Annotated in this window: 55 protein-coding genes, 1 tRNA gene, 1 pseudogene, 1 riboswitch and 2 other annotated features (1 of these 60 only partly in view); of the genes and pseudogenes, 52 read left to right on the top strand and 5 right to left on the bottom strand. The window is 42.2% G+C overall.

The genetic code is table 11. From position 1 onward, the window contains the following. The 19 genes from nagA to ACQYAD_RS15465 all read left to right on the top strand — a co-directional run. Positions 1-919 carry the 3' portion of an N-acetylglucosamine-6-phosphate deacetylase gene (gene nagA, locus ACQYAD_RS15375; RefSeq protein WP_430239490.1) on the top strand. Its footprint begins 272 nt before the window's first position, so 919 of the gene's 1,191 nt are visible here — the last part of the coding sequence; the start codon falls outside the window, past its left edge; the stop codon is at positions 917-919. A 3-nt stretch (positions 920-922) separates the two neighbouring features. Continuing rightward, a complete protein-coding gene (gene nagB, locus ACQYAD_RS15380) occupies positions 923-1,666 on the top strand; it encodes a glucosamine-6-phosphate deaminase (RefSeq protein ID WP_430239492.1) in 744 nt (247 codons plus the stop codon). 54 nt (positions 1,667-1,720) lie between these two features. Next, positions 1,721-2,443 carry a GntR family transcriptional regulator gene (locus ACQYAD_RS15385; RefSeq protein WP_430239493.1) on the top strand — a complete coding sequence of 241 codons (723 nt, stop codon included), beginning with the start codon at positions 1,721-1,723 and terminating at the stop codon, positions 2,441-2,443. A 137-nt stretch (positions 2,444-2,580) separates the two neighbouring features. Next, positions 2,581-3,213, top strand: coding sequence for a sporulation membrane protein YtaF (ytaF, locus tag ACQYAD_RS15390; RefSeq protein WP_430239999.1), 633 nt, complete (start codon positions 2,581-2,583; stop codon positions 3,211-3,213). A gap of 22 nt (positions 3,214-3,235) precedes the next feature. Further along, positions 3,236-3,841 (top strand): dephospho-CoA kinase, encoded by a 606-nt coding sequence (coaE, locus tag ACQYAD_RS15395; RefSeq protein WP_430239494.1) that lies wholly within the window; start codon positions 3,236-3,238, stop codon positions 3,839-3,841. A 180-nt stretch (positions 3,842-4,021) separates the two neighbouring features. After that, a complete protein-coding gene (locus tag ACQYAD_RS15400; protein ID WP_430239495.1) occupies positions 4,022-5,053 on the top strand; it encodes a glyceraldehyde-3-phosphate dehydrogenase in 1,032 nt (343 codons plus the stop codon). Between the two features lie 291 nt (positions 5,054-5,344). Beyond that, positions 5,345-5,719, top strand: coding sequence for an adenosylmethionine decarboxylase (gene speD, locus ACQYAD_RS15405; protein WP_430239496.1), 375 nt, complete (start codon positions 5,345-5,347; stop codon positions 5,717-5,719). A 160-nt stretch (positions 5,720-5,879) separates the two neighbouring features. Further along, on the top strand, positions 5,880-6,275 hold the full coding sequence (locus ACQYAD_RS15410) for a hypothetical protein (protein ID WP_430239498.1): 396 nt from the start codon (positions 5,880-5,882) through the stop codon (positions 6,273-6,275). Between the two features lie 236 nt (positions 6,276-6,511). Next, positions 6,512-6,973, top strand: a complete 462-nt coding sequence (gene nrdR, locus ACQYAD_RS15415; protein WP_430239499.1) for a transcriptional regulator NrdR — start codon at positions 6,512-6,514, stop codon at positions 6,971-6,973. A 51-nt stretch (positions 6,974-7,024) separates the two neighbouring features. Continuing rightward, complete coding sequence (locus tag ACQYAD_RS15420) at positions 7,025-8,428, top strand: replication initiation and membrane attachment family protein (protein ID WP_430239501.1); 1,404 nt, start codon at positions 7,025-7,027, stop codon at positions 8,426-8,428. Between the two features lie 11 nt (positions 8,429-8,439). Next, the gene (gene dnaI / locus ACQYAD_RS15425; RefSeq protein WP_430239503.1) at positions 8,440-9,369 is read left to right on the top strand and encodes a primosomal protein DnaI; all 930 of its coding nucleotides are present in this window, start codon (positions 8,440-8,442) and stop codon (positions 9,367-9,369) included. A gap of 138 nt (positions 9,370-9,507) precedes the next feature. Beyond that, entirely contained in the window at positions 9,508-10,371 is an 864-nt protein-coding gene (gene ytxC, locus ACQYAD_RS15430; RefSeq protein ID WP_430239505.1) for a sporulation protein YtxC, read from the top strand. A 377-nt stretch (positions 10,372-10,748) separates the two neighbouring features. Next, a complete protein-coding gene (gene thrS / locus ACQYAD_RS15435; protein WP_430239506.1) occupies positions 10,749-12,683 on the top strand; it encodes a threonine--tRNA ligase in 1,935 nt (644 codons plus the stop codon). 135 nt (positions 12,684-12,818) lie between these two features. Next, positions 12,819-12,957, top strand: a sequence feature (ribosomal protein L20 leader region). Positions 12,958-13,093: 136 nt separating this feature from the next. Next, positions 13,094-13,612, top strand: coding sequence for a translation initiation factor IF-3 (gene infC, locus ACQYAD_RS15440; protein WP_430240001.1), 519 nt, complete (start codon positions 13,094-13,096; stop codon positions 13,610-13,612). 16 nt (positions 13,613-13,628) lie between these two features. Beyond that, a complete protein-coding gene (rpmI, locus tag ACQYAD_RS15445) occupies positions 13,629-13,829 on the top strand; it encodes a 50S ribosomal protein L35 (protein ID WP_430239508.1) in 201 nt (66 codons plus the stop codon). Positions 13,830-13,864: 35 nt separating this feature from the next. Beyond that, positions 13,865-14,224, top strand: a complete 360-nt coding sequence (rplT, locus tag ACQYAD_RS15450; protein WP_430239509.1) for a 50S ribosomal protein L20 — start codon at positions 13,865-13,867, stop codon at positions 14,222-14,224. Positions 14,225-14,289: 65 nt separating this feature from the next. Beyond that, the gene (locus ACQYAD_RS15455; protein ID WP_430239511.1) at positions 14,290-14,556 is read left to right on the top strand and encodes a DUF1294 domain-containing protein; all 267 of its coding nucleotides are present in this window, start codon (positions 14,290-14,292) and stop codon (positions 14,554-14,556) included. A gap of 62 nt (positions 14,557-14,618) precedes the next feature. Next, the gene (locus ACQYAD_RS15460) at positions 14,619-15,110 is read left to right on the top strand and encodes a dUTP diphosphatase (RefSeq protein WP_430239512.1); all 492 of its coding nucleotides are present in this window, start codon (positions 14,619-14,621) and stop codon (positions 15,108-15,110) included. Positions 15,111-15,172: 62 nt separating this feature from the next. Next, entirely contained in the window at positions 15,173-16,258 is a 1,086-nt protein-coding gene (locus ACQYAD_RS15465; RefSeq protein WP_430239513.1) for a M42 family metallopeptidase, read from the top strand. A gap of 51 nt (positions 16,259-16,309) precedes the next feature. Here ACQYAD_RS15465 and sspI read toward each other — a convergent pair whose 3' ends face one another. Further along, positions 16,310-16,519, bottom strand: a complete 210-nt coding sequence (gene sspI / locus ACQYAD_RS15470; RefSeq protein WP_430239515.1) for a small acid-soluble spore protein SspI — start codon at positions 16,517-16,519, stop codon at positions 16,310-16,312. Between the two features lie 119 nt (positions 16,520-16,638). Between sspI and ACQYAD_RS15475 the strand changes: the two genes are divergently transcribed. The 3 genes from ACQYAD_RS15475 (at position 16,639) to pheT (ending at position 21,218) form a co-directional block, all read left to right on the top strand. Further along, a complete protein-coding gene (locus tag ACQYAD_RS15475; protein WP_430239517.1) occupies positions 16,639-17,397 on the top strand; it encodes a TrmH family RNA methyltransferase in 759 nt (252 codons plus the stop codon). A 33-nt stretch (positions 17,398-17,430) separates the two neighbouring features. After that, positions 17,431-17,673: a binding site (T-box leader), on the top strand. Between the two features lie 74 nt (positions 17,674-17,747). After that, positions 17,748-18,785, top strand: coding sequence for a phenylalanine--tRNA ligase subunit alpha (gene pheS, locus ACQYAD_RS15480; RefSeq protein WP_430239519.1), 1,038 nt, complete (start codon positions 17,748-17,750; stop codon positions 18,783-18,785). 18 nt (positions 18,786-18,803) lie between these two features. Then, complete coding sequence (gene pheT, locus ACQYAD_RS15485; protein ID WP_430239521.1) at positions 18,804-21,218, top strand: phenylalanine--tRNA ligase subunit beta; 2,415 nt, start codon at positions 18,804-18,806, stop codon at positions 21,216-21,218. A gap of 48 nt (positions 21,219-21,266) precedes the next feature. On the opposite strand, the gene rnhC is transcribed toward pheT, so the two are convergent. Next, on the bottom strand, positions 21,267-22,208 hold the full coding sequence (rnhC, locus tag ACQYAD_RS15490; protein ID WP_430239523.1) for a ribonuclease HIII: 942 nt from the start codon (positions 22,206-22,208) through the stop codon (positions 21,267-21,269). Between the two features lie 124 nt (positions 22,209-22,332). Between rnhC and zapA the strand changes: the two genes are divergently transcribed. From zapA to ACQYAD_RS15550, 12 genes are all read left to right on the top strand, one after another. Further along, positions 22,333-22,593, top strand: a complete 261-nt coding sequence (gene zapA, locus ACQYAD_RS15495; RefSeq protein ID WP_430239524.1) for a cell division protein ZapA — start codon at positions 22,333-22,335, stop codon at positions 22,591-22,593. Positions 22,594-22,600: 7 nt separating this feature from the next. Then, positions 22,601-23,155, top strand: a complete 555-nt coding sequence (locus ACQYAD_RS15500) for a CvpA family protein (RefSeq protein WP_430239526.1) — start codon at positions 22,601-22,603, stop codon at positions 23,153-23,155. Positions 23,156-23,285: 130 nt separating this feature from the next. Continuing rightward, positions 23,286-25,007: a DNA polymerase/3'-5' exonuclease PolX gene (polX, locus tag ACQYAD_RS15505; RefSeq protein WP_430240003.1), complete on the top strand. Its 1,722-nt coding sequence runs from the start codon at positions 23,286-23,288 to the stop codon at positions 25,005-25,007. Positions 25,008-25,028: 21 nt separating this feature from the next. Continuing rightward, on the top strand, positions 25,029-27,386 hold the full coding sequence (locus ACQYAD_RS15510; RefSeq protein WP_430239529.1) for an endonuclease MutS2: 2,358 nt from the start codon (positions 25,029-25,031) through the stop codon (positions 27,384-27,386). A gap of 254 nt (positions 27,387-27,640) precedes the next feature. Then, a complete protein-coding gene (locus tag ACQYAD_RS15515; protein ID WP_430239531.1) occupies positions 27,641-29,344 on the top strand; it encodes an AMP-binding protein in 1,704 nt (567 codons plus the stop codon). A 149-nt stretch (positions 29,345-29,493) separates the two neighbouring features. Beyond that, positions 29,494-30,075 (top strand): TetR/AcrR family transcriptional regulator, encoded by a 582-nt coding sequence (locus ACQYAD_RS15520; RefSeq protein ID WP_430239533.1) that lies wholly within the window; start codon positions 29,494-29,496, stop codon positions 30,073-30,075. A 25-nt stretch (positions 30,076-30,100) separates the two neighbouring features. After that, entirely contained in the window at positions 30,101-30,865 is a 765-nt protein-coding gene (locus ACQYAD_RS15525; RefSeq protein ID WP_430239534.1) for an enoyl-CoA hydratase, read from the top strand. Between the two features lie 78 nt (positions 30,866-30,943). Next, positions 30,944-31,717 carry an electron transfer flavoprotein subunit beta/FixA family protein gene (locus ACQYAD_RS15530; protein ID WP_430239536.1) on the top strand — a complete coding sequence of 258 codons (774 nt, stop codon included), beginning with the start codon at positions 30,944-30,946 and terminating at the stop codon, positions 31,715-31,717. Positions 31,718-31,749: 32 nt separating this feature from the next. Continuing rightward, positions 31,750-32,727 (top strand): electron transfer flavoprotein subunit alpha/FixB family protein, encoded by a 978-nt coding sequence (locus ACQYAD_RS15535; protein ID WP_430239538.1) that lies wholly within the window; start codon positions 31,750-31,752, stop codon positions 32,725-32,727. 167 nt (positions 32,728-32,894) lie between these two features. Further along, entirely contained in the window at positions 32,895-33,209 is a 315-nt protein-coding gene (gene trxA, locus ACQYAD_RS15540; RefSeq protein ID WP_430239540.1) for a thioredoxin, read from the top strand. 132 nt (positions 33,210-33,341) lie between these two features. Next, a complete protein-coding gene (uvrC, locus tag ACQYAD_RS15545) occupies positions 33,342-35,138 on the top strand; it encodes an excinuclease ABC subunit UvrC (protein WP_430239541.1) in 1,797 nt (598 codons plus the stop codon). Between the two features lie 67 nt (positions 35,139-35,205). Further along, a riboswitch (Lysine riboswitch) is annotated at positions 35,206-35,385 on the top strand. Between the two features lie 119 nt (positions 35,386-35,504). Next, entirely contained in the window at positions 35,505-36,728 is a 1,224-nt protein-coding gene (locus ACQYAD_RS15550; protein WP_430239543.1) for an aspartate kinase, read from the top strand. A gap of 77 nt (positions 36,729-36,805) precedes the next feature. On the opposite strand, the gene ACQYAD_RS15555 is transcribed toward ACQYAD_RS15550, so the two are convergent. Then, positions 36,806-37,258, bottom strand: coding sequence for a YslB family protein (locus tag ACQYAD_RS15555; protein ID WP_430239544.1), 453 nt, complete (start codon positions 37,256-37,258; stop codon positions 36,806-36,808). A gap of 420 nt (positions 37,259-37,678) precedes the next feature. On the opposite strand from ACQYAD_RS15555, the gene ACQYAD_RS15560 reads away from it, so the two are divergent. The 4 genes from ACQYAD_RS15560 to ACQYAD_RS15575 all read left to right on the top strand — a co-directional run bounded on the left by ACQYAD_RS15560 (position 37,679) and on the right by ACQYAD_RS15575 (position 41,740). Next, positions 37,679-38,287: a succinate dehydrogenase cytochrome b558 subunit gene (locus ACQYAD_RS15560; RefSeq protein ID WP_430239545.1), complete on the top strand. Its 609-nt coding sequence runs from the start codon at positions 37,679-37,681 to the stop codon at positions 38,285-38,287. Between the two features lie 153 nt (positions 38,288-38,440). Next, positions 38,441-40,192 (top strand): succinate dehydrogenase flavoprotein subunit, encoded by a 1,752-nt coding sequence (gene sdhA, locus ACQYAD_RS15565; protein WP_430239547.1) that lies wholly within the window; start codon positions 38,441-38,443, stop codon positions 40,190-40,192. An 86-nt stretch (positions 40,193-40,278) separates the two neighbouring features. Then, positions 40,279-41,040 (top strand): succinate dehydrogenase iron-sulfur subunit, encoded by a 762-nt coding sequence (gene sdhB / locus ACQYAD_RS15570; RefSeq protein WP_430239549.1) that lies wholly within the window; start codon positions 40,279-40,281, stop codon positions 41,038-41,040. 115 nt (positions 41,041-41,155) lie between these two features. After that, the gene (locus ACQYAD_RS15575) at positions 41,156-41,740 is read left to right on the top strand and encodes a class D sortase (protein WP_430239550.1); all 585 of its coding nucleotides are present in this window, start codon (positions 41,156-41,158) and stop codon (positions 41,738-41,740) included. A gap of 20 nt (positions 41,741-41,760) precedes the next feature. Here ACQYAD_RS15575 and ACQYAD_RS15580 read toward each other — a convergent pair whose 3' ends face one another. Further along, on the bottom strand, positions 41,761-41,985 hold the full coding sequence (locus tag ACQYAD_RS15580; RefSeq protein ID WP_430239551.1) for a spore germination protein: 225 nt from the start codon (positions 41,983-41,985) through the stop codon (positions 41,761-41,763). Between the two features lie 682 nt (positions 41,986-42,667). Between ACQYAD_RS15580 and ACQYAD_RS15585 the strand changes: the two genes are divergently transcribed. The 14 genes and pseudogenes from ACQYAD_RS15585 to yihA all read left to right on the top strand — a co-directional run bounded on the left by ACQYAD_RS15585 (position 42,668) and on the right by yihA (position 56,959). Further along, positions 42,668-42,892, top strand: coding sequence for a helix-turn-helix domain-containing protein (locus ACQYAD_RS15585; protein ID WP_430239552.1), 225 nt, complete (start codon positions 42,668-42,670; stop codon positions 42,890-42,892). Positions 42,893-43,055: 163 nt separating this feature from the next. After that, complete coding sequence (locus ACQYAD_RS15590; RefSeq protein ID WP_430239553.1) at positions 43,056-43,511, top strand: MarR family winged helix-turn-helix transcriptional regulator; 456 nt, start codon at positions 43,056-43,058, stop codon at positions 43,509-43,511. Between the two features lie 10 nt (positions 43,512-43,521). Further along, positions 43,522-44,316: a glutamate racemase gene (gene racE / locus ACQYAD_RS15595; RefSeq protein WP_430239554.1), complete on the top strand. Its 795-nt coding sequence runs from the start codon at positions 43,522-43,524 to the stop codon at positions 44,314-44,316. A gap of 123 nt (positions 44,317-44,439) precedes the next feature. Further along, entirely contained in the window at positions 44,440-45,516 is a 1,077-nt protein-coding gene (locus tag ACQYAD_RS15600; protein WP_430239555.1) for a GerMN domain-containing protein, read from the top strand. Positions 45,517-45,644: 128 nt separating this feature from the next. Further along, complete coding sequence (gene rph, locus ACQYAD_RS15605) at positions 45,645-46,397, top strand: ribonuclease PH (protein ID WP_430240004.1); 753 nt, start codon at positions 45,645-45,647, stop codon at positions 46,395-46,397. Between the two features lie 21 nt (positions 46,398-46,418). Further along, a complete protein-coding gene (locus ACQYAD_RS15610) occupies positions 46,419-47,030 on the top strand; it encodes an XTP/dITP diphosphatase (RefSeq protein WP_430240005.1) in 612 nt (203 codons plus the stop codon). Further along, positions 47,027-47,548: a metallophosphoesterase gene (locus tag ACQYAD_RS15615; protein WP_430239556.1), complete on the top strand. Its 522-nt coding sequence runs from the start codon at positions 47,027-47,029 to the stop codon at positions 47,546-47,548. The genes ACQYAD_RS15610 and ACQYAD_RS15615 overlap by 4 nt, the downstream gene beginning before the upstream one ends. 116 nt (positions 47,549-47,664) lie before the next feature. After that, a tRNA-Arg gene (locus tag ACQYAD_RS15620) sits at positions 47,665-47,741 on the top strand. Between the two features lie 157 nt (positions 47,742-47,898). After that, on the top strand, positions 47,899-48,945 hold the full coding sequence (locus ACQYAD_RS15625) for a tetratricopeptide repeat protein (protein WP_430239558.1): 1,047 nt from the start codon (positions 47,899-47,901) through the stop codon (positions 48,943-48,945). Between the two features lie 159 nt (positions 48,946-49,104). Then, positions 49,105-50,382 (top strand): trigger factor, encoded by a 1,278-nt coding sequence (tig, locus tag ACQYAD_RS15630; RefSeq protein ID WP_430239560.1) that lies wholly within the window; start codon positions 49,105-49,107, stop codon positions 50,380-50,382. A 397-nt stretch (positions 50,383-50,779) separates the two neighbouring features. Then, complete coding sequence (gene clpX / locus ACQYAD_RS15635) at positions 50,780-52,045, top strand: ATP-dependent protease ATP-binding subunit ClpX (RefSeq protein ID WP_430239561.1); 1,266 nt, start codon at positions 50,780-50,782, stop codon at positions 52,043-52,045. A gap of 145 nt (positions 52,046-52,190) precedes the next feature. Then, positions 52,191-53,857, top strand: a pseudogene (lonB, locus tag ACQYAD_RS15640) (ATP-dependent protease LonB). Positions 53,858-54,053: 196 nt separating this feature from the next. Beyond that, a complete protein-coding gene (lon, locus tag ACQYAD_RS15645) occupies positions 54,054-56,381 on the top strand; it encodes an endopeptidase La (RefSeq protein WP_430239562.1) in 2,328 nt (775 codons plus the stop codon). After that, on the top strand, positions 56,378-56,959 hold the full coding sequence (yihA, locus tag ACQYAD_RS15650) for a ribosome biogenesis GTP-binding protein YihA/YsxC (protein WP_430239563.1): 582 nt from the start codon (positions 56,378-56,380) through the stop codon (positions 56,957-56,959). The genes lon and yihA overlap by 4 nt, the downstream gene beginning before the upstream one ends. A gap of 30 nt (positions 56,960-56,989) precedes the next feature. Here the strand turns inward: yihA and ACQYAD_RS15655 are convergent, their stop codons facing one another. Beyond that, positions 56,990-57,475 carry a LiaI-LiaF-like domain-containing protein gene (locus tag ACQYAD_RS15655; RefSeq protein ID WP_430239566.1) on the bottom strand — a complete coding sequence of 162 codons (486 nt, stop codon included), beginning with the start codon at positions 57,473-57,475 and terminating at the stop codon, positions 56,990-56,992. Positions 57,476-57,671: the final 196 nt, after the last annotated feature.

The raw sequence follows: 57,671 nt of genomic DNA on the forward strand, positions 1-57,671 counted from the left end.
CCTACCGAAAGAAGGAACGACCAGTTTTCTGGCAACGACAATAACCCAGAATGAGGAAGCTATTGAAAGAGCATTGAAAAACGCTAGTCATTATATAATTAGCCAGCGCACAGCCGGAACAGCAGAGGTTTTAGGCATTCACTTGGAAGGCCCATTTGTGAACCCGAAAAGAGCAGGGGCACAGCCTGTTCAGTATATTGTTGACCCAAATCTTGAGCAATTTCAACAATGGCAGTCGATGGCCAATGACCAAATAAAATTGGTTACGTTAGCCCCTGAACAGCCGGGAGGATTGGAACTGGTTCGTTATTTGAAAAGGTATGGCATTATTGCTTCGATTGGGCATTCCGATGCTACGTTTGCAGAAGTGATGGCAGCGATTGATGCTGGAGTCAATCATGTCACACACCTTTTTAACCAAATGAGAGGCTTGCATCATCGCGAGCCGGGAGTTGTTGGCGCGGCCTTTTTAAAAGAAGAAGTAAAGGCAGAATTGATCGCAGATGGTGTTCATGTCCGTCCCGAAATGGTCGAATTAGCCTTTAAACTGAAACGGAAAGATGGATTAATTTTAATTACCGATTCGATGCGAGCGAAATGTCTGAAAAATGGTCATTATGATCTAGGCGGACAGGATGTTACTGTCCAGAATGGGAAAGCTGTTCTTGAAGACGGCACCCTTGCCGGCAGTATTTTAAGGCTGGGAGATGCTGTGAAAAATCTTCAGGCTTTTGCAGGGTGTTCTTTAAAAGATGCGATTGAAATGGCATCTGTCAACCCTGCGAAACAATTAAACCTTTATGACCGTAAAGGCAGTCTGTCGGTTGGAAAAGACGCAGATATCGTCCTTCTTAATCAGGAGTCGGAAGTTTGCATGACTTTCTGCCGGGGAAAGCTCGCCTTCAAGAGGGAGGAATAGGGAATGAAAATGATCGAGGTAAAAGATTACCAGCAAATGAGTCAAAAAGCTGCAGAATTGATTGTTGAAAAAGTTCGAAAAAACCCGGCGATTCATCTTGGGCTTGCTACTGGAGGAACACCGATTGGCACTTATGCCAATTTAATCGAAGACCACCGGAAGAATGGAACGTCATACCAGAAGGTAATCACGTTTAATCTTGATGAGTACATTGGCCTCAGTGGGAACAATCAGAACAGTTATCGATATTATATGGACAAACAATTATTCAATCATATTGATATTCAAAAAAGCAATACCCATATCCCGCACGGTGATGCGTTAGATACGGAGAAGGAGTGCCTTCGTTATGATCAGCTAATTGAAGGTGCAGGCGGTGTCGATTTACAAATACTCGGAATTGGCAGCAATGGCCATATCGGATTCAATGAACCAGGCACCCCATTTGAATCTACAACCCATATTGTTCAGTTGACGCCATCAACCATCATGGCAAATGCCCGTTATTTTGAAAAAATGGAGGAGGTACCCACCAAAGCGATTACGATGGGAATTTCAACGATTATGAAAAGCAAAGAAATTCTTCTGCTTGTTTCCGGTAAAGCAAAGAAAGTAGCATTAAAGCGGTTATTAGAGGGAGAGATCACAGAAAATTTTCCTGCTTCCGTGTTGAAAAAACATCCATATGTTACAATTATCGCAGATGAAGCGGCGATCGCTGATTTGAGGTTCGCAGTTATGGATTAAAAAGATTCATTTTGAATTCAAGGTCAAAAAGAAAGGATGCAGGTGAAAGAAAGAATGATTAATAAGAATTCGCCCATCCCTATTTATTATCAGCTTGAAGAGCACATTCGCGATTTAATCGAAAAAGGCGAATTACGGCCGGGAGATTCCCTTCCAGCGGAGAGAGAATATGCGGAAACATATCGGATCAGCCGAATGACGGTTCGTCAGGCGCTCACCAAATTGGTAAACGACGGCTATCTGTATCGTTTGCAAGGAAAAGGAACGTTTGTTGCTGAACGGAAAATTGAAAAAGCACTTCAAGGACTAACGAGTTTTACGCAAGATATGAAAGCAAGGGGGCTGGTGCCTGGAAGCCAGCTGCTTCACTTCGAAAGGGTTCCTGCTACAGATGTAATTGCCAAACAGCTAGCCATCCAAGAAAAGCGTCCAGTATATGAAATTAAGCGGATCCGGCTTGCGGATAAGGTTCCGATGGCACTTGAAACAACCTATATTTCTGCAGATCTTATAAAAGGATTAACTGAAAAGATCGCGAATCAATCTTTGTATGCCTATATGGAAGAACAGTTAAACCTAAGGATTGACCATGCTTCTCAAGTGATTGAGTCTTCGATTGCCACACAAAACGAAGCCGATTATTTGGAAATAAAAAGCGGTGCTCCGGTTATGCGGATTCAGCGGAATACCTATTTACAGGATGAAACACCCGTTGAATTTGCAAAATCGGTTTTTCGGGCTGATCGTTATAAATTTGTTGTTCAAATTAAACGGTAGAACAGGTTTTGTCCTAAATAGGGCGGTTGTAACGTTTTAATGCTGATAAAGAATGGTGCAAAAATTGCCAATAACAATGGATAGGCTCCTCCCATATACTATCGTAGTGATTTGACAGGGAGGAGCTCTATCCAATGATGCAATTCTTTTCCTTACTCTTACTTGCTTTTGCGCTGAGTCTTGACAGCTTTAGCGTAGGTTTCACCTATGGCTTGCGCAAAATGGTGATGCCGTTTAAATCGGTTCTCATTATCGCAAGCTGTTCTACCATTTCAATGCTGCTAGCTGTTTCGATTGGCCATGGGCTTGCAAAAATTCTTTCCCCTCATATCACCGCCAGCATTGGCGGAGTGATTTTGATGGTTTTAGGCGCAGGAGTGATTATACAATTTTTCCGGCCTGAAAAAGAAAAAGATTTGTTAAAACATGAAAAAACGATTGTGAATTTTGAAATCCGCTCGCTTGGCTTGGTCATAAACATCTTAAAGAAACCGATGTCGGCAGATTTTGACCAGTCCGGAACCATTACTGGAATTGAAGCGTTGATGCTTGGTTTCGCTTTGTCGCTTGACTCATTTGGTGCCGGAATTGGTGCAGCGATGCTGGGCTTTTCCCCGATTTACTTGGCATTGGCTGTTGCTGTCATGAGCTCGTTATTTGTTCTTCTTGGGATAAAAAGCGGTACTTTGTTGTACCGGTTTGAATGGATTCAAAAATTTACCTTCTTGCCAGGAATTCTCTTAATTTTGATTGGAATTTGGAAATTATAACGATTGCAGAAAGGGTATGGGGATGACGTTAATTGTCGGGTTAACTGGCGGGATTGCCAGCGGAAAAAGTACAGTTTCCACAATGTTGAAAGAGATGAATATACCGGTAATCGATGCTGATGTGGAAGCGCGGCTTGCTGTCGGAAAAAATGAAGCAGCCTATAACCAAATTGTCGCAGAATTTGGAACCACTATTTTACTGCCTGATGGTGAAATTGACCGTTCAAAATTGGGGGCAATTGTTTTTCATAACGAGCAAAAACGGCAGCGGCTGAATCAAATCGTTCATCCAGAAGTGCGAAGGAGGATGACTGAGAAGAAGGAAGCGGCGATAAAGCGGGGTGAAGAAATCGTTGTCCTTGATATCCCGTTACTATTCGAAAGTAAATTAACCTATATGGTAGATAAAACGATTCTGGTCTATGTTGATCCAAAAGTTCAATTACAACGGTTAATGCAGCGAAATCAGTTCAGTGTTGAAGAGGCCAAAGCACGGATCAATGCGCAAATGCCTCTTCGTGAAAAGAAGAAATTAGCAGATGTGCGTCTCGATAACAATGGTTCCATAACCGAAACGAAAAGACAGCTTGAAGAAATTCTAAGTCGATGGGGACTAACACTTAAATAACAATTCAAGAAGGGCATTCCCCTTCTTTTTTTTTTTTTGTAAAAAAGGTTTGCATGCCGGCAAAGTGAAAAACATTTTTAAAATTCTCCAGTTTATTGATCACAAATAATTTTAAATATGTTATACTAATTAAAACAAAGGAGATCAAAAGTATAACATTAATGTGGAAGGAGCCATCCTATGAAGGCGAAAGTTGCAATTAATGGTTTTGGGAGAATTGGAAGAATGGTTTTTCGAAAGGCGATTGTCGAGGATCAATTGGAAATTGTGGCGATTAATGCAAGTTATCCGGCTGCAACCTTGGCCCATTTAATAAAATATGATACGGTTCATGGATCATTTAGAGGAGAAGTTATTGCGCTTGACGATGAATTGATTGTCAATGGCAAGCGGGTCAAACTGCTAAACAATCGAAATCCAAAGGAACTCCCATGGGAAGAACTGAAGGTTGATATTGTAATTGAGGCGACAGGAAAGTTTAATTCACGTGAAAAGGCAAGTCTGCATCTCGAAGCAGGAGCGAAAAAAGTGATTTTAACAGCCCCCGGAAAAAATGAGGACGTTACCATTGTAATGGGGGTAAATGAAGAGATGCTTGACTTGGAACAACATCAAATTATTTCCAACGCATCTTGTACAACCAATTGTCTGGCACCGGTCGTTAAAGTGCTGGAAGAACGGTTTGGAATTGAAAACGGTTTAATGACGACTGTTCATGCCTATACGAACGACCAGCGAAATATCGATAATCCGCACAAAGATTTGCGCAGAGCCCGGGCGTGTGCGCAATCGATTATTCCAACAACAACGGGTGCTGCCAAAGCCTTGGCACTTGTTTTGCCGCAATTAAAAGGAAAAATCCATGGCATGGCCTTAAGGGTTCCGACACCGAATGTTTCATTGGTGGATCTGGTCGTTGATTTAAAGACAGATGTCACTGCAGATGAAGTCAATGCCGCGTTTATTGAAGCTTCAAGGGGTTCACTAAGAGGAATTCTTGGATTCACAATGGAGCCTTTGGTTTCAGTCGATTTCAATACAAATGACCATTCTGCTATTATCGATGGTCTTTCGACAATGGTCATGGGAACAAATAAAGTGAAAGTGCTTGCTTGGTATGACAATGAGTGGGGTTATTCTTCAAGAGTGGTTGACCTGGCACACTATGTTGCCGCCGAATTAGTAAAACCTTCACATGTGAAAGTAGGATGAAGTGAGGCCTCAATCAGTGGGGGGCATACGATTCGCCCGCTCATGCTTGATGAAGAGTGCTGTCTTTTGACAGCGCTCTTTGTTTTTGGTCTAAAAAATTTAGTTTGATAGGTTGCAAAAAAAATATAAACCAAGTATACTAGTCATCGTGAACTTCTTGAAATTAGGGAGCGATTCACTACTTAAAGGGTTAGGACCTCTTTGGACTAACTTTCCCCCGTGGTAGTGACCAACTTACCGTCAACAGACGATTTCAAGAATGCAGCGAAATTCCTGAAGGGGGAAATGAATATGGAAACAATGGGACGGCACGTAATCTCTGAGTTGTGGGGTTGCGATTTTGAAAAGCTGAATGATATGGAGTTTATTGAGCAAACTTTCGTTGAAGCTGCTCTTAAATCAGGTGCTGAAATTCGCGAGGTTGCGTTTCATAAGTTTGCGCCACAAGGTGTTAGCGGGGTTGTAATTATTTCAGAATCACATTTGACGATTCACAGCTTTCCTGAACATGGATATGCCAGCATTGATGTGTATACGTGCGGTGATTTAAATCCGAATATTGCGGCTGATTTTATTGCTGAAGCTTTGGGAGCTGAAACGCGTGAGAACATTGAAATTCCACGCGGCATGGGACCTGTCGAAGTAAAGCAGGCTAAAGTTCTTTAATTCTTAATACAAAATGAAAATTCCGGGGATGTAGCGATACATCCTTTTTTTAATGCTTGAAGTTAATGAAGACCGTTTTGGCTGCCCAAGGCGATAATGCTTTTGTTCTTTTTACATATTTGTCGTAAACTAATAGAAAGATGATAAATGGAGGATTGCTATGGCTATTTCAGATTTATTCCTGCGTTTTAAAAAGCAAGTCGAGACGTCGGATCATCAGCGCGATGAGGGGCTGCGCACCCATTATTACAAAACAAATTTCAATCAGATGTTTCAATCAATCGAAGAACTTTTCCGCAAAGATGCGGACTGCCGCATTACAACAGTTTCAAAAGAACATGGAGAAATAGCGGTTGAAATCAGCAAGCCATTCCCGTGTTTTCTTGTCGCCACGGTCATTTCACCAAGACCGTTGGAAACATCGGTCGATTTTACCCTATCTACCGAGCGGTTTTCAGTTTTTGGAACTTATCCATTGTTAAAACGAAGAATCACCACCTACTATGATCGCCTAAATAAGCTTCATACGTATCTCGGCACTGGAAAAAACGCCTAACATACCGGCAGTTTTCAGCAAGCTGACAAAACTTCTGCCAATGGCCATGCTTGTATTCGCCAATCGTTTTTTATAAACTATTCATAGAGGTAATTTTTAAAAAAATTCCCTAAAAGGGATGAAGTTATCGTCGGAAACCAATTATTTTACAAGTTAGAAATCCGTCACAGCCTCTTTTTCTATGGAATGATGCAGAAGTATGGCGCAGGCGCTTGCATATGGGAGTTGATTGTGTTATGAAATGCCCTTCATGTCAAAATTATGGTACTCGTGTGCTTGATTCCCGGCCAGTTGATGAGGGGCGGGCAACGAGACGAAGACGCGAATGTGAACAATGCGGCTACCGGTTTACGACATTTGAAAAAATTGAAGATATTCCGCTGATTGTCGTTAAAAAAGAAGGAACCCGCGAAGAATTTAGCCGCGATAAAATTTTGCGCGGTCTAATAAAAGCCTGTGAAAAGCGGCCGGTTGCTTTGAGAGAACTAGAGGACATTACCCATGAGGTTGAAAAGGAACTTCGCAGCCAAGGGGTTTCCGAAGTGAAGAGCGAAGACATCGGGGAAATGGTGATGGACAGGCTTGCCCGGGTCGACGAGGTCGCATATGTAAGATTTGCATCGGTTTACCGTCAATTTAAAGATATAAATGTCTTTATCGAAGAATTAAAAGAATTAATAAAAAAAGAGAAATCATAAGGGGCTAAAGAAATCTTTGGCTCCTTTGCTCATAAAGAGAGGTAGAAGGTTATGGGGCAGCATTGGCAGGAAATCTTACCAATTGACCGGTATACGGTCGCCGCAAATGGTTTGCTGCATGAATATGACCGCAAAGTGCTGACTTTTTTATACCAGCCATTGGTTGGCCCTGTTTGCATTAGTTTGTATATCACCCTTTGGGCGGAATTGGAAGAAAATCGCTTATGGTCAAATTCCTCTTCGCATCACCTTTTGATGAACGTATTGAACTTAAATTTAAAAGAGATCTATGAAGCGCGGTTAAAACTGGAAGGGATCGGATTGGTAAAGACGTTTGTAAAAAATGAAGAAGAACGGTCTTTTATTTATGAATTGCAGCCGCCCTTAACCCCTGAGCAATTTTTCCTTGATGGAATGTTAAACATTTTTCTATATCGGAAAATAGGCAAAAACCACTTTGCCCGCTTGAAGCGTTTTTTTAGCGATCAAATTCGGGATCAGGACGGCTTTCAGGAAGTAACGAAAGCGTTTCAGGATGTGTTTGAATCTGCGACGCCCGGAAGCCTTCACTATTTGCAAGACAGAGCCGCTGATTTAGAGGCGGAGGCGGGACAGGGATTTATCGGTCGTTCCGAACCATCTGCCGTACAACTTGGGGCTGGAACGTTTGATTTCGATTTGCTCGAAGCCGGGTTAAACGAAGCGCTTATTCCAAAAAAAGCGTTAACCAGCAAGGTAAAGGATGCGATAAACAACCTTGCATTTCTTTATAAAATTGATCCCATTCAAATGAAAAACATTTTGTTGAGCGCGGTAAATGAAGATAATGAAATTGATATTGAAGAATTGCGAAAAGCCGCTCGTGATTGGTATCAATTTTTGCATGAGGATCAGCTCCCAAGTCTTGTCGAACGCATCCAGCCTATTGCCCACCGCACCCAGCACGATGAACCAAAGTCACAAGAAGAAAAATTAATCCGCTATTTGGAAACAACCTCACCACTTCAAGTGTTGAAAGATGTATCGGGCGGAGCGGAACCATCGCCATCCGATATTCAAATTATTGAAGACGTCTTGTTTAAGCAAAAATTATTCCCTGGAGTTGTTAATGTGCTGATCCAATTTGTGATGCTGCGGACGGATATGAAGCTAACAAAAGGGTATGTCCAAAAGATTGCGAGTCACTGGTCAAGAAAGCAGATTAAAACGGTAAAAGATGCAATGAATTTGGCGAAGAGCGAGCATCGTACCTATCTGGAATGGAGCAGCGGCAAAAAAAGCGGAAGCCCGGCAAAACAAAAGCCGATTCGAACGGAATTTCTTCCAGATTGGTTTGAGGAAGAGGGCACACCGGCTTCGAAAAAAGCCGAAAACCCGGATGGAGGCAGTTCAACGGTTGATCTTGAGACTAAAAAGCGGGAAATTGAAGAGAAATTAAAGGCGTTTCGAAAATAGGCGGTGAAAGTATGGAAAAAATCAATCAAACATTAAAACGGCTGGCGTCAAGTGAAAATTTTCAAAAACGGTATGTGCAAATGCGAAGCGCAACATTAAACCATCCGGAAATTAAAGCTTTTTTAGCAGAGCACCGGGATGTGTTAACGAATGACATCGTCGAAAAAAGTATCGGAAAACTTTTTGAATACATTGATCAAAGCAGGGAGTGCAATCGCTGCCCAAGCCTTGAGGGCTGTATCAATATGATGAAAGGCTATCAGCCGAGGCTGGTTTTAACAAGAAATGCAATTGACCTTCATTATGAGCGTTGTCCGAGGAAAATAATGGATGATGAAAAGCGGAAAAATGAGCGATTGATCAAAAGCCTGCATGTCCCAAAAGATATTCTGCATGCTTCATTTGATGATTATGAAAAAGATTTTGGCCGCCTTGATGCGATTGATAAAGCTGCATCATTTTTAATGAACTATGAGCAAAAGAAAACGCACAAGGGGCTGTATCTTTACGGTAAGTTTGGCGTAGGAAAGTCATATTTACTTGGAGCGATCGCCAATGAGCTTGCGAAAAAGAAAATTTCCTCTATGATTGTTTATGTTCCTGAACTGTTACGAGAAATTAAAAGCTCAATCGGCGACTCCAGTTTGAATGAAAAAATTGAAGTGCTGAAAAAGGAACCGATTTTGATGCTTGATGATATTGGAGCAGAGGCTGTTTCCAGCTGGACAAGGGATGAAGTGCTGGGACCGATCCTCCAGTACCGCATGCTTGAGAACTTGCCGACCTTTTTTACTTCAAATTTCGATTTTCAAGGGCTTGAGCATCATTTAACCTATAGTCAGCGCGGCGAGGAAGAAAAAGTAAAAGCGCGGAGAATTATGGAACGGATTCGCTATTTAAGCGAACCAGTCAAAATCGACGGACCCAATCGTCGGGTATAATGAACAAAAAACTGGCTCAATGAAGAACTGAGCCAGTTTTTTGTTTTTATTTGCAAACGCTCCCCCCCAAGTTACGTCTATTTTGGCCAAGTTCCCCATATACATGAATCAGAGACATGGCGATGAGGGGGGATTTGGTTGGCAGAAATCATCTTCCAAAACAAGGATGATTCCGAAAAATTTTATCATCACTTGTTAAATGAATTGGGTTTTACTGTAAATGAATCGATAATTCTTCATAATGAAGATCGATATATAGTGAAAATAAGTGAACAACAGCTTTCGAAAAATCAAATGGAAAAAGTAAAGGCTGCCTTTTGTCAATTTATTTTGACAGCTAAGCGGGATGACTGGTTTCGCGCTATATTACAACAACGTTATTTCTATACTGATCCGTATGAAGTACAGCAAATCATGGAAATTGTTTATTCCATTCTTGCTGGGCAAAGGGAAGACTTAGCGGCGATTTTAAAGAGAACGATTGAGGATGAACAAATAAAAGAAGCAGTCGACCATGTTTTTCAGGAAAATATTTCGCTCCAATTTGAATCGTTCAGCAAATTTCGCCTCCGCACCTATTTTGATATTCTGGAAAACTATGTGGGAATCTCGATTGATGAATACAAAATGGAGCAGGAGTACCAAATGTTTGTTCAAACGCTAAGAGATTTTTTAAAAAACCGCCAGGCGCAAATTCCGGTGCTGCATTTGTTTTTTGACGAAGAAATTATGTTCTTTCATGCCGATTTTACAGAAATAAAGCGGGCGGAGTTGGTTAAAATGATTGACCGGAAATTGCTTTTTAACCATCCTGTTTACATTGATTCCGCCTCGATTGCACCGCTGCTTTCGATTGCACCGGCAAAGATTTTCTTTTATGTAAAAGATCCTGAAGCACCGCTTGTCCGGACAATAAAAAATATCTTCGAAGAAAGAGTGATTCTCAAGCCATTGCAAGCTTTTGCAAAAAAAGATTTTGCGGCAAGAATGGATCAAAGCTGACCGAAAAGAGATTGCGTAAAATTTATCTGTCGATCTCTTGATTTTTCAAAATAGAATCACTATAATTGCATACATAATCGAATTCATGCAATAAGTAATGAGAAGGACAACAGTATTCTTTTACGGTTTTTAGAGAGGGGAGCCTCGGCTGCAAGCTTCCTAACACGAATCGAATGCTTACCGCCTTTAAACTTCAGCTGTGAACTCCTGGGAAGAGGATCGTAATAGCTGACGGCCAAGACCGTTATGTTTCAAAGAGCCATTGGAAGGCGTAAAGCTGAAGATGGAAATTTGGGTGGAACCACGTGTAAACAAACTCGTCCCTTTTGCTGGGGCGGGTTTTTTGTTTTGTATAAAAAATTTAAGGAGGAATACCCATGTCAGACGTTGTAAAAATTTCGTTTCCCGATGGAGCAGTAAAGGAGTTTCTAAGGGGAACAACAACGGAAGATATCGCGGCATCAATCAGCCTCGGGCTGAAAAAGAAAGCAATCGCCGGCAAATGGAACGGCCAAATGGTTGATCTTCGCCGGCCATTGCCTGGTGATGGAGCGATTGAAATTATTACACCGGATTCGTCGGAGGCACTCGAAGTGCTGCGCCACAGCACTGCACACTTAATGGCCCAAGCGATCAAAAGGCTGTATCCGAATGTGAAGCTTGGCGTCGGTCCTGTGATTGAAAACGGTTTTTATTATGATGTCGATCTGGAAGAATCAATTACACCGGAAGATCTTCCGAAAATCGAAAAGGAAATGGCGAAAATCGTCAATGAAAACCTTGATGTGGTTCGCAAGGAAGTCAGCCGCGATGAAGCTGTTCAAATCTACAAAGAAGTTGGTGATGAGTACAAGCTCGAATTAATCGAAGCGATTCCGGCTGATGAAACGGTAACGATTTATGAGCAAGGGGAGTTCTTTGATCTTTGCCGCGGCGTACATGTGCCATCCACGGGAAAAATCAAGGAATTTAAGCTTTTGAGCATTGCGGGTGCATACTGGCGCGGCAACAGCGACAATAAAATGCTGCAACGCATCTATGGTACAGCTTTTTTCAAAAAAGAGGATCTGGCCGAACATCTTCGTTTTCTGGAAGAAGCAAAAGAGCGCGATCACCGCAAGATTGGCAAGGAGTTAAACCTGTTCACTACATCGCAAAAGGTGGGACAAGGACTGCCGCTTTGGCTTCCTAAGGGCGCGACAATAAGAAGAATTATCGAACGCTATATTGTTGATAAGGAACAGCGCCTCGGCTATGACCATGTGTATACACCAATTATGGGCAGTGTCGATCTTTACAAAACTTCCGGGCACTGGGATCACTATCAGGAAGATATGTTCCCGGTAATGGAAATGGACAATGAGCAGCTCGTTCTCCGGCCAATGAACTGCCCGCATCATATGATGGTATACAAAAACAGCATTCACAGCTACCGTGAACTTCCCATCCGGATTGCCGAGCTTGGACTGATGCACCGCTATGAAATGTCCGGGGCACTTTCGGGGCTGCAGCGTGTTCGCGGTATGACGCTCAATGATGCCCATATTTTTGTCCGTCCGGATCAAATTAAAGATGAATTCCAGCGCGTTGTCCGCCTGATTTTGGACGTCTACAAAGACTTTGCTATTACGGACTATTCCTTCCGGCTCTCCTACCGTGATCCGGAAGATAAAGCGAAGTATTTTGATGACGATGCAATGTGGGAAAAAGCGCAAAGCATGCTGAAGGAAGCGATGGATGATCTTGGTCTCGATTATTTTGAAGCGGAAGGCGAAGCGGCTTTCTATGGACCGAAACTGGATGTTCAAGTCAGAACAGCTCTTGGAAAAGACGAAACGCTATCAACTGTACAGCTTGACTTCTTGTTGCCGGAACGCTTCGACTTAACTTATGTTGGCGAAGACGGCAAACAGCACCGCCCTGTCGTCGTCCATCGCGGAGTCGTTTCGACAATGGAGCGCTTTGTCGCTTATCTGATTGAAGAATACAAAGGCGCGTTCCCAACATGGCTTGCACCGGTTCAAGTTCAAGTGATTCCGGTATCTCCTGAAATCCATTATGAATATGCGAAAAAAATTCAAGAGCAGCTTAAAGCGGAGGGATTCCGGGTTGAACTGGATGGCCGCGATGAGAAATTGGGGTATAAAATCCGTGAAGCCCAAATGCAGAAGATTCCGTATATGCTTGTCGTCGGGGATAAGGAAGCAGCAGAAAATGGCGTAAACGTCCGTAAATATGGTGAGCAAAAGTCAGAAACAGTGCCATTTGCAGACTTTTTGGCCGTGATTCAAAACGAAGTAAAAAAAGATTGATTTTAAAAAATTGTTGAAACCTATTGAAATCATTCAGCAGTTTTGTTAAAATGATTTTCGTTGTGATAAAAAGCTGAATTGACATGGCAGCTTAGAATGTGCTATAGTTACTAAGGTAAATAGAATACGAATGGTTGGGAAAAGAAGAAGCACCCGCTTCTCACCTGATTGACGCAGCAATGGGCAGTTGGCAGGTTCTACGTGAACAGAATTTCTTTGCATGAAGATGTTTCGTAAAAGTGTGGGTGTTTTGCATCCACACTTTTTGTTTTGGTGCAGACTTAAAATGCAGACTTGCTGATTTGACTTGGGTGTCATTCGTTAAGGTCTGATTGGTTGTTTCTTCAATGTTCGAAGATACGTTTCTTGACCCAGATGTTGTATTCGTAATGAAACCTTGGAGGTGGCTAATTATTAGCAAAGATATGTTGTTAAACGAGGGCATTCGAGCTCGTGAAGTGCGGTTGATCGATCAAAACGGCGAGCAGCTTGGGATTAAGTCGAAAAATGAAGCGCTGGAAATTGCTGGCAGAGCCAATCTTGACTTAGTGCTTGTGGCGCCGAATGCAAAGCCTCCGGTAGCTCGAATTATGGATTATGGCAAATTTAAATTCGAGCAACAGAAGAAGGAAAAAGAGGCTCGTAAAAATCAAAAAATTATTAATGTGAAAGAAGTTCGTCTAAGTCCGACAATTGATGAGCATGACTTTAATACAAAGCTGCGCAATGCCATTAAATTCCTGGAAAAAGGCGATAAGGTAAAAGCCTCGATTCGCTTTAAAGGACGGGCCATTACCCATAAAGAAATCGGTCAAAAAGTGTTAGACCGTTTTGCTGAAGCGTGCAAGGAAGTTGCTGCAATTGAGTCACATCCAAAAATGGATGGCCGGAGCATGTTTCTCGTTTTAGCACCTAAAAACGACAAGTAACAGGGAGGAATTCCAAATGCCAAAAATGAAAACACACCGCGGTGCTGCAAAGCGCTTTAAGAAAACAGGTACTGGTCAGCTGAAACGTGACCACGCTTATACAAGCCACCTATTTGCAAACAAATCGACAAAAGCAAAGCGTAAGCTCCGCAAAGCAGCACTTGTTTCAAAAGGTGATTTCAAACGCATCCGTCAATTATTAGACAACATTAAGTAATCGAGAAGCGTCGATTCATACAGGAGGGAAATTAAATGCCACGTGTAAAAGGCGGTACAGTTACTCGCAAACGTCGTAAAAAAGTTCTTAAATTAGCAAAAGGTTATTTCGGTTCAAAACATACATTATATAAAGTTGCCAACCAGCAAGTGATGAAGTCTCTAATGTATGCATTCCGCGACCGTCGCCAGAAAAAACGCGACTTCCGCAAACTTTGGATTACTCGTATCAACGCAGCTGCACGCATAAACGGTCTTTCTTACAGCCGTTTAATGCATGGCTTAAAGCTTGCCGGCGTTGAAGTAAACCGCAAAATGCTTGCTGAACTCGCTGTAAGCGATGCTGCGGCATTCACAGAATTAGCAAACATTGCAAAACAGCAATTCAATAAATAAAATAGAAAAAGAGTCATTCTCATCATGAGGATGGCTTTTTGTGTAACAATGGGAGGAGAATGCAATTGAATACTTTGGTAGCCGCGGGGTACATGATCATGAATATCATCGGGCTGTATATAATGGCGGATGACAAAAAAAGAGCAAAAAACCATCAATACCGAATTCCGGAAAAAACCTTGTGGCTTGTGGCTTTAGTTGGTGGTGCAGTGGGCACAACGATCGGTATGAAGCTTTTCCGTCATAAAACGAAACATTTTTTATTTAAATTTGGTTTTCCACTGCTGGCGATGATTGAAATCATATTCATTATTTTCTTCTTTTTAAAATAACCTTTGTTTACTGAAAAAAGTTTCAATTTGAGATACTATTGCATCATGAAAGGATGATGAAAATGCGGCTGGAAAATTTATTTAAGATGCAAAAGGCACTTGACCGCTACATAGAGGAAAACCATGGTTTGCAAAACGAAGATTTATTTGATCGAAAAGTCCTTGCGCTCTTGGTAGAAATTGGCGAATTGGCAAACGAAACACGAAGCTTTAAATTTTGGAGTTTAAAACCTTCTTCTGAAAAACAAGTGATTTTAGAGGAATTTGTTGACGGCATTCATTTTATTCTCTCGCTCGGGTTAGAAAGCGGTTTTGACGAGCGGCTGATTGCAGTAGAGGAAAACCCATCTGCCGTCACGATAAATGAGCAATTTTTAAAAATCTATCGAAGTGTTTGCGATTTCCAAACTTCAAGGCGTTTAGAGGACTATAGGGCTGTGATTGAGTACTATCTCCAATTAGCAGTGCAGCTTGGTATAACGAACGAAGAAATCGAACAAGCATATATTCAAAAAAATGAAGTAAATTATAAAAGGCAAGAGAACAATTATTAGTAGAAAATTTGTACAGTTGTTATAATGAAAATGTACATATTATAAAAATAGGAGGTTAAATTTTGGCAAAATTAGATGAGACTTTAACCATGTTAAAAGACTTAACCGATGCAAAAGGAATTCCGGGGAATGAGCGTGAAGTGCGCGAAGTCATGAAAAAATACATAGAGCCATTTGCAGATGAAATCACCTATGATGGGCTAGGAAGCTTAATTGCCAAAAAAACCGGCAAAGAAGGCGGGCCAAAAATCATGGTTGCCGGACATCTTGATGAAGTTGGTTTTATGGTCACGCAAATTGATGAGAAAGGTTTCCTGCGCTTTCAGACTGTTGGCGGATGGTGGTCGCAGGTTATGCTTGCCCAGCGGGTGACGATTGTGACCCGAAAAGGGGATATTACCGGAATCATTGGTTCGAAGCCGCCGCATGTATTATCGCCGGAAGCACGCAAAAAACCAGTTGAAATAAAAGATATGTTTATTGATATCGGTGCCTCAAGCCGCGAAGAAGCGGAGCAATGGGGAGTGCGTCCTGGAGATATGGTAGTGCCGTATTTTGAATTTACTGTGATGAACAATGAGAAGATGTTGCTTGCGAAAGCATGGGATAACCGGATCGGCTGCGCCATTGCCATTGATGTCTTAAAGCAATTGAAAAATACAGATCATCCAAATGTTGTTTACGGCGTTGGCACGATTCAAGAAGAAGTAGGCCTGCGTGGAGCCCGCACCGCTACATCTGTCATTCAGCCGGATATCGGTTTTGCCGTTGATGTCGGTATTGCTGGCGATACGCCAGGAATCTCTGAAAAAGAAGCGCTTAGTAAGATGGGCAAAGGACCGCAAATTATTCTTTACGACGCATCGCTTGTTTCCCATAAGGGCTTGCGTGATTTTGTAACAGATGTTGCAGATGAAATGAATATACCTTACCAGTTCGATGCGATCGCTGGCGGCGGCACGGATGCCGGTTCGATCCATTTAACCCATAACGGCGTGCCAGCATTGGCGATCACAATTGCCACTCGCTATATCCATTCACATGCAGCGATGCTTCACCGCGATGACTACGAGAATGCCGTTAAGCTGATCGTCGAAGTCATTAAACGGCTTGATCAAGAAACAGTTGAGCAAATTACATTTGATTAAAAAAAATGCGGGTGCCAAATCTTCTTGGCACCCGCTTTCTATCAAATCCAATTATTTTTTTAATCCGCTTTCAAGCGTTTCGAGCATTTCATTCTTCTCTTGTTCGGAAGATTTTTTCCAAATCACTTCAAACAAGACTCCAAGACCCGGGAGCATTTTTTCTTCACCGGTTTGAATGGCGTCGACAATGGTGTCTTCCAACTGATCCTTTGTATTGCCGGAAACATTGTGGATAATGGCATTGCGCAAATTTAAATTCATTCCTGCACACTCCTTCATTAACTTTTCTTCGTTTAGCTTTTCACGTTATCGTTTTATTATGTATTTTAATTGCGCTATAATGAAAAAATTAGAAGAGTATAGGTAAAGGGGACAAACTATTGAAATCAATTCAATCTAGTAAAAATCCACAGGTGAAACAGTGGAAAAAGCTTTTAACCAAAAAAGAACGGGACAAAACAGGAACTTTTTTAATCGAAGGCTTTCATTTAGTTGAAGAAGCGTTGAAACAGCATGATTTTGTATTGGAATTGATTGTTTCGGAAACTGTGGAGTTGCCGCCGCGTTTGGATTATGGAACAGCCTCCATTACCTTTGTGACCGAAGAAATTTCCAAGCAACTATCCGACACGGAAGCACCGCAAGGAATTTATGCCGTCTGCAGACAGATGGAGCAGGCCTCATCGCTTCAGGATGCACGCAGTTTGCTGTTACTTGATGCCGTTCAAGATCCGGGGAACTTAGGAACAATAATCCGTACCGCCGATGCCGCCGGAATGGAGGCGGTGGTTGTTGGAAAAGGAAGCGTTGATCTATATAACCCGAAAGTGCTCCGTTCCGCGCAAGGAAGTCATTTTCATCTGCCGATCATAAGCGGGGATCTAACCGAATGGATCCCCCGGTTGAAGGAGAAAAAGATTCCGGTCTACGGTACGGCGCTTGAAAAGGCAACGGTTTATACAGAAATCAAACCGGTTAGCCAGTTTGCTCTCATTGTCGGCAATGAGGGAAATGGTGTAAGCGAGGAGATTCTTTCGCAAACAGATGCCAATCTCTACATTCCGATCTATGGAAAAAGCGAATCACTGAATGTAGCCGTTGCTGCGGGGATTTTGCTGTACTATTTGAAACATCATTGATTTTATTATATAATTATCAACAATTGAAAAATGACGAAAACGTTGACGGAGAAAAGTAGCTTGCAAATGAACCATTTAGGGAGAGAGTGCCGTGACTGAAAGCACTTTTATGGAGATGGCAAGAGAAGTTCACCTCCCGAGTAGGCATCGGGACCATTTCATAGATCGAAATGTAAAGATGCTCCGGCCAAAGCCGTTATCCCAATCAAGCGAACACAATTGCACGGCAACATGTGTTTACAAGGGTGGTACCGCGAATAAAACCTCGTCCCTTACCAGGGATGGGGTTTTTTTATGGGGAAAATACTTCGTTAACCAATCAAGTTTGATCAAATCAAGGAGGAATCAACATGCAAGAACGCTTACAGGAATTGCAGGCAGAAGCACTAAAGAAGATCGAGCAGTCAGCTAATGTAAAAGAATTAAATGAAGTCCGTGTTGCTTATCTTGGCAAAAAAGGACCCATTACTGAGGTTTTACGGGGAATGGGCAAATTATCGGCTGAAGAACGGCCGAAAATGGGTGCACTCGTTAACGAAGTCCGTGAGAAAATTTCTCAAAAAATTGAAGAGAAGCAAGCTGAACTGGAAGATGCAGCGGTTGCCGAAAAGCTGGCTTCCGAGACGATAGATGTTACCCTTCCAGGACGTCCTGTCAAGGTTGGGACCCATCATCCACTAACAAAAATGATCGAAGAAATCGAGGACCTTTTTATTGGTATGGGCTATCAAATTGCCGAAGGTCCTGAAGTTGAGCAGGATTACTACAACTTTGAAGCACTGAATTTGCCGAAAGGACATCCGGCCCGTGATATGCAGGATTCTTTTTACATTACCGAAGAAATACTGTTAAGAACCCATACTTCCCCTGTCCAAGCTCGAACAATGGAAGAAAATCAAAGCAAAGGCTCGATCCGGATTATCTGTCCAGGTAAAGTGTATCGTCGCGATAATGATGATGCGACACACTCACATCAATTTATGCAAATTGAAGGCCTTGTTGTTGGTGAAAACATTCGAATGAGTGACTTAAAGGGAACTCTCGAAGTTTTTGCCAAAAAAATATTTGGTGAGGATCGCGAAATTCGCCTCCGCCCGAGCTTTTTTCCATTTACAGAGCCATCCGTAGAAATGGATATTTCTTGCAAAATTTGCGGCGGAACAGGCTGCAATGTTTGCAAAGGAACCGGTTGGATTGAGATTCTTGGAGCCGGCATGGTTCATCCAAATGTTCTGCAAATGACTGGCTATGACCCGAAAAAATATACCGGATTTGCGTTCGGAATGGGGCCTGAGCGGATTGCCATGCTGAAATACGGAATCGATGACATCCGCCATTTTTACACAAATGATGTTCGGTTTTTAAAACAATTTGCAAAGCATGAATAATTGAGGGAGGAAAAAGGGATGTTTGTTTCATATAAATGGCTTCAGGAGTATGTTAACCTTTCTGGAGTATCAGCAAAAGAATTGGCCGAAAAAATAACGAAAAGCGGGATTGAAGTGGAGGGTGTTGAGATCCTCAATGAGGGCATTAAAGGCGTTGTCACAGGTTATGTTGTCGAACGTGAAAAACATCCAAATGCCGATAAACTGAACAAATGCCTTGTCGATATTGGCGGGGAAGCCCCGGTGCAAATCATTTGCGGAGCTCCGAATGTGGCTCAAGGGCAAAAAGTAGCGGTGGCAACGGTCGGCGCTGTTCTGCCAGGCAATTTTAAGATCAAAAAAGCGAAACTCCGCGGCGAAGAATCCAATGGCATGATTTGCTCCCTGCAAGAGCTTGGGATTGAAGGAAAAATCGTACCAAAAGAGTATGCTTCCGGAATTTTTGTCTTCCCTTCCGACACGCCTGTCGGCGAAGATGCGATTGCTTTGTTAAACCGGGATGATGCAATTTTAGAATTAGGACTGACACCAAACCGTGCCGACTGCTTGAGCATGCTCGGGGTTGGCTATGAAGTCGCCGCGATTTTAAATCGTGAAGTGAAACTTCCTGAAACGAAATTGCAATCATCGAATGCAAAAGCATCAGACCATATCACAGTTACGGTGGAAGCGACTGATGATAACCCATTATACACAGCAAAAGTGATTAAAAATGTTAAAATTGGCCCTTCACCATTATGGATGCAAACGCGTTTAATGTCAGCAGGCATCCGGCCGCACAACAATGTTGTTGATTGTACAAACTACATCTTATTGGAATACGGCCAGCCGCTGCACGCATTTGATTACGACCGATTAGGCTCGAAAGAAATTCTTGTCCGCCGAGCAAAAGATGGAGAAGTCATCCAAACGCTCGATGATGTGGAACGCACGCTCTCGTCCGATCATCTTGTGATTACGAATGGGACGGTGCCAGTAGCTCTTGCGGGCGTAATGGGCGGCGCCAATTCAGAAGTAAATATAGATACTACAACTGTTCTGCTTGAATCCGCTTATTTTAATGGGGCAACGATCCGCAAAGCATCCAAGGATCATGGTTTGAGAAGTGAGGCGAGCGCCCGTTATGAAAAAGGAGTCGATCCTAATCGGGTACGTGCAGCTGGTGACCGGGCTGCCTATTTAATAGCGAAATATGCCAATGGTGAAGTGTTAGAGGGAACCGTTGCGGTTGACACCTTAAACATCGAACCGGCAGTCGTTTCGATCACCTTGGAAAAAATCAATCGTGTGCTCGGCACGACACTGATGATGAGTGAGGTAGAAGAAATTTTTTCCCGCCTGCAATTTGAAGCAAGCGTAGCCGGCGAAACGATTACAGTAACGGTTCCTACCCGCAGAGGCGATATTAAAATTGAAGAAGATTTAATTGAGGAAGTTGCCCGTATCTATGGCTACGATTTCATTCCCAAAACGTTGCCGGTTGGTTCATCTTCACCAGGAAATTTAAGCAATTATCAGCAAAAACGCCGAGTTGTCCGCCGTTTTCTTGAAGGTGCCGGTCTCTTCCAAGCGGTAACGTATTCGTTAACAAGCGAAGAGCGAGTGGCCCAATATGCGCTAGAAAACAGGGATCCAATCCGCTTGGCGATGCCGATGAGCGAAGACCGTAGCATGCTAAGGATGAGCATTGTACCACAGCTTTTAGAAGTATTAAAATACAACAGTGCCCGTCAAAATGACAGTTTGGCTGTTTATGAAATAGGAGCCGTCTTTCTGGCAAACGGGCAAGATGCACAGCCGGAGGAGCAAGAACATGCTGCTGCAGCGATTACCGGTCTTTGGTATAGCCATTCATGGCAAGGGGAGAAAAAGCCGGTTGACTTCTTTGTGCTCAAAGGCATTGTAGAAGGTTTGGTCGAAAAGCTTGGCCTTACAAATCAAATTGCTTATAAAAAAGCAACCGTTGAGGGCATGCATCCGGGAAGAACCGCTGAGGTGCAGCTAAATGGAAAAACAATCGGCTTTGTTGGCCAGGTGCATCCAAACCGACAAAAAGAGCTGGACTTAAAAGATACATTTGTATTCGAACTAAACTTACAGGCCATTTTAGAAGCTTCTTCTGAACCGCTGCAATACAAGGCAATCCCAAGGTTCCCATCGATTACAAGGGATATTGCGCTTGTGACCGATGCCAAAACGGAAGCTGAAACCTTGAAGCAAATTATCTTTGCTGCAGGGCAGCCGCTTTTAACAGAAGCAGCCGTTTTTGACCTTTATGAAGGTGAACATATGGAAAAAGGCAAGAAATCGATTGCCTTTTCATTGAAATACATGGATCCGGAACGGACGTTAACAGATGAAGAGGTTACAAAAGTGCATGAAAAAGTGTTGCAGGCTCTCGAAGAAAAAGCCGGAGCTGTTTTAAGAGGATAAGATTTAAGAAAAAGCAGTTGTTTTGAAAAACAACTGCTTTTTGTTTTTTTACCCTCTTTTTTTTCGAACCAGTTTCATTGCTTTTTCGGTGTTGGCAAAATGAAGTTTGACGAATTTGGGCAAAACTTCGCTTCCTTTCGCCAGTATTAATCTGGCGGCAGCTTCATCGACTTGGGCACCGGCACCTTTTGGAATTTTCATGCCCGCAACATCACTTAGCCTGTCAAAATACTGCACGAATGCATAGCGGGCGAGAATTGAAGCAGCGGCAACCGCTACATGAATTCCCTCCGCCTTTGTGCTGAAAAATACGTCGTCTTTTATAATCGTTTTCTCGTTGCGCAGGTGTTGGAAATACGTGTCAGGCTGAACAAATTGGTCAATCAGAATTGCTTCTGGTTTAACTGGTACGATTTTCTTCAATACATGGGAAATCGCCTGGTTATGCAAAAGGGCTTTTATCTTCCCTTGCGACATGCCTGCTTGCTGCAACTGATTGTATTTTTCATTATGCAATGTTAAAAGACTGTAAGGAAGAATATCTTTAATTTTTTTGGCAATTGCGGAAATTTTTTCATCGTTTAAGTCTTTTGAATCACGGACGCCCAGTTCTTTTAGAAGCGGGATTTGGTCTTTTTCCACATAAGCAGCTACCACGGTAATCGGTCCAAAGTAATCGCCAGTACCAACCTCATCGGAGCCAATAACCGATAAGGAAGAAAAACCTTCCGGCAAGCCGGCTGCTTTCTTCTTCTGAATGGCGGCGGACGCTTTACTTGAATGAATGGCACGATCCCATTTTTTCGCCTCGGCTTCACAATCAATCCCTTGAAATAAAACTTTGCCTGATTTATAAGCGGTGATCGAACATGTCTTCCTTTTGGCAGTAAACAGGCTGCCTGGGGGATTTTTGTCTAAAAGGTCTGCCTGATAATATTTTTGCATCTCCATCAATTCACTGATTGTCTTTTTTAAAACAATATTTGCCACGATTGTCTATCGCTCCTTTACCAAGAGTTAGAATTAGTATAACAGTTCCGGTGTTTCGCTTTTCGAGTTTCATTTATTCATGGTATGATATAGATTAGGATTCTTTGATTGGAGGCATTTTGTGTTGTCAAACCAAGAAAAAAACAGAACGACTGTAGAAATTCATGGACAATCCTATATTATTTTAGGCTTGGAAAGCCCAAGCCATATTCGGTATGTTGCCTCGTTAGTGAATGAGAAAATGCGGGAAATCAGCTCCAAGAATCCATCACTCGATGTGAGCAAGCTGGCTGTGCTAACAGCCGTTAATGCTGTAAATGATTATGTGAAAGTAAAGGAACAGCTTGAAAAACTTCAGGAAGAACTTAAAAAGGAAAAGGATTGAACGATCGATGCTAGACCTTATTCTCGTTATTTTACTGTTTATGGGCTTTTTTGTCGGCCTCAGAAGGGGCTTTATTCTTCAGCTTATTCATTTAACTGGATTTATTATTGCATATATTGTTGCAAAAATGTACTACAATCAATTGGCGCCAAAACTAACCCTCTGGATTCCATATCCGAATTTCGGCAGCAACTCGTCGCTAAAGTTTTTTACCGATAGCCCTCAAACAGAGGAAGCGTTTTACCGTGCCATTGCTTTTGTGATTATTTTCTTTGCGGCAAAAATTGTGTTGCAAATTATTGGTTCAATGCTTGACTTTATTGCGCATTTGCCAATATTGAGGCTTTTGAATGTTTGGGCAGGAGGAATCCTCGGCTTTTTTGAGGTGTATCTGCTTTTGTTTATCTTGCTATTCATTGCAGCGCTTGTGCCAGTTGCGGCATTGCAGGGACTGATGAATCAGTCGGTTTTAGCCAATTTAATTGTGAACCATACACCGATACTTTCCGAGCAAATCAAACGGCTGGTGCTTGAATATTCATCCACAACAACTTCTCTTTAATGAGGGAAGTTTTTCTATGATTTTACGCAAGCTCTTTTTCTAAAAAAGTATGCCATTGTTTCGGCTGCTTCTTTTTTCACAAGTTCCGGTTCAAAAGGGGAAAAGCTAAATGAAAAGGATGGTGAAGCGGATGGAAATAAACAAAAAAGATGTCATTCGCCATTTAGAGACAATCGCGGTTTATTTGGAGCTGAAGGGCGAAAATCCGTTCAAAGTGTCTGCATTTCGAAAGGCAGCCAGTGCCTTGGAATTGGACGATCGCAGTTTAGCAGAAATAGAAGATTTTACGAAAATTTCCGGGATCGGCAAAGGAACAGCATCCGTTATTGAAGAATATAAACAAACCGCATCATCTACCGTTTTAACTGAATTGAAGGAGCAGGTACCAGCAGGGCTTATCCCGCTTTTGCAGCTTCCTGGACTTGGTGGAAAGAAAATTGCCAAGCTCTATCAGGAATTGGGAATAGAGGATGTACATGATTTGGAAGAAGCCTGTCGCAAGGGAAAGGTTCAAGCGTTAACAGGCTTTGGCAAAAAAACCGAGGAGAAGATCTTAAGCTCCATTTTGAAAGCAGGCAATCGCCCGGAGCGGCTCCCGCTTGCTTTGATGCTGCCGATTGCAGATCAAATCGAAGCGCAGCTTTCTCAAATGACTGACATTGAAAAGTTTTCCCGGGCAGGTAGTTTGCGGCGCATGCGGGAGACAATCAAAGATCTGGATTTTATCATTGCAACGCAGCACCCTTACACCGTACGAGAACAATTGCTAGAGCTTCCCAACATTAAAGAAATAACGGGGGCAGGAGAAACAAAGGTTTCCCTTATCCTCGATTATCACTATGATCTTTCGATTGATTTTCGGCTGGTAAAACCCGTTGAGTTTGCAACAGCGCTCCACCATTTCACCGGTTCGAAAGAGCACAATGTCCGGATGCGGCAGTTGGCAAAAGAGCGCGGCGAAAAAATCAGTGAATATGGTGTCGAAGACGTGGGAACAGGGAAAATCTTGACTTTTTCATCCGAAAAAGAGTTTTATCAGCATTTTGGTCTCCCGTGGCTTCCTCCGGAAATTAGGGAGGATGGCAAGGAGGTAGATGAGGCTGCAAACGTCGATGAACTGGTTTGTCTGGACGATATAAAAGGCGACTTGCACATGCATACGACGTGGAGCGATGGAGCCCATACAATTGAAGAAATGGTCGAAGCCTGCCGCAGAAAAGGCTATCGCTATATGGCCATAACCGACCATTCACACTATCTGAAAGTGGCAAACGGCTTAACGCCTGAGCGGCTGCTGAAACAGCGGGAAGAGATTAAACGATTAAATGAAAAATACGATGATATTCTGATTCTGTCCGGAGTGGAAATGGATATTCTTCCAGATGGAACGCTGGATTATGAAGATGAACTTTTAAAGGAATTGGATTTTGTCATCGCCTCGATTCATTCAGCTTTTTCACAGCCAAGAAACCAAATCATGGCACGGCTGCAGACGGCGTTAAAGAATGTTCATGTGGATCTGATCGCCCATCCGACGGGCCGCTTAATTGGGCGGAGGGATGGCTACGATGTGGATCTTGATTTGGTAATTGAACTGGCACGTGAAACGAATACAGCTCTCGAATTAAACGCAAATCCCAATCGGCTTGATCTTTGTGCGGAACAGTTGAAAAAGGCTCAAGAGGCCGGGGTGAAAATTTTTATTAATACCGATGCCCATAAAATCGCGACGCTTGCCCATATGGAAGTGGGGGTCGCAGCCGCGAAAAAGGGATGGATTCGCAAATCAAGCGTCTTAAATACACTCGAACCCGAAGATTTGTTGAAATTTTTGGATAACCGAAAGCGATAGACAGAAGGAGGATTTACTCCAATGCAGCCAAAAGCACTGAAAGTGTTGGAATTTGATAAGGTAAAAGAACAGTTGCTCGAATATGCGTCTTCTTCACTTGGCAAGGAAAAAATTACAGCGCTTGCCCCTTCAACCGATTTTGCCGAAGTGGTAAAACTGCAAGCAGAAACAGATGAAGCGGCAGGTGTTTTACGATTAAAAGGAAATGTGCCGCTCACTGGCATTTATGATATTCGCGCCCATATAAAACGGGCCGTGATCGGCGGCAGCTTAAGCCCAATTGAGCTCGTTCAAATTGCAAGTACGATTCATGTAAGCCGGCAGATGAAGCATTTTATTGAAGGCTTGACCGAAGAAAACGTAGTCATTCCGATCATGGCAGAGAAGGCGGAGCAAATTGTTCCGCTAACCAATCTCGAACAGGCAATTAAGTATGCGATCGATGAAAGCGGTGAGGTACTGGACGGGGCAAGCGCCCAGTTGCGCACTCTCCGGCACCAGCTAAGAGCAAATGAAGCGCGTGTCCGGGAAAAATTGGAGAGCATGATCCGCTCGTCCAATGCGCAAAAAATGTTATCCGATACGATTGTTACGATTCGAAATGACCGCTTTGTCATTCCCGTCAAACAAGAGTACCGCGGGCATTACGGCGGGATTATTCACGATCAAAGTTCATCTGGTCAAACTTTATTTATCGAGCCGCAGGCTATTGTCCAGTTAAACAATCAGCTTCAAGATATTCGTGTAAAAGAGCAGCAGGAGATCGAGAGAATTTTAAGTGAACTGTCAGCCAAGACTGCCGAACATGAGCAAGAATTAAGGCTCATTGTCGACATTCTTGCAGATCTTGATTTTCTTTTTGCAAAAGCAAGCTACGGCAGAAAGATCAAAGGGTCAATGCCGATCATGAACGATCGTGGACGGATTGTATTGCATAAAGCACGCCACCCGCTGATTCCAATTGATGAAGTGGTCGCAAATGATATCATGATTGGCAAGGATTATACAGCCATTGTGATAACAGGCCCGAACACCGGGGGAAAAACGGTAACATTGAAAACGGTCGGCTTATGTACATTAATGGCACAGTCCGGTTTGCAGATTCCGGCGCTGGACGGCTCGGAACTGGCTGTATTTGATGCCGTCTATGCTGATATTGGTGATGAGCAATCGATTGAACAAAGCTTGAGTACGTTTTCATCCCATATGGTAAACATTGTGGATATTTTGAAGACAGTTGATGAAAACAGCCTTGTTCTGTTCGATGAGCTTGGGGCGGGGACGGATCCCCAGGAGGGTGCCGCCCTTGCGATCTCGATATTGGATGAGGTTCATCAGCGCGGTGCTCGCGTGATTGCGACAACCCATTATCCTGAATTAAAAGCATATGGTTATAACCGAAAAGGGGTTATGAATGCAAGCGTCGAATTTGATGTTGAGACCTTAAGTCCAACTTACAAGCTCCTTTTGGGGGTTCCGGGAAGAAGCAATGCCTTTGAAATTTCAAAACGGCTTGGACTGAATGAGAAGGTGATTGAAAGAGCACGCTCCCATGTGAGTGCTGATTCCAATCAAATTGATCAAATGATTGCATCGCTTGAAGAAAGCAAACGGCTTGCCGAAACAGAACGGGAAGAGGCCCGCGATTATTTGCGCCAGGCGGAAAAACTTCATCACGATCTCCAACAACAGATGATCGAGTTTTATGAACAAAGAGATGGAATGTATGAAAAAGCAGCCCGCAAAGCGGAAGAAGTGGTTGAACAATCAAAAGAGGAAGCCGAGAAAGTGATTCGTGAATTGCGGCGCATGCGGATTGAAAAACAGGCGGAAGTAAAGGAGCATGAGCTAATAGATGCGAGGAAGCGGCTTGATGAAGCTGTACCAAAGCTTGACAGAACGCAAAAACAGTTAAAAAAGAAAGAAAAAATACATGTGCTCAAGCCTGGCGATGAGGTAAAAGTTTTAACGTTTGACCAAAAAGGGATCCTTGTTGAGAAAGTGTCGGATACCGAATGGCAAGTGCAGATTGGGATTTTAAAAATGAAGGTCAAGGAAAAGGACATGGAATATGTAGGCAGTCCGAAACAGCAGGAAACAAAACCGCTTGCGCTTGTTAGAGGCAGGGACGCCGATGTGAAACTGGAACTGGATTTGCGCGGTGAGCGGTATGAGGACGCGTTAATGAAGGTAGAAAAATACATCGATGATGCGCTGTTAGCCAACTACCCCCGGGTGTCGATCATCCATGGCAAAGGGACAGGCGCGCTAAGACAAGGGGTTCAAGAGTATTTGAAAAATCATCGGGCGGTTAAGAAAATTCGTTTTGGGGAAGCAAGTGAAGGCGGAACAGGCGTTACGGTAATTGAATTTAAATAAGTGTTCGGGATTTCAGGAGAGCCGCTATAGTTCGGAAAGGTTATCCAAAGGGGAGAACGAAAATGGAGAGGTTAGCAAAAATTCTGCTTGTGCTATGCGGTCTATTTGTGCTGATCGGGGTGGTTTATATCCTATTTTTTTCCTGAAACAGCCGCCACTGTCGTTGGACAGTGGTATTTTTTTTAGGCTGCTTCTGCTATAATGATATATATGTGTTAGAATTTTCAAACAACGGATGAATAAGGGGGATTGCAATGTCCGATTTTAGACCATGGCTCGATCTCTATCCAAAAGAAATTCCAGCAACTCTTCAGTATCGCATCGCACCCGTTCAGCAATATTTACTTGATGCAGCCGAAAACTATCCACATAAAACGGCGATTCACTTTTTGGGAAAAGATTTTACCTACAAAAAGGTATATGAAGAAGCACTTACGCTTGCCCGTTATCTGCAGAATATTGGTATTGCCAGGGGTGACCGCGTTGCGATCATGCTTCCTAATACGCCGCAGTCGGTTATTGGCTACTTCGGTGTTTTGCTCGCAGGCGGTACTGTTGTCCAAACGAACCCACTTTACATGGAGCGCGAATTGCTTTATCAGATGAATGATTCCGGTGCAAAGGCGATCATAACACTTGACGTTCTCTATCCCCGGGTTTCAAAAGTTATGCCGCAAACGGATTTGCAGCATATTATTGTAACCGCTATCAAAGATTATTTGCCATTCCCCAAAAACTTACTCTATCCTACCATCCAGAAAAAGCAATACGGGATGGTTGTTCACGTGAAGCATGGGGGACGAACCCATTTATGGAAGGAAATTTTAAAACAGCCCAACGGAAGTGTAAACGTCCCTGCCTTTGATTTTGAGGAAGATCTTGCATTGATTCAATACACTGGCGGAACAACTGGATTTCCAAAAGGTGTGATGCTGACGCACAAAAATCTTGTCGCAAATGCATCGATGTGCCAAGCTTGGCTTTATAAGTGTAAACCTGGTGAGGAAACAGTCCTAGGTATTCTGCCTTTCTTTCATGTGTATGGCATGACGACGGTGATGATTCTTTCCGTTATGCAGGCTTATAAAATGGTGCTACTGCCGAAATTTGATACCGAAACAACGTTAAAAACCATTCAAAAACAGCGGCCAACGCTTTTTCCCGGTGCCCCAACTATCTATATTGGATTATTGAACCATCCCGATTTAAACAAATACAATCTATCATCGATTGATTCTTGCATCAGTGGTTCAGCCCCGCTGCCTGTTGAAGTCCAGCAAAAATTTGAAGAAATTACAGGAGGGAAGCTTGTTGAAGGCTATGGACTAACCGAATCATCGCCTGTCACCCATGCGAATTTCCTTTGGGATCGCCCGCGGGTAAAAGGCAGTATCGGAGTTCCATGGCCTGACACCGATGCAGCCATTTTGTCATTGGAAACGGGCGAGCCGCTTCCAACTGGAGAAATTGGGGAAATCGCCGTAAAAGGCCCACAAGTGATGAAAGGATATTGGAATCGTCCAGAAGAAACGGCACAAACGTTAAAAGAAGGCTGGCTTTTGACAGGGGATCTTGGCTATATGGATGAACAAGGATATTTTTACGTTGTTGACCGTAAAAAAGATATGATCATTGCCGGAGGCTTTAATATTTATCCCCGCGAAATTGAAGAGGTTTTTTATGAACACCCTGATATCCTGGAGGTTGTTGCTGCCGGGATCCCCGATCCATACCGCGGGGAAACCGTAAAGGTGTACATTGTTTTAAAAGACGGTGCCAAGGTGACAGAAGACGAGCTGAATCAGTATGCAAGAAAATACTTGGCTGCCTATAAAGTGCCTAGAGTCTACGAATTTCGAAAAGATTTGCCAAAGACAGCCGTTGGAAAAATATTGAGAAGGGCACTTGTTGAGGAGGAAGCAAAAAAGAATAACGGGCAATCGGAAAAGCAGGCGTAATGACGCTTGTTTTTTTCTTTCATCTTGTCTATTAAAACCAAGGAAGGAAACGAGAATTTCTTGACAGAACTTGTTTTGCTTATTATCATAAAATTATGAATGATTATTCATTCATCCATTCCATTAAATTTTTCAAAAGAGGGATAGAATTGAAAAAAAACAGACCAAAATACATGCAAATAATTGATGCAGCTGTTGTGGTCATTGCAGAAAATGGCTTTCATCAGGCACAGGTTTCCAAAATTGCTAAGCAAGCTGGCGTTGCTGACGGAACAATTTATTTATATTTTAAAAATAAAGAAGATATATTGATCTCTCTTTTTGAAGAAAAAATGGGGAATTTTATCGAAAAAATTGATCAATTGATTGCAGGAAAAGAATCGGCAGTAGAGAAGTTATTAATGATGATCACTGCCCATTTTCGATTGCTTTCCGATGACCATCACTTGGCAGTCGTTACTCAGCTTGAGCTACGGCAGTCCAATAAGGAAATTCGCTTGCAGATCAATAACATTTTAAAACGATACCTGAAAGTAATCGATAAGATTTTACTCGAAGGAATTGAAAACGGCGAATTCTCAAGTGAGCTGGATATCAGGCTTGCCCGGCAAATGATTTTTGGAACCATTGATGAAACCGCAACATCATGGGTCATGAACGAGGAAAAGTACGATCTAAATGCATTGGCAGGAAAAGTTCATCATCTACTAATAAATGGGTGCAGGAAGTGAAAAACACAATCAAGGGGGGATTGCTTTGGAATTTTTATCATGGTCTGTTGAAGACGGTGTTGCTGTTATCACATTGAATCGGCCGCCGGCGAATGCCTTGTCAAAAGGGCTGCTGCAGGAGCTCTCCGAGGTTCTAGATGAAATTGAGCCAAGCAAGGAAGTCAAAGTTCTTGTTATTCATGGGGAAGGAAGATTTTTCTCAGCAGGAGCCGATATTAAAGAATTCACAACCATCTCAGCATCCGATCGGTTCTCAGGCCGGGGACAGGAATTGTTTGAACGGATTGAGCGATGTCCGAAACCAGTTATTGCAGCCATTCATGGCGCGGCACTTGGTGGTGGACTTGAGTTGGCAATGGCATGCCATATTCGGCTTGTAAGCGAGACGGCAAAACTCGGTTTGCCGGAGCTTCAACTTGGACTTGTCCCGGGATATGGCGGCACGCAACGCTTAGCTAAATATGTTGGGATGGCAAGAGCAGCTGAAATGATGTTCACTTCTGAGCCAATTACCGGACTTGAAGCAGAAAAATATGGTTTAGCCAACCATGCTTATCCGGAAAGCGAATTGCTGGATAAGGCAAAACAACTGGCGCAAAAGATTGCCAAAAAAAGTCCTGGATCGTTAAAAGCAGCAATAGCGTTATTAAATTTTACCAAAACAAAAGAGTTTTATGAAGGGATCAAAAAAGAGGCTGAACTATTTGGGGAAGTTTTCATGTCCAATGATGCCAAAGAAGGAATTCGAGCCTTTATTGAAAAGCGGGAACCAAATTTCAAGGGTGAATAGGTCGCATCAAAATTTTTTTACCTACATTTTTTGAAATCTTTAGAACTAAAACAATCTTTGAATAATAGGAGGGAAACCATGAACATTTATGTATTAATGAAAAGAACGTTTGATACGGAAGAGAAAATTACGATTTCCGGCGGTAAAATCAATGAGGATGGAGCAGAGTTTATCATCAATCCTTATGATGAATATGCCATTGAGGAAGCGATCCAGGTGCGTGACGCGCATGGCGGTGAAGTAACGGTTATCTCCGTCGGAAATGAGGAAGTGGAGAAACAATTGCGGACGGCTCTAGCAATGGGCGCTGACAAAGCCGTTTTGATTAATACGGAAGACGATATTGAAGAAGGCGATCAATATACAACCGCAAAAATTCTTGCACAGTACTTAAAAGACAAGAATGTCGATTTAATTATTGGCGGAAATGTTGCAATTGATGGAGGATCAGGCCAGGTTGGACCGCGTGTGGCTGAATTGCTTGATATCCCTTACGTGACCACAATCACGAAGCTTGAGATCGATAGCGGAAAAGCAACCGTTACCCGGGATGTCGAAGGCGACGCCGAAATCATTGAAGCAACTCTTCCACTTTTAGTAACTGCACAACAAGGTTTAAACGAGCCTCGCTATCCATCGCTTCCAGGGATTATGAAAGCGAAGAAGAAACCGCTTGAGGAATTGGAGTTGGATGATCTGGATCTCGAGGAAGGGGATGTCGAAGCGAAAACAAAAACAATTGAAATCTATCTTCCGCCAAAAAAAGAAGCAGGAAAAGTTCTTTCCGGCGAGCTGAGTGATCAAGTACAAGAGCTTGTTCAGCTGCTGCACTCGGAAGCAAAAGTGATTTAAGAAACGGAAAAATTGATTCAGGAGGGATTTGAATGGCTAGAAAAGTAGTGGTATTAGGTGAAGTTCGAGATGGCGCATTGCGGAATGTTTCTTTTGAGGCAGTTGCTGCAGCGAAAACCGTGGCAGAAGGCGGCGAAGTGGTCGGGGTTTTAGTCGGTGATTCTGTAAGCGCTTTAGCTGAATCGTTTATTCATCATGGCGCAGACCGCGTGATTGTTGTTGAAGAAGCAAATTTGAAGCAGTACACGCCGGATGGCTTTTCTCAGGCATTGCTAGCTGTAGTGGAGCAAGAACAACCGGAAGGAATCGTTTTAGGACATACTGCCCTTGGAAAAGATCTCGCACCAAAAGTAGCTGCAAAGCTTGATTCAGGCTTGATATCCGATGCAACTGGTGTTGAAGCGGCTGGTGGAAACATTCTTTTCACAAGACCGATCTACTCGGGCAAAGCGTTTGAAAAGAAAATGGCAACAGATAAATTGATTTTTGCAACGATTCGTCCAAATAATATTGCACCACTTGAAAAAGATGAATCCAGAGGCGGAGATGTTTCATCACTAGCTGTTCAAATAAAAGATCTTCGGACAATTATAAAGGAAGTTGTCCGCAAAGCGAGCCAAGGGGTTGATTTATCCGAAGCGAAAGTTGTCGTTTCTGGCGGACGCGGTGTTAAAAGCAAGGAAGGCTTTGAACCATTACAGGAACTAGCAAACGTTCTTGGCGGTGCAGTTGGTGCCTCACGCGGGGCGTGTGATGCAGATTATTGCGACTATTCCTTGCAAATCGGTCAGACGGGAAAAGTGGTAACGCCGGATCTGTACATAGCCTGCGGAATTTCCGGAGCTATTCAGCATTTAGCAGGAATGTCCAACTCAAAAGTAATTGTTGCCATTAACAAGGATCCAGAAGCAAATATTTTTAAAGTAGCCGATTATGGCATTGTTGGCGACCTCTTTGAAGTCGTTCCAATGCTGACAGAAGAATTTAAAAAGCTGAAAGTTCATTCATAACGACGCAGAAGAGCAGCGGTTGGAGCTGCTCTTCTTGTTTTTTGCCAGACGACATACTTTCACGAAAAAAGGGTAAAGTAACGAGGGAATCAAATTATTAGCATGTAAGATGAAACGATGATATACTGACCGTAGTATATGAGTATTTTTTAGGAGGATTTTTCAAAATGGCTATTTCACATGTAACCGATCAAACTTTTTCTGCAGAAACAAGCTCAGGTTTAGTTCTTTGTGATTTTTGGGCACCATGGTGCGGACCATGTAAAATGATTGCACCTGTATTAGAAGAAATTGATGCTGAAATGGGCAATCAAGTAAAAATTGTGAAGCTTGACGTTGACGAAAACCAGGAAACGGCTGCACGTTTTGGTGTCATGAGCATACCTACTTTGCTTCTTTTCAAAAATGGTGAAGTGGTAGATAAAGTAATTGGATTCCAGCCAAAAGAAGCACTAAAGAGCGTGATTGAACGCAACCTGTAAGCATAAAAAACCTTAGCCGACACCTTGGCTAAGGTTTTCTTTTTGATCAACTTCCCCATTGATTTTTCTTTTCTTTTTACGAACGATGTTTTAAAATTTTAACAGAATCATACACATATGCAATGATCAAAAATGGTAAAAGAGGTGGCCGGCATAAATCCAATAATCAAACAAAAACTTGCACTGCTGCCTGATCAGCCTGGCTGCTATTTAATGAAAGACCGACAAGGAACCATTATTTATGTTGGGAAAGCAAAAGTATTAAAAAATCGCGTTCGCTCGTACTTTTCCGGATCCCATGATGGCAAAACGCTAAGACTGGTAAATGAAATTGAAGACTTTGAATATATTGTTACATCCTCCAATATTGAAGCATTGCTGCTTGAAATCAATTTAATCAAAAAACATGATCCGAAGTATAATATTATGCTGAAGGATGATAAAAGCTATCCCTTTATTAAGCTGACAGCTGAAAGACATCCGAAACTGATCATCACCCGGAAAGTCAAAAAAGACAAAGGGAAATATTTTGGCCCTTATCCCAATGTTCAAGCGGCCAATGAAACGAAAAAACTGCTTGACCGCATTTATCCATTAAGAAAATGTTCAACCCTGCCTGATCGGGTCTGTTTGTATTACCATTTAGGACAGTGCCTTGCACCATGTGTCAATGAGGTTTCCGAAGAACAGTACAAACAAATAACGGATGAGATTACCCGATTTTTAAATGGCGGTTACAAGGAGATAAAAAAAGAACTGTCGGAAAAAATGCTTCTTGCGGCTGAGGAGCTGGACTTTGAACGGGCAAAAGAATATCGTGACAAAATTGCCCATATTGAAACGACAATGGAAAAACAAAAAATGACAACGACCGATTTTACTGATCGCGATGTGTTTGGATATGCTGTTGATAAGGGATGGATGTGTGTTCAAGTCTTTTTTGTCCGCCAAGGAAAATTAATTGAACGGGATGTTTCGATGTTTCCGATCTACGGTGAACCGGAGGAAGAAATGCTTTCCTATCTGGGACAATTTTATGAAAAAGCCAATCATTTTAAACCAAAGGAAATCTTGGTTCAGGAAACGGTTGAAAGCGATGTCGCGGAGCAGCTGCTTCACGTGAAAGTGATCAAACCCCAGCGAGGGCAAAAGAAAGATCTTGTTAAGCTGGCTGTAAAAAATGCGCAAATTGCCTTAAACGAGAAATTTTCGCTGATTGAAAGAGATGAGGAACGGACGATTAAGGCGGTTGAGAACCTTGGAAAGGCGATGGGGATTTATACACCGCACCGAATAGAGGCTTTTGACAACTCCAATATTCAAGGAACTTCCCCAGTGTCTGCTGTCGTTGTTTTTCTAGATGGAAAGGCAAACAAGAAGGAATATCGCAAATATAAAATTAAGACAGTTGAAGGACCTGATGATTATGAGTCCATGCGCGAAGTTGTTAGAAGAAGATATTCTCGGGTATTAAAAGAAGGACTCCCACTTCCTGATTTAATTATCATTGATGGGGGAAAAGGGCATATCGAAGCAGTTCGTGATATATTGGAAAATGAGCTTGGTCTTGATATCCCGCTCTCCGGGCTTGCTAAGGATGAGAAGCATCGAACGTCCCAGCTGCTTTATGGCAATCCATTGGAAGTTGTTCCATTGGCAAGGAACAGCCAGGAATTTTATTTGCTCCAGCGAATTCAAGACGAGGTTCATCGTTTTGCCATTACGTTTCACCGGCAAATTCGCGGGAAAAATGCATTTCAATCAATGCTTGATGATATTGACGGTATCGGGGAAAAACGAAAAAAATTATTGTTAAAAACCTTTGGCTCTGTGAAAAAAATGAAAGAAGCTACAGTTGAACAGTTCCGGTCGCTTGGACTGCCGGCTGACGTAGCAGAGAAACTAATTCAAAAACTTCATGATTCCTGATTGTCAGAGAAACGACCTTATGCTATAATGAGATAAACTTTATATTACTATCACTTTATAGTATTAAAGTGAAGGTAGAGGTGCGAACTTCAATAGTAGCAATCCCGAGAAGAATGAGCTTCAAAGACGGGTGGTGAAAGGGGATGTTCGCCGAAGCAAAGATTGACTCAATTTTCATTCTTTGCTGGTCCTGTGTTGAATAAATACTGGATTGTCAAGGCGGCCGTCTTGGAGAGCTATCTCACATTGTATACGTTGGATTACTTCGTGTTCAAAGCAATGGGATGCCGTTCTCATTGCTTTTTATTTTGCAAAAGAATGGGAAAAGTGCTGCCGCAATTTTAAAATTTGAAAGAAGGGGTCATTGTGGGTTTAATTGTACAGAAATTCGGGGGAACATCCGTCGGAAATGTGGAAAGAATTTTAAATGTCGCCGATCGCGTGCAAAGTGAAAAACAACAAGGAAATGATGTTGTCGTGGTTGTCTCGGCAATGGGAAAAACGACAGATCAGCTTGTAAACTTGGCAAAGGAAATTTCTTCACAGCCAAGCAAGCGCGAAATGGATATGCTTTTGACGACAGGCGAACAAACAACCATTGCCTTGCTTGCAATGGCATTAGCGGAAAAAGGATTGGATGCCGTATCATTCACAGGCTGGCAGGCAGGAATCATGACAGAGCCGGTTCACGGAAACGCCCGGATAAAAAAAATCAACCCTGAAGCAATTAATAAACAGCTCGCTAATGGGAAAGTCGTGATCGTAGCAGGTTTCCAGGGAGTTACAGAGGATGGTCAAATTACCACTCTTGGCCGGGGCGGATCCGATACAACGGCTGTCGCATTAGCTGCCGCTCTGAAGGCAGATAAATGCGATATCTACACAGATGTTACCGGCGTTTATACGACCGACCCGAGATATGTGAAAAGTGCCCGCAAACTTGCGGATATTTCTTATGACGAAATGCTTGAACTGGCCAATTTGGGTGCTGGTGTTTTGCATCCAAGAGCAGTCGAATTTGCCAAGAATTATCACATACGGCTTGAAGTACGTTCGAGTATGGAAAAAATGGAAGGTACAGTGATAGAGGAGGAAGCAAAAATGGAACAAAATTTGGTTGTCCGCGGTGTCGCATTTGAAGATGAAATTACAAGAGTAACGCTTTTAGGTCTTGCCGATTCCTTAACGAATCTTTCGACCATCTTTACGACTCTCGCTCAGCATCATATTAACGTTGATATTATCATTCAAAGCAAAACGGATTCCGATACAACCAATCTGTCGTTCTCCATTAAAACAGCCGACTTGCTGGAAACACTGGATGTATTGGAAAGCAACAAAGAGCTGCTGAAATATGAAAAAATCGAAGCGGAAAATCAACTTTCAAAAGTATCCATTGTTGGTTCAGGCATGATTTCCAATCCAGGCGTAGCAGCTAGAATGTTTGAAGTACTGGCATCCAACCAGATTGATATAAAAATGGTGAGTACATCGGAAATTAAGGTTTCGGCTGTTGTAAAGGAAAAGGATATGTTAAAGGCGGTTCAATCACTTCACGATGCCTTTGAGTTAGGGGCGGCCCAGCAATAAAATAAAATAGGCGCGAAAAAGCTTTCACTGGACATTCCAATGAAAGCTTTTTCCGCAATGGAATGGTTTTAATAAGCCTACAGGATGCTGTCTTTTCGATCCCATTTTACGGTAAACTGAACTTTTTGCGCCTTTTTAACAGGGTGTTCAAAAGCCTCTGCAACTACACCCTTTTGATGTTCAATTTGTTGGGCTAAAAAACCGGCTTCAAGCTGGAAAAAATGTTCAGCTTTTGTTTTTACACGGGATACCATCAATGGGCTTGTCAACTCGAATTCTAATTCATCCTTTGTTTCGCTTTTAATGACAAGGTCTCCCCATGAGGCTTGCACAAAAAAATCAATAAGGTCTTCCTTGGTTTCAACAGGATAGTTTCTGGCGAGCTTTTTTCCAGCCCAATATAAAATTTCCGGAGTATCTTTCCCTAATAGTTCAGGGATCAGAAACTCCCTTAAAAGTTCGTAACCGAAAACAGTCATATTTTCCGGTTCAGTTGTATGAGCTAGTTCAGCTGGCATTTGTTCTTTCATGGTCTCCCCTCTTTCTATCATACTATTATATACAATCTATTTTTAGAAAAAAATAGAGTTTTAAATCCGAAGAATTTGTTATTTTAATATAAATCCATTACAATCCGCTATTTACTATGATTCCCTTTTTACCAAAAAAATTGGCGGTAAATTATGGCTTCTAAAGGGAAGATTTGCTTATCAAATCAAGACTCTTGCTGTAGTGTGACAACATCTTATCAATATATTTAAAAAATTTTATGTTTATAAAATATTTGTGTATACGGTTTCTTGACGCTCCAAGGTGATGGGAGTAAAATGAACTTGTCACATAATTGTTAAAAAGAAGGCTTTACAATTTACTATGATGATAGATTTTACTTTTCCCATAGGGAAAAAGGTGAAATCTTTTCATCATGAAAATCTAAAGGGGGTAAAAATATGGCAAGTAATCGGGAGTATGTTCACCGCAGACTGCACTCATTATTCGGAGTTATTCCAGTCGGATTATTCCTTATCGTGCATCTCACAGTCAATTATTTTGCTACAAGGGGAGAGTCATCTTTTAACAGTGCAATCGGCTTTATGGAAGGTCTTCCATTTCTGATCATTCTAGAAATTGTGTTGATTTTCCTGCCGCTGTTATATCATGCAATTTATGGCCTTTATATTGCTTTTACTGCCGCTCCTAACAATGGACGATTAGGCTATTTTCGCAACTGGATGTTTTTGCTGCAGCGCATTACTGGGGTTATCACCCTGATCTTCGTTGCGTGGCATGTTTGGGAAACAAGGATTGCTTATGCGCTAGGGACAGCACTTAATTTTCAAATGATGGCCAATATCTTATCATCGCCATTTATGTTCTGGTTCTATCTTATTGGCGTATTATCGACAATTTTTCATTTTTCAAACGGATTATGGTCATTTGCTGTGAGTTGGGGGATTACCGTTTCTCCTCGTTCGCAAAGAATTTCTACATATGTCACAATGGTGATTTTTGTTCTGCTTGCAATTATTGGAATTCGAGATTTGCTTGCTTTTGTTTGATAGATAAATGAAAACCCGCCGACTGCCGAGTCCCTAAGGACGAAGACAGAGTCGCAGTTTCAATGTATGCTTCAGAATTTATTTATGGATATAAATTCTGATTAGCCAGGAAGTTAATCATGGAAGGATTAATGATTTAAGGAGTGAGTCACGATGAGTAAAGGTAAGGTGATTGTCGTCGGCGGCGGTTTAGCCGGCTTGATGGCAACAGTTAAAATTACAGAACACGGGGTACCGGTTGAGTTATTTTCGCTTGTACCGGTAAAACGTTCTCACTCTGTTTGTGCCCAAGGTGGTATTAATGGAGCAGTAAATACAAAAGGCGAAGGAGATTCTCCTTGGATTCATTTTGATGACACGATTTACGGCGGGGATTTTTTAGCGAATCAGCCTCCTGTCAAGGCTATGTGTGAAGCCGCTCCTGGCATTATTCACTTATTTGACCGGATGGGTGTAATGTTTAACCGTACGCCGGAAGGATTATTAGACTTTCGCCGCTTTGGCGGTACACAGCATCACCGTACGGCATTTGCCGGTGCGACAACAGGGCAGCAATTGCTATATGCATTGGATGAACAAGTTCGCCGCCAGGAAGTAGCTGGACTTGTAACGAAATATGAGGGATGGGAATTTCTTGGTGCGGTAATCGATGACGATGGGGTATGCCGTGGGATTGTTGCCCAAAATTTAAAAACAATGGAAATCAAGTCATTTGCTGCTGATGCGGTAATTATGGCAACTGGCGGACCGGGGATTATTTTTGGAAAATCAACAAATTCTGTCATTAACACAGGTTCAGCAGCCTCCATCCTTTATCAGCAAGGTGTTTATTATGCAAATGGAGAGTTCATCCAAATTCATCCAACCGCTATTCCGGGGGATGACAAGCTTCGCTTAATGAGTGAATCCGCACGTGGCGAAGGCGGCCGTGTATGGACATATAAGGATGGTAAGCCATGGTATTTCCTAGAGGAAAAATACCCTGCATATGGCAATCTTGTACCTCGTGATATTGCAACGAGGGAAATTTTCCATGTCTGCAATGACTTAAAACTTGGCATCAATGGAGAAAACATGGTCTATCTCGACCTTTCCCATAAAGATCCACATGAATTGGATGTAAAACTTGGCGGAATCATCGAAATTTATGAAAAGTTTACCGGCGAAGATCCGCATAAAGTTCCGATGAAAATTTTCCCTGCTGTTCACTATTCAATGGGCGGCATGTGGGTTGATTATGATCAAATGACGAATATACCTGGGCTATTTGCTGCGGGTGAATGCGATTTTTCGCAGCACGGAGCTAACCGGTTAGGTGCCAACTCGCTGTTATCTGCTATATACGGCGGTATGGTTGCCGGTCCAAACGCAGTCAACTATATCAATGGTCTTGAGAAAAGTTCGGATGCTGTATCTTCAACAGTCTTTGACCGCTATGTCAAAGAACAAGAGGAAAAGTGGAATTCGATTATGTCGTTGGATGGTACTGAAAATGCATACGTTCTTCATAAAGAACTAGGGGAATGGATGACAGCAAATGTAACGGTTGTGCGTTACAATGACAAGCTTTTGCGTACAGACGAGAAAATTCAGGAACTATTGGAGCGTTATCAAAAGATTAATATCAATGATACATCGAAATGGAGCAACCAGGGTGCGGCCTTTACAAGACAATTGCAAAACATGCTGCAGCTTGCCCGGGTGATTACATTAGGTGCATATAACCGAAATGAAAGCCGCGGTGCTCACTACAAACCTGATTTCCCTAACCGTAATGATGAAGAATGGCTAAAAACGACAATGGCAAAGTTTGTTGATGCGAAATCTGCTCCAGCTTTTCATTATGAAGATGTCGATATCTCATTGATTAAGCCTCGAGTGCGCGATTACTCGAAAGCTCATTAATGAAACCTTCAGTGTTTGATTACGAAAGGTTTCCAAATACGAGCTCGGGTTTGGGATTATTTTAATATGTAAGGGGAGTAGATTGTATGTCTGAAACGAAAACAGTAAAATTTATTATAGCCCGGCAAGATAATCCAGATTCTCCTTCTTATGAGGAGGAATTTGAGCTTCCATATCGGCCGAATATGAATGTTATTTCTGCTTTAATGGAGATTCGCAGAAATCCGGTCAATACAAAAGGCCAAGAAACGACACCGATTGTTTGGGAGATGAACTGCCTGGAGGAGGTTTGCGGCGCATGTTCTATGGTTATTAATGGAAAGCCACGGCAGTCTTGTACGGCACTAGTCGATAAATTGGAGCAGCCAATCCGCTTGGAGCCGATGCGGACATTCCCAGTTGTCCGTGACCTTCAGGTTGACCGCAGCCGAATGTTTGATTCATTAAAGAAAGTGAAAGCCTGGATTCCGATAGATGGAACATATGATTTGGGTCCTGGTCCCCGGATGCCGGAAACGAAACGGCAATGGGCTTATGAGCTTTCAAAATGCATGACTTGCGGTGTCTGTCTTGAAGCATGCCCAAATGTCAACAGCAAATCAAACTTTATCGGACCACAGCCGCTTTCACAGGTTCGGTTATTCAATGCCCATCCAACTGGTGCGATGAATAAAGCAGAACGGCTGGAAGCGATAATGGGAGAAGGCGGTCTAGCCGGCTGTGGCAATTCGCAAAACTGTGTTCAGTCTTGTCCAAAAGGTATCCCGTTGACGACGTCAATTGCTGCATTGAATCGTGATACGGTGATCCAATCCTTTAAAAACTTTTTTGGCAGCGACCATATTTAAACTAAATTTAAAGCCTCTTTTTCATAAAGAGGCTTTTTGTGTCTTAAAAATTTTTGCTCCGGAAAATGTTCGTTTGGTATACTGTATGAAAAGACTGGTTAAAAGAGGACGGTTTATGAGACGAAAAAATTGGATTCCCGTTTTGTTTGTTTTAGCAGGAGTGGTTTTAGTGGGTATCGGCGGTTGGCAGCTTGTTAATGGGAAGCTGCAAACAGGAGAAGCGTTGAAAAAAGCGAAAGCTGTAATCCAAGCGCAGCCAAATCCCGTACAAAAAGAAAGCATTGCTGAAAGCAAGCCGCCTGCTGTCGGGGATGCCATCGGCCTTTTAGACATACCGAAAATAAAAGCTGTGTTGCCGATTGTAGAAGGGACCGATCCGGATGACCTTGCAAAAGGTGTCGGCCATTTTAAAGGATCGTCCCTGCCCACAGAAAAAGGTCAAATCGTTTTATCCGGTCATCGGGATACTGTTTTTCGCAAATTAGGAGAATTAAAAATCGGAGATCCTTTAAATGTAAAAGCAAAAACCGGCAGCCAAACGTATAAAATCACAAATACAAAAATCGTCAACTCGGATGATAGGAGCATTATCACGCTGCAAAAAACGAAAGAAGAGCTAATTTTAACAACGTGCTATCCATTTGGGTATATTGGAAATGCGCCCAAAAGATATATTGTTTACGCGTCCCCGGCTAATTAAGCAGGATTTTTTCCTGCTTTTTAGTTATTTCCGCACATTGGCTGATCAATTGCATCGGGATCAATGTAATTGGTGCCGCTTATTCCATTATTCGTTATGTTGTAAATTCCTGTGTTGAATCCCCCTGAACCTGCGGGCGTTTTCGATGCGATCTTCGGTGAAACAAACAAGCTATCCCCAAATTCAACAATTCCGTTTCCACTGACAATATTGATTTGAATCGGGCCACCAATAATTGCTGGCATATGCAACACTCTTTTCTTAAAATTAAGCCAATTCATAAAATAATCTATGCACTTACCCATATTGTCGTTCATTTTTTTATGTAGTGGCATAGCCTCAAATCGAATTCGAATGCTGAGTTCCTAAGACAAATCGTCTGTCATACTATATGATGAATTTTATTTAGAACGAGGTGGAAAAAATGTTTTTTCGTTATTACCCTTATTCCTTTTTTCCTGCTGTAACCCCATTCTTGGCTTATGGACATTACAATCCATATTTACCAAGCAGCTTTCACCCATATGGGGGGTACCAGCAACCAAAGACGACAGTTAGTTTTGGCGCATCATCCTCTCCACACGCTTTTCATGTTCCTATAGGCATTCCTGCTATACATGGTCATTAATCGTATCCCTGAATTCATGACATAAAAAATACAAACACAAGGAATTTATTTCTAATCGGTGATACTTTATGTTGACTTTTGATTTCTGCTTCACGGAAAGTGAGCATCATGTAGCGGAAATCAACATCCTTCTTAAAGGTAATCCATCTTTGGATACGCAAACGCACATTTTTTACAAAAATTCATTCACTCTCAAGGTATTCCAGTCACTCGAAAAGTTTTTTTCACATATGATATGGTGACTAAATATATACCCACCCCACGGTTCATACTGGCGAAGGCAAGGAGGGTTACAATACTTGAAGGAGAATGAATATACTCACAAGCCGTTACTCACCAAACGAGAAAAAGAAGTATTCGAACTGTTAGTACAAGACAAAACAACAAAAGAAATCGCTGGTGAATTATTTATAAGCGAAAAGACGGTTCGGAATCATATTTCAAATGCCATGCAAAAGCTTGGTGTTAAGGGGCGTTCACAAGCAGTTGTAGAGCTCCTTCGAATGGGAGAGCTAGAACTTTAAATATGACCGGCATCCTTATGGGAGGCCGGTTCATATTTTTATAGGAAAACTCCAACCTTGAAATTTTTATAGGAAAGGTAGAAAATAAGATCAAGACTTTGGTTGAACAAGCTGTTTTCGGCAGTCGGAACAGACTCCGAAATCTTTAGGGGAGCTGTGGGTAATGGAACTCGAAAATACAATTGAAAATCATGTTGACCGTGTGTCTCTTATTGAAAAAGAATTGCGTTACATAGCCGGAATTATTAAGCAAAAAGGAAGAGAACTGTTAAGCAATTATACGATTACCCCTCCGCAATTTGTTGCCTTGCAATGGCTTTACGAGTATGGCGATATGACGATCGGGGATCTTTCCAATAAAATGTATTTGGCCTGCAGCACAACAACCGATCTCGTGGATCGAATGGAGAAAAACCAGCTCGTCATCCGGGTAAAGGACAGTCAGGATCGTCGTGTTGTCAGAATTCATTTATTGGAAGAAGGCGAGAGAATTATTCAAGAAGTGATTAAAAAACGGCAAATTTATTTGCAAGAAGTGCTGAAAAACTTTTCAGATGAAGAAATACAGTTGCTTCAAAGCAATTTAGTGAAATTGCATCAAGAAATGCGCGAAGATTGAGGGGAGAAGTTTGAAACAACCGATTGGTGTGATTGACTCTGGTGTAGGGGGGCTGACCGTCGCCAAGGAAATCATGAGACAGCTTCCAAATGAAGAAATTATTTATTTTGGCGATACGGCCAGATGCCCATACGGACCAAGAACGAGCAGGGAAGTTAAGAAATTCACTTGGGAAATGACGCAGTTTTTATTGCAAAAAAAAATAAAAATGCTTGTCATTGCCTGCAACACAGCAACTGCTGCTGCCCTAGAGGAAATTCAAAGGGAACTTCGCATCCCGGTATTGGGTGTGATTTATCCGGGAGCCCGGGCAGCTATTAAAAAAACAAAGAACTATCGGGTGGGGATTATTGGTACAGAAGGAACAGTGAAGAGCGGAGCGTATGAAAAAGCATTAAAAGCGCTAAACAGCCGCTTATTTGTCACAAGCCTCGCCTGTCCAAAATTTGTACCGCTCGTAGAAAGCGGCGAGTATTCAGGACCGGTTGCACAAAAGATTGTCGAAGAATCATTAAATCCGTTAATCGGTCAAAATTTGGATACCCTTATTTTGGGTTGTACACATTACCCGTTGCTCGAGCCGTTGATTAAACAATATATGGGGCCGAGCGTGAACGTGATCAGCTCTGGAGACGAAACAGCAAGAGAAATCAGTGCGATTTTGCAATATAATGGGATGCTAAGTACAAGTGAGGATGAGCCTGTCCATGTCTTTTATACATCAGGATCAAAGGCAATTTTTTCAAAAATTGCCTCCGAATGGCTTGGTATGCCAATAGAAAACGTAAAATGGAAAAGATTCTAGCAGATATAAAAGCTCCTTATCATAAAAAAGGAGTTTTTTTTGTCCATATTTTTTCCCAAAACGGTCTAAATTCAAAATATGCTCGTATATATTGTAGTACAAACTGTCTTGGGAGGGATTTGTATGATTAAAAATAAAACGGCAACGATTTTTGTTTCGGCTGTTTTTGCTTCTACACTGCTTTTATCCGGCTGTTCTCTCTTTGGTACGGAAACAGCAAAAAAAATTGATCCGCCAAAAGATGTGACGATCTCCAAAGCAAATAACCCGGCAGCAACAACTGCCAAACAATCAACCAAGGGTGCAACTGCAACAGAAGCGAAAGCAAAGGAAACGATTAAAACAGAGTTATATTTAATTGATAAAAACGGCTATGTCGTTCCGCAAACGATCGCAATGCCGAAAACAACGTCGATTGCAAAGCAGGCACTAGAATATTTAGTAGCGGATGGGCCGGTTTCACAGCTCTTGCCAAATGGCTTTAGAGCGGTACTTCCAGCTGGAACGCAAATGTCTGTTGATATTAAAGACGGCGTCGCATCCGTTGATTTTTCAAAAGAATTTAAAAATTATCAGGTAGCTGATGAAAGCAAAATTCTTCAAGCTGTTACATGGACATTAACGCAGTTTGACACAGTTAAAAGCGTGAAGCTGGCGATGAATGGGAAACCGCTTGATAAGATGCCTGTCAAGGGGACACCTATCAGTGAAAATCTTTCAAGAGCAAGCGGAATAAACATAGATACTTCTGACGTATTGGATATTACCAATACAAAACCGGTAACGGTTTATTATATCGGCGGCGAAGAAGGATCCTATTACTATGTACCGGTAACGCGGAGGGTAAGCAATAGTGTGAAAGACAATGTGGTTGCGGCTGTTGACGAATTGGTGAAAGGTCCAAATCAATCTTCCAATCTTGTTTCTGATTTTATGCCAAAAGTAAAGCTGCTTGAAACGCCGAAAGTCGAGAATGGTAAAGTGACATTGAATTTTAATGATTCTGTCTACGGCAGTTTTAAAGAAAAAGTGATCTCTCAGCACTTGTTGGATGAACTTGTTCTGTCATTGACGGAGCAGAAGGGAATTAAGGAAGTTTCTGTTTTAGTGAAAGGGAAAGCCGAGTTGGTAAAAGAAGATGGAAAAAAATTAACGGCTCCAGTAACTCGTCCTGAAAAAGTGAACACAGGTAGTTTCTAAAAAAAGATTTTTGTTATACTATATAGAGGCAATAAAAGAGGTTGGCTTTAAAGCCGCCTCTTCTTTCATGTACAATGGCTTGTTGATTCCAAAGATTGAAGATTGTTGATGAATGGGAGGAAGGATTGTTGCGAGCAGATGGCAGAGAACGATTGCAATTAAGGCCCGTACATATTGAAACCAATTACTTAAAACATCCCGAAGGATCTGTGCTTATTTCTGTGGGAGACACGAAAGTGATATGCACAGCCAGTATCGAAGAACGGGTTCCTCCATTTTTGCGCGGCGGAGGAAAAGGCTGGATTACCGCTGAGTATTCAATGTTGCCAAGGGCAACTGAAGCACGAAACATTCGCGAATCATCAAAAGGGAAAGTAACCGGCCGGACGATGGAGATTCAGCGCTTAATCGGCAGAGCTTTACGGTCCATTGTTGATCTTCAGGTGATTGGTGAACGAACGGTCTGGATTGACTGTGATGTTATTCAGGCTGACGGCGGCACAAGGACGGCGTCGATCACTGGCGCATTTGTCGCTATGTCCTTTGCGTTAAACAGCTTGGCGGAGAAAAAGGCACTACCCCGCTTTCCAATAACTGATTTTTTAGCAGCTACAAGTGTCGGGATTTTAGAAAATGATGAAACAGTGTTAGATTTAAATTATACAGAGGATTCGAAGGCGAAAGTCGATATGAATATCGTGATGACCGGCAGCGGTGAATTTGTAGAATTGCAAGGCACTGGCGAAGAAGCTACTTTTTCGTATCAGCAGCTTCAAGATCTGCTTATGGCGGGACAACAGGGCCTAATGGATCTTTTCGAATATCAAACAAGTGCGCTTGGGGAAGAAATCGCAAAAAAGATCGAAAAACGAAAAAAGTAGCTGGGAGGTATCGTGAAATTGTTGAAGGAAGTTATCATTGCAACAAAGAATCCCGGTAAAGCGAAAGAATTTACAGAAATGTTTTTATCAAGAGGCATTGTTGTAAAAACACTGCAGGACTATCCCGACATCCCCGATATCGAAGAGACGGGTCAAACGTTTGCAGAAAATGCAATTTTAAAAGCAGAGAAAGTTTCGCTGTTTTTGGGGAAAATGGCCATTAGCGATGATTCCGGCTTGATCGTTGATGCCCTCGATGGACGCCCTGGGATTTTTTCGGCAAGATATGCTGGCGAAGAAAAAAATGATGAAGCTAACATCAGAAAGGTATTGCAAGAGTTAACAGGGGTACCGGCAGAACAGCGGACGGCAAGATTTTATTGTGCTTTGGCTATTGCCATTCCAGGCAAGGAAACGGTAACGGTGTCGGGAACATGTGAAGGCCGCATATTGGAAACTCGCAAAGGAACGAACGGATTTGGCTATGATCCGATCTTTTTTATTCCGGAGAAAAATGGTTCGATGGCAGAACTGTCAGCCGAAGAGAAAAACAAAATCAGCCACCGTGCCAATGCATTAAAACAATTGGATCGCATGCTTGATGCAATTCTTGAAGGAGCTGTCCGGCCTTGAGCAAAGTATTAATTGTCAGCGACAGCCACGGTTTAACCCATGAACTTGGGGTCATAAAGGAAAGGCATCGGAAAGAAACGGAGCTGATGATTCACTGCGGCGACTCGCAATTGATGGCCGATCATCATGCTATGTCCGAGTTTGTCACAGTAAGGGGGAATTGCGATTTTGATACGAGATTTCCACTCGATACTGTCGAAGAAGTTGGAGGCAGAAAGATTTTTGTGACCCATGGACATAACCATTCCGTCAAAACTTCCCTTATGAACCTGAATTACCGGGCACAAGAGCTTCAAGCCGATCTTGTCTGCTTCGGGCATTCGCATGTTTTGGGTGCAGAGCTGATGAACGGTATCTTATTTCTGAATCCCGGGAGCATTCGTCTTCCGCGGGAACGTTTCGAAAAAACCTATGTGATTGTAGAGTTGCGTAAAGAAGTGGTGAAGTTAACTGTATATGAGGTAAACGGCAAAAAGCTAGACGCCTTATCGCGCGAATTTGTCTTACCACAAAAATAAATGGCTGCATAAGATAAAAGAGGGGGAGTTGATCCTCACCCTCTTTTTTAAAAAAACTTGTTGACTTTTAAAAATATGGCTAATATAATAAACCTTGTCTTTGAAAAATCAAATCTGTCCCAGTAGCTCAGCTGGATAGAGCATACGCCTTCTAAGCGTACGGTCGGGGGTTCGAATCCCTCCTGGGACGCCATCACCAAACCATTTAACTACATACCAAATATACTTGCTCATCTAGGTCTAGATGAGTTTTTTTCTTTTTAATAAAAAGTGTTCCTACAAAAAATTTGATTTTCTCTTCCCTCGTGCTAAACTATTTCCCATAAGCACGCGAAAGATAGGGGCGGCAAATGAATAAGAAACCAATAAAATCAAAAGAAAATATCATTTTTTTTCCGAACCTTGAAAGGCGTCTTGCACAAAAAGGTTTGGAAAGGCTGCAAGCGAAGAAGGTTAGCGAAGCAATTGAATTTTTGGAGAAAGCCAAGGAGCTTGATGCCGAAAATGAAGAGACTCTGATCGGCTTAGTCCTTGCTTATGTTGAAGCAGGCAGCTTTCATAAAGCAAAAGGTCTTGCAAAGGAAATGCTATTAAAAGGAATCGGCCATTATGATCAAATGATCGATCTTTATATAACCATTCTGCTGCAGCTTCACGAGTATTCCGAAATTGTTGCCACTATTGAAACATTGCTGGAAGAAAGCGAAATACCAGCAGACAAAGCAGCCCGTTTTTCTACCATTTTGCAGTTTAGCAAAAGGATGGCGGAAAATGGTTTTCCACCTATTAATGAAAAAGAAAAATATGACTTAATGCCTGAAGCGGATGAACAGGTTGGAGAGCAGTCTTTGAATCTATATGCTCTAAATGATGCAAATGAACAAATGCTTTTGGTCTCACGCCTTGCAGATAAAAATATTCGGCCATTTATGGATGAAATTCAAGACTATTTGGCGGATCGGGCGGGGCATCCATTCCTTAAAACCTTGCTGTTAAATCTATTAAAAGAGCAAGAGTTTGAAAAAGAAGTTCAGGTTGAGAAATTCCGAATTGAAAAAATTGTGGTTCCTTTAGAATTGCCTGATATTCGAAACCAAGGAAGAATGATGGATATCGTCGAAATTCTTCAAGATCGGCTGGAACAGAAAGATCCTATTCTATTGGAAAACATCAGAAGCCTTGTAGAGCGTCATTTTTTTATCGTTTATCCGTTTCAGCTTGAGCCGGACGAACCCCGTGCATGGGCTGCAGCATTTCATTTTCTTACATTGGAATACTACGGACAAAGCCCTGAAGTTACCAGTCTGGCAGATATGTATCGACAACCTGCAGAACACTTGACACAGGCAATTGAATGGATTAAGGAAATTGAAGAAATTTCATATCCCCTGATTTAGTGGGGTTGTTGACGATAAGTGTCGTATGCTATAATGTAGGGGTTGCATTGTGTAAAAAAGCATTTTTAAAGTGAATAGTGCTTGTCGGACAAGACATATTCATACGAATCCGTTCAGAATGAATGAGGATAGATTAGATTGTTGGAGGGAAAAATCAGTATGACAGCGAAATGGGAAAAGTTAGAAGGCAACAGTGGTGTTCTTACTGTTGAAGTAAGTGTAGATAAAGTGAATGAAGGTTTGGACGCTGCGTTTAAAAAAGTGGTAAAGCAAGTATCTGTTCCTGGATTCCGCAAAGGGAAAATTCCCCGCGGCTTGTTTGAAAAACGGTTCGGCGTAGAGTCCCTGTATCAGGATGCTTTAGACATTCTTCTTCCTGAAGCATACGAAAATGCAATAAAAGAAACGGGAATCGAGCCTGTTGATCGTCCAGACATCGATATCGAACAAATTGAAAAAGGAAAAGAACTGATTTTCAAGGCGACTGTAACAGTGAAGCCTGAAGTGAAATTGGGCGAATACAAAGGCTTGGAAGTTGAAGAATTTGATGCAACTGTAACGGATGAAGATATCGAAAACGAATTGAAAGAACAGCAAAATCGTCATGCTGAGCTTGTCGTAAAAGAAGACGGAAAAGCTGAAAATGGCGATACAGTTGTAATCGATTTTGAAGGATTCGTTGACGGCGAAGCGTTCGAAGGCGGAAAAGGTGAAAATTATTCACTTGAATTAGGTTCCGGTTCCTTCATTCCAGGATTTGAAGAACAATTAGTAGGCACTGCTGCCGGAGAATCAAAAGATGTAGAAGTAACATTCCCGGAAGAGTACCATGCTGCTGAACTTGCTGGTAAACCTGCTGTATTTAAAGTGACTGTTCACGAAGTAAAAGGAAAAGAACTGCCTGCTTTAGATGATGAATTTGCAAAAGATGTGGATGATGAAGTTGAAACACTTGCCGAATTAAAAGAAAAAATTCGTACACGCTTAGCTGACAGCAAAGCGCATGAAGCAGAGCACCATGTACGTGACACTGTCGTAGAAAAAGCCGCTGCGAATGCTGAAGTGGATATTCCGCCAGTCATGATTGAAAATGAAATCAACCGCATGATGCAGGAATTTGAACAGCGCCTGCAAATGCAAGGAATGAACTTGGAGCTTTATTTCCAATTCTCTGGTCAGGAAGAACAAACTCTTCGCGAACAAATGCGAGAAGAAGCTGAAACGCATGTGCGTGTAAACTTGACATTGGAAGCCATTGCAAATGCTGAAAATATCGAAGTGACGGATGAAGAAGTGAATGAAGAGCTTGAAAAAATGGCAGGAATGTATAATATGACTGCCGACAATGTCAGAGCAGCACTTGGCGGAGTTGAAATGATTAAATCGGATCTAAAACTTCGCAAAGCGATCGATTTTCTTGTTGAAAATAAAAAATAATCGCACATTTGCCAAATAATAATAAAACAAGGCACGATTTGTTCGTGCCTTGTTTTATACAAGAATTCAATTACATATTATAATAGTGGTAGAACGATTTCAGTACGTTCTTGGGCTGGAAAAACTTATACATAGAGAATTTTTAAAATCGCTGATGGGCGTGACTTATTTTTTATCATTATGGATAAGCTTAAGTGAGTACATAAATTCGTAATACGACACTCATAATGGGGCTTCCGTAGAAACATCTTTTCTTTAAGCGTTTTTATTTCCAGTCTTGAGATTAAATATGTTACAATGCAATACATAACACTGAAATAGTTTTTAAAAAATTTCCATCTGCTTTTGATTTGCAGGCTTTTTCGCAGAGTATAGACGTTTTCAAGGGGTGAAAATATTGTTTAAATTTAATGATGAAAAGGGTCAATTAAAATGTTCATTCTGCGGCAAAACGCAGGATCAAGTTCGCAAGCTGGTTGCCGGACCTGGTGTATATATATGTGATGAATGTATTGAGTTATGTACAGAAATCGTTGAAGAGGAGCTTGGCACCGAAGAAGAAGTCGAATTTAAAGATGTTCCAAAGCCAAGAGAAATTCGGGAAATCCTGGATGAATATGTAATTGGCCAAGATCAGGCGAAGAAATCATTATCTGTTGCAGTCTATAATCACTATAAGCGAATTAATTCGAATAGTAAAATCGATGATATTGAGCTGTCGAAAAGCAATATTGTCATGATTGGACCGACAGGAAGCGGAAAAACCTTGCTGGCGCAAACGCTGGCGCGGATTTTAAATGTTCCGTTTGCTATTGCAGATGCAACATCGCTTACCGAAGCGGGTTATGTTGGTGAAGATGTTGAAAATATTTTATTGAAATTGATCCAGGCTGCTGATTACGATGTGGAAAAGGCCGAAAAGGGAATTATTTATATCGATGAAATTGATAAAATTGCCCGAAAATCGGAAAACCCCTCGATCACAAGAGATGTTTCTGGAGAAGGTGTGCAGCAGGCATTGCTGAAAATTTTGGAAGGAACCGTTGCGAGTGTGCCGCCACAAGGCGGACGAAAACATCCACATCAGGAATTTATCCAAATTGATACAACCAATATTCTGTTTATTTGCGGCGGGGCTTTTGATGGAATTGAACCAATCATTAAACGCCGTTTAGGCCAAAAAGTCATTGGCTTTGGTTCGGATATTAAACAATCGGAAGTCAGCCAAAAAGAGTTGCTTTCAAAAGTATTGCCGGAAGACTTGCTGCGTTTTGGCTTAATTCCAGAATTTATCGGCCGTTTGCCGGTTATCGCCAGTCTTGAACAATTGGATGAAGAAGCATTGATTGAAATTTTAACGAAACCAAAAAATGCGCTTGTGAAACAATATCAAAAAATGCTTGAGCTCGATGGCGTCGATCTGGAATTTGAAGAAGGGGCGCTAAAAGAAATTGCCAAAAAAGCAATCGAACGGAAAACGGGTGCGCGCGGCTTGCGATCGATTATCGAAGGCATCATGCTCGATGTGATGTTTGACCTTCCGTCTCGGGATGACATTTCCAAATGCATCATCACAAAAGAAACAGTCGCTGAAAACAGCATTCCAAAACTCGTCTTGGAAGACGGAACGATTGTTGAAGAAGAAAGAAAAACAAGTGCATAAATAAAGAAGTTGCCCTTAAACCAGGGCAGCTTCTTTTTGACTTAGTGGAAACACGGTTGTGAATCTTTGGATTTGTTGTTTATTCCACCTTGTCAACGGAAATACTGATAGGTATATAAGAGTATTAGTTGCAGGAGGGAATACGATGAGTTGGACGGGGATCGCCTTATTTATACAACTTTTTTTCGGTGTTGTAATTGGATTGTATTTTTGGAATTTGTTAAGAAACCAGCGAACACAGAAAGTATCGATTGACCGTGAATCGCGCAAAGAAATGGAGCAATTGCGAAAAATGCGCTCCATTTCCTTAACTGAACCGCTTTCCGAGAAAGTGAGACCTGCAAGTTTTGCCGATATCGTCGGTCAGCAGGATGGCATTAAATCGTTGCGAGCCGCGCTGTGCGGGCCAAATCCGCAGCATGTCATTATTTATGGCCCGCCGGGAGTGGGAAAAACGGCTGCAGCCCGATTGGTTCTAGAAGAAGCCAAAAAAAATCCGAAGTCTCCTTTTAAAAATACTTCCGTTTTTGTTGAATTGGATGCAACAACTGCAAGATTTGATGAACGGGGGATTGCAGATCCTTTGATCGGTTCTGTTCACGACCCAATCTATCAAGGGGCAGGAGCAATGGGTCAGGCTGGAATACCCCAGCCAAAACAAGGAGCTGTTACCAATGCCCATGGCGGAGTATTGTTCATCGATGAGATCGGGGAACTGCACCCGATTCAAATGAATAAGCTACTGAAGGTTTTAGAGGATCGAAAAGTATTTTTAGAAAGCGCTTATTATCATGAAGAAAATACGCAAATACCGACCCATATTCATGACATATTTAAAAATGGGCTGCCGGCTGATTTCCGTTTAATTGGGGCAACGACAAGAACGCCAAATGAAATTCCTCCTGCGATCCGCTCGCGCTGCATGGAAGTCTTTTTCAGGGAGTTAACCGAAGAGGAAATTTACGAGGTTGCTAAAAAAGCTGCAGATAAAGTAAACCTAACCATACAAGATTCAGGCTTAACCATTTTGGCCAACTATGCCAGAAACGGTCGAGAAGCAGTCAATATGATCCAAATTGCTGCCGGATTGGCGATCACAGATAATCGAAATTATATTAAAGATGAAGAAATTGAATGGGTGATCCACTCCAGCCAGCTAACGCCAAGAATGGAACGAAAAATCAATGAAGTGTCGACTATTGGGCTTGTCAATGGACTCGCTGTATACGGGCCGAACTCTGGCGCACTTCTTGAAATCGAGGTTACCGTTATACCGGCAAAAGAAAAAGGCTCAATTAATATTACCGGGATTGTGGATGAGGAAAGCATGGGTCCCAAGGAAAATCGATCCGGAGAAAAAGCATGGCTCGCGGTTCAATCGAAAATGTTATCACGGTGCTTCGGTCAATGGGTGTGCCGGCGGACGAATATGATATTCATGTGAACTTTCCGGGCGGTATTCCAATCGACGGGCCATCCGCCGGAATTGCAATGGCGACAGGAATATATTCAGCCATCTATAAAATTCCAATCAATCACGAAGTAGCGATGACTGGAGAAATTAGCATTCATGGGAATGTTAAACCAATTGGCGGCGTGTATCCGAAAGTTAAAGCAGCGAAAAAGGCTGGCGCAAAAACAGTGATTATTCCGAAAGAAAATATGCAGTCGATGTTAAAGGAAATTGAGGGAATCACGATTGTCCCGGTTGATCATTTGACTGAAGTTTTTCAAGTTGCGCTAGTGAAAGAGTTTCATCCAAAAAAAGTTATTCCGGCTGCTGTCGAACTTTCAAAAAAAGAGATGATTTAATGCAAAACACTTCCGTTTAGAACGAATAAGCGGAAGTGTTTATTTTGCTTTTTTGGGAAAAGTAACAATATCAGACATCTTGCTTTAGAAACGTTCTCTTTAATTAGACACATACATGCAAATGAGATAGAATTGTACAAAGATATTCCTGTTTTTAAAGCAAGGATGCATGTTAAGTATTTGGAGGTGCAGTATTTTGGCAGAACAAAAGGAAATCATTATCCCTCTCCTGCCGCTTCGCGGATTGCTTGTTTATCCAACGATGGTACTTCATTTAGATGTTGGACGTGAAAAATCGATACAAGCACTCGAAAAAGCAATGGTCGATGACCACTTGATTTTTTTGACAACACAAAAAGAAGTTTCGATAGATGAGCCGACAGAAGATGATTTATATACAACGGGAACCATAACAAAAGTTAAGCAAATGCTTAAGCTTCCAAATGGGACAATCAGAGTTTTAGTCGAAGGGCTAACGAGAGGAAAGATCGTCTCCTTTAATGAAGAGGACAATTACTTTTCTGTTCATGTAAATCCTTTTGAAGATATGCCGGAAAAGGACGTTGAAGACGAAGCATTAATGAGGACGATGCTTGATTATTTTGAGCAATACATAAAATTGTCAAAGAAAATATCTGCGGAGACGTTTGCCTCTGTTGCGGATATTGAAGAGCCAGGCAGGATGGCTGATATTATCTCTTCGCATTTGCCATTAAAGCAAAAGGAAAAACAGGAGATTCTGGAAACGATTGATGTGAAAGAACGAATGAACAGGGTAATCAGCATCATTCATAACGAAAAAGAAGTGCTGAATCTTGAGAAAAAAATTGGCCAGCGCGTCAAACGTTCAATGGAAAGAACGCAAAAGGAATATTATTTACGCGAGCAAATGAAGGCGATTCAAAAAGAACTCGGCGAGAAGGAAGGAAAATCAGGAGAAATAGCTGAACTGACGGAGAAAATTGAGCAGGCGGGAATGCCGGATCATGTCAAACAAACGGCATTTAAAGAATTGGACCGCTATGAAAAAGTTCCGGCAAGTTCAGCTGAGAGTGCCGTGATCCGCAATTACCTTGAGTGGCTGATCACGCTGCCTTGGAGCAAAAAGACAGAGGACGATTTGGATATTCACCGTGCCGAGAGGATCTTAAACCAGGATCATTATGGACTTGAAAAAGTAAAGGAGCGCGTGTTGGAATATTTAGCAGTTCAGCAGCTGACCCATTCGTTAAAAGGGCCGATCCTTTGTTTGGCCGGACCTCCGGGAGTGGGGAAAACGAGTTTGGCACGATCGATTGCCAGATCATTGAAACGAAATTTTGTCCGCGTTTCCCTTGGAGGCGTGCGCGATGAATCAGAAATTCGCGGCCATCGACGGACATATGTCGGTGCCATGCCCGGAAGAATCATTCAAGGAATGAAAAAAGCAGGGACGATCAACCCGGTTTTTCTATTAGACGAAATCGATAAAATGTCGAATGATTTTCGCGGCGACCCCTCTTCGGCCATGCTGGAAGTGCTCGATCCTGAACAAAATCACAATTTTAGCGACCATTATATCGAGGAGCCTTACGATTTATCAAAGGTGATGTTTATTGCAACCGCCAATAACTTAGCGACGATACCCGGCCCGTTGCTTGATCGAATGGAAATCATTACAATCGCCGGCTATACAGAAATTGAAAAGGTTCATATTACAAGAGATCATTTGCTGCCAAAACAGCTAAAAGAGCATGGACTTTCCAAAGGAATCCTGCAAGTAAGAGAAGATGCAATTGTCAAAATCGTCCGCTACTATACGCGTGAAGCAGGGGTACGGAACCTTGAGCGTCAAGTGGCCGCCATTTGCCGGAAAACGGCCAAAATCGTTGTTTCAGGTGAGAAAAAACGCGTGATTATTACCGAGAAAAATGTGGAAGAATTTTTAGGAAAACCAAGGTACCATTACGGACAAGCCGAACAGGAAAATCAAGTCGGGGTCGCAACCGGGCTTGCGTATACGACGGTTGGCGGCGATACGCTGCAAATTGAAGTATCATTGTCACCGGGTAAAGGAAAATTAGTGTTGACCGGAAAACTGGGCGATGTTATGAAAGAATCGGCACAGGCAGCATTCAGCTATGTTCGCTCAAAAGCGAAAGAGCTGGGGATAGAAGAAGATTTTCACGAGAAATATGATATCCATATTCATGTTCCTGAAGGGGCTGTGCCGAAAGATGGTCCATCTGCTGGGATTACGATCGCGACAGCGCTTGTGTCTGCTTTATCGGGCAAAGCGATTCGAAAAGAAGTTGGCATGACTGGAGAAATTACGTTAAGAGGAAGGGTTCTGCCGATTGGCGGACTGAAGGAAAAAACATTAGGTGCACACCGGGCAGGCTTAACGAAAATTATTTTGCCGAAAGATAATGAAAAAGATATCGATGACATCCCGGACAGCATTCGCAGCGAAATGGATTTTGTGCTTGTTTCCCATGTTGATGAAGTATTAAAGCATGCCCTTGTTGAGGGTGGGACGCAATGAAAGTAACCAGCTCAAATATTGTGATCAGTGCCGTCAAGCCGGAACAATATCCGGAGACAACGCTGCCGGAATTCGCCTTGGCAGGCCGCTCCAATGTCGGCAAGTCGTCTTTTATAAATAAAATGCTGAATCGCAAAGGTTTGGCCCGAATCTCGTCAAAGCCGGGTAAAACGCAAACGTTGAACTTCTATCTTATTAATGACGTACTCCATTTTGTCGATGTTCCAGGCTATGGCTACGCAAAGGTTTCCAAAAAAGAGCGCGAAGCTTGGGGAAAGATGATTGAGACGTATTTTACAACGAGGGCACAGCTAAAAGCGGTCATTTTAATTGTTGATTTGCGCCATCCACCGACAGCGGATGATCGAATGATGTATGATTTTCTCAAGCATTATGAAATTCCATGCATCGTCATTGCCACAAAAGCGGATAAAATCCCAAAAGGAAAGTGGCAGAAACACTTGAACGTAACAAAAGAAGAATTGGAGCTGGAAAAAACGGATCATCTCGTCCTATTTTCCTCAGAAACCGGCCTGGGAAAAGACGAAGCATGGCGCATTATTGAAAGCTTTCGATAAAAAATAAGCGCTCAAGTCTAGCTTGAGCGCTTATTTTTTCTTTTTATAAAGCAAAAAGACCCCGGCAGCAATTAAGATCGCCGGCCAAAATTTCCATCCTGTTTCCGCTTTTGTCTGAATGACGCCAAGATAGCCAGCCAGTTTATCATAAAAGAGTAAGAAAATGGCCAAAAATAAAAAAAGAACGGTTTGAAAGAGTCCTGTATGCGTTTTTTGATAGCGGAGCAAGAGCCCTAACGCAATCACAAAGATAAAAAAGCCGTTTTGATTTTGAAAAATGGCAAACTGGTTAGCAGTATGAAAATTCAAGCCAAATCCGGTTAAAATAACACCCGGCAAAATCGCTTCATAATCTTTTGCGATATAGCCTTGCCCTAAAAAAGCAATTCCTGCAATGATCATGAGCGTTGGCCAGGTGAAAATCTGAGGAAACAAGGTGATCCCTGCCTGCTGGAGGAAAAAATAGGCACCAAAGCCGATCAGAATAATTCCAGGAAATATTTGTTGATTTTTCATGAGCAATCACACCATCCAATAAGGTTTGCTTGAATCTATCACATTTATTTGATACTGTACTAGAGGAAGGAAATGTCGTTTCCTGTTAATCAAAGAAGATTTTCCTTTTCTTTCGCTCTAATCTTAACATAGAGTTTTGGTTTCTGTTCACATATTTATCAAAATTTTTATGCCCAAACATGATATAATTAGACTA

The sequence above is a fragment of the Neobacillus sp. SM06 genome (assembly GCF_050496765.1).
Lineage (GTDB): Bacteria > Bacillota > Bacilli > Bacillales > Cytobacillaceae > JAEVLT01.

What these genes read in the sequence shown, in the direction of transcription:
- ytaF (WP_430239999.1), top strand. Translation starts at nt 2,581, where the DNA reads ATGCAATTCTTTTCCTTACTCTTACTTGCTTTTGCGCTGAGTCTTGAC.
- ACQYAD_RS15625 (WP_430239558.1), top strand. Translation starts at nt 47,899, where the DNA reads ATGAATAAGAAACCAATAAAATCAAAAGAAAATATCATTTTTTTTCCG.
- ACQYAD_RS15410 (WP_430239498.1), top strand. Translation starts at nt 5,880, where the DNA reads ATGGCTATTTCAGATTTATTCCTGCGTTTTAAAAAGCAAGTCGAGACG.
- ACQYAD_RS15560 (WP_430239545.1), top strand. Translation starts at nt 37,679, where the DNA reads ATGGCAAGTAATCGGGAGTATGTTCACCGCAGACTGCACTCATTATTC.
- ACQYAD_RS15580 (WP_430239551.1), bottom strand. Translation starts at nt 41,985, where the DNA reads ATGCCAGCAATTATTGGTGGCCCGATTCAAATCAATATTGTCAGTGGA.
- ACQYAD_RS15600 (WP_430239555.1), top strand. Translation starts at nt 44,440, where the DNA reads ATGATTAAAAATAAAACGGCAACGATTTTTGTTTCGGCTGTTTTTGCT.
- ACQYAD_RS15510 (WP_430239529.1), top strand. Translation starts at nt 25,029, where the DNA reads ATGCAGCCAAAAGCACTGAAAGTGTTGGAATTTGATAAGGTAAAAGAA.
- ACQYAD_RS15655 (WP_430239566.1), bottom strand. Translation starts at nt 57,475, where the DNA reads ATGAAAAATCAACAAATATTTCCTGGAATTATTCTGATCGGCTTTGGT.
- ACQYAD_RS15530 (WP_430239536.1), top strand. Translation starts at nt 30,944, where the DNA reads ATGAACATTTATGTATTAATGAAAAGAACGTTTGATACGGAAGAGAAA.
- sdhB (WP_430239549.1), top strand. Translation starts at nt 40,279, where the DNA reads ATGTCTGAAACGAAAACAGTAAAATTTATTATAGCCCGGCAAGATAAT.
- pheT (WP_430239521.1), top strand. Translation starts at nt 18,804, where the DNA reads ATGTTTGTTTCATATAAATGGCTTCAGGAGTATGTTAACCTTTCTGGA.
- sdhA (WP_430239547.1), top strand. Translation starts at nt 38,441, where the DNA reads ATGAGTAAAGGTAAGGTGATTGTCGTCGGCGGCGGTTTAGCCGGCTTG.
- ACQYAD_RS15575 (WP_430239550.1), top strand. Translation starts at nt 41,156, where the DNA reads ATGAGACGAAAAAATTGGATTCCCGTTTTGTTTGTTTTAGCAGGAGTG.
- pheS (WP_430239519.1), top strand. Translation starts at nt 17,748, where the DNA reads ATGCAAGAACGCTTACAGGAATTGCAGGCAGAAGCACTAAAGAAGATC.
- ACQYAD_RS15555 (WP_430239544.1), bottom strand. Translation starts at nt 37,258, where the DNA reads ATGAAAGAACAAATGCCAGCTGAACTAGCTCATACAACTGAACCGGAA.
- nrdR (WP_430239499.1), top strand. Translation starts at nt 6,512, where the DNA reads ATGAAATGCCCTTCATGTCAAAATTATGGTACTCGTGTGCTTGATTCC.
- speD (WP_430239496.1), top strand. Translation starts at nt 5,345, where the DNA reads ATGGAAACAATGGGACGGCACGTAATCTCTGAGTTGTGGGGTTGCGAT.
- ACQYAD_RS15400 (WP_430239495.1), top strand. Translation starts at nt 4,022, where the DNA reads ATGAAGGCGAAAGTTGCAATTAATGGTTTTGGGAGAATTGGAAGAATG.
- yihA (WP_430239563.1), top strand. Translation starts at nt 56,378, where the DNA reads ATGAAAGTAACCAGCTCAAATATTGTGATCAGTGCCGTCAAGCCGGAA.
- dnaI (WP_430239503.1), top strand. Translation starts at nt 8,440, where the DNA reads ATGGAAAAAATCAATCAAACATTAAAACGGCTGGCGTCAAGTGAAAAT.
- thrS (WP_430239506.1), top strand. Translation starts at nt 10,749, where the DNA reads ATGTCAGACGTTGTAAAAATTTCGTTTCCCGATGGAGCAGTAAAGGAG.
- rplT (WP_430239509.1), top strand. Translation starts at nt 13,865, where the DNA reads ATGCCACGTGTAAAAGGCGGTACAGTTACTCGCAAACGTCGTAAAAAA.
- trxA (WP_430239540.1), top strand. Translation starts at nt 32,895, where the DNA reads ATGGCTATTTCACATGTAACCGATCAAACTTTTTCTGCAGAAACAAGC.
- polX (WP_430240003.1), top strand. Translation starts at nt 23,286, where the DNA reads ATGGAAATAAACAAAAAAGATGTCATTCGCCATTTAGAGACAATCGCG.
- ACQYAD_RS15420 (WP_430239501.1), top strand. Translation starts at nt 7,025, where the DNA reads ATGGGGCAGCATTGGCAGGAAATCTTACCAATTGACCGGTATACGGTC.
- ACQYAD_RS15460 (WP_430239512.1), top strand. Translation starts at nt 14,619, where the DNA reads ATGCGGCTGGAAAATTTATTTAAGATGCAAAAGGCACTTGACCGCTAC.
- nagB (WP_430239492.1), top strand. Translation starts at nt 923, where the DNA reads ATGAAAATGATCGAGGTAAAAGATTACCAGCAAATGAGTCAAAAAGCT.
- sspI (WP_430239515.1), bottom strand. Translation starts at nt 16,519, where the DNA reads ATGAATTTAAATTTGCGCAATGCCATTATCCACAATGTTTCCGGCAAT.
- ACQYAD_RS15385 (WP_430239493.1), top strand. Translation starts at nt 1,721, where the DNA reads ATGATTAATAAGAATTCGCCCATCCCTATTTATTATCAGCTTGAAGAG.
- rpmI (WP_430239508.1), top strand. Translation starts at nt 13,629, where the DNA reads ATGCCAAAAATGAAAACACACCGCGGTGCTGCAAAGCGCTTTAAGAAA.
- coaE (WP_430239494.1), top strand. Translation starts at nt 3,236, where the DNA reads ATGACGTTAATTGTCGGGTTAACTGGCGGGATTGCCAGCGGAAAAAGT.
- ACQYAD_RS15535 (WP_430239538.1), top strand. Translation starts at nt 31,750, where the DNA reads ATGGCTAGAAAAGTAGTGGTATTAGGTGAAGTTCGAGATGGCGCATTG.
- ACQYAD_RS15590 (WP_430239553.1), top strand. Translation starts at nt 43,056, where the DNA reads ATGGAACTCGAAAATACAATTGAAAATCATGTTGACCGTGTGTCTCTT.
- ACQYAD_RS15500 (WP_430239526.1), top strand. Translation starts at nt 22,601, where the DNA reads ATGCTAGACCTTATTCTCGTTATTTTACTGTTTATGGGCTTTTTTGTC.
- ACQYAD_RS15515 (WP_430239531.1), top strand. Translation starts at nt 27,641, where the DNA reads ATGTCCGATTTTAGACCATGGCTCGATCTCTATCCAAAAGAAATTCCA.
- tig (WP_430239560.1), top strand. Translation starts at nt 49,105, where the DNA reads ATGACAGCGAAATGGGAAAAGTTAGAAGGCAACAGTGGTGTTCTTACT.
- uvrC (WP_430239541.1), top strand. Translation starts at nt 33,342, where the DNA reads ATGGTAAAAGAGGTGGCCGGCATAAATCCAATAATCAAACAAAAACTT.